The organism is Parapedobacter soli (assembly GCF_025460835.1).
GTDB lineage: Bacteria > Bacteroidota > Bacteroidia > Sphingobacteriales > Sphingobacteriaceae > Parapedobacter > Parapedobacter soli.
Genome location: NZ_JAMXAY010000011.1, coordinates 1 through 57,671, shown reverse-complemented (window position 1 = coordinate 57,671; position 57,671 = coordinate 1). Strand labels below are relative to the sequence as shown.

At 52.2% G+C, this 57,671-nt stretch carries 46 protein-coding genes and 2 pseudogenes (1 of these 48 running past the window's edge); 21 read left to right on the top strand and 27 right to left on the bottom strand.

All coding sequences use genetic code 11. From position 1 onward, the window contains the following. From nrdI to NGM62_RS06845, 17 genes are all read right to left on the bottom strand, one after another. A protein-coding gene (nrdI, locus tag NGM62_RS06925) for a class Ib ribonucleoside-diphosphate reductase assembly flavoprotein NrdI (protein ID WP_262246775.1) crosses the window boundary here: on the bottom strand, window positions 1-37 show its start. Its footprint begins 380 nt before the window's first position; the window shows 37 of its 417 coding nt (coding positions 1-37); the start codon lies at window positions 35-37; its stop codon lies off the left edge, out of view. Window positions 38-143: 106 nt separating this feature from the next. After that, window positions 144-380 (bottom strand): glutaredoxin family protein, encoded by a 237-nt coding sequence (locus tag NGM62_RS06920; protein WP_262246774.1) that lies wholly within the window; start codon window positions 378-380, stop codon window positions 144-146. Between the two features lie 294 nt (window positions 381-674). Next, complete coding sequence (ilvA, locus tag NGM62_RS06915; RefSeq protein ID WP_262246773.1) at window positions 675-1,907, bottom strand: threonine ammonia-lyase IlvA; 1,233 nt, start codon at window positions 1,905-1,907, stop codon at window positions 675-677. Next, window positions 1,904-2,995 (bottom strand): 3-isopropylmalate dehydrogenase, encoded by a 1,092-nt coding sequence (gene leuB / locus NGM62_RS06910; protein WP_262246772.1) that lies wholly within the window; start codon window positions 2,993-2,995, stop codon window positions 1,904-1,906. Before leuB ends, ilvA begins: the two co-directional genes overlap by 4 nt. A 14-nt stretch (window positions 2,996-3,009) precedes the next feature. Next, window positions 3,010-4,614 (bottom strand): alpha-isopropylmalate synthase regulatory domain-containing protein, encoded by a 1,605-nt coding sequence (locus NGM62_RS06905; protein ID WP_262246771.1) that lies wholly within the window; start codon window positions 4,612-4,614, stop codon window positions 3,010-3,012. Between the two features lie 4 nt (window positions 4,615-4,618). Further along, on the bottom strand, window positions 4,619-5,215 hold the full coding sequence (gene leuD, locus NGM62_RS06900; RefSeq protein ID WP_262246770.1) for a 3-isopropylmalate dehydratase small subunit: 597 nt from the start codon (window positions 5,213-5,215) through the stop codon (window positions 4,619-4,621). Between the two features lies 1 nt (window position 5,216). Then, the gene (leuC, locus tag NGM62_RS06895; RefSeq protein WP_262246769.1) at window positions 5,217-6,617 is read right to left on the bottom strand and encodes a 3-isopropylmalate dehydratase large subunit; all 1,401 of its coding nucleotides are present in this window, start codon (window positions 6,615-6,617) and stop codon (window positions 5,217-5,219) included. A 63-nt stretch (window positions 6,618-6,680) separates the two neighbouring features. Next, the gene (locus NGM62_RS06890) at window positions 6,681-8,189 is read right to left on the bottom strand and encodes a 2-isopropylmalate synthase (RefSeq protein ID WP_262246768.1); all 1,509 of its coding nucleotides are present in this window, start codon (window positions 8,187-8,189) and stop codon (window positions 6,681-6,683) included. 44 nt (window positions 8,190-8,233) lie between these two features. Beyond that, the gene (locus NGM62_RS06885; protein WP_262246767.1) at window positions 8,234-9,700 is read right to left on the bottom strand and encodes an ATP-binding cassette domain-containing protein; all 1,467 of its coding nucleotides are present in this window, start codon (window positions 9,698-9,700) and stop codon (window positions 8,234-8,236) included. A 39-nt stretch (window positions 9,701-9,739) separates the two neighbouring features. Beyond that, window positions 9,740-11,221 carry a ketol-acid reductoisomerase gene (gene ilvC, locus NGM62_RS06880; protein WP_262246766.1) on the bottom strand — a complete coding sequence of 494 codons (1,482 nt, stop codon included), beginning with the start codon at window positions 11,219-11,221 and terminating at the stop codon, window positions 9,740-9,742. A 61-nt stretch (window positions 11,222-11,282) separates the two neighbouring features. Then, a complete protein-coding gene (gene ilvN / locus NGM62_RS06875; RefSeq protein WP_262246765.1) occupies window positions 11,283-11,873 on the bottom strand; it encodes an acetolactate synthase small subunit in 591 nt (196 codons plus the stop codon). Window positions 11,874-11,913: 40 nt separating this feature from the next. Next, window positions 11,914-13,665, bottom strand: coding sequence for a biosynthetic-type acetolactate synthase large subunit (gene ilvB / locus NGM62_RS06870; RefSeq protein ID WP_262246764.1), 1,752 nt, complete (start codon window positions 13,663-13,665; stop codon window positions 11,914-11,916). 70 nt (window positions 13,666-13,735) lie between these two features. Beyond that, window positions 13,736-15,433 carry a dihydroxy-acid dehydratase gene (ilvD, locus tag NGM62_RS06865; RefSeq protein ID WP_262246763.1) on the bottom strand — a complete coding sequence of 566 codons (1,698 nt, stop codon included), beginning with the start codon at window positions 15,431-15,433 and terminating at the stop codon, window positions 13,736-13,738. 6 nt (window positions 15,434-15,439) lie between these two features. Beyond that, complete coding sequence (ilvE, locus tag NGM62_RS06860) at window positions 15,440-16,330, bottom strand: branched-chain-amino-acid transaminase (RefSeq protein WP_262246762.1); 891 nt, start codon at window positions 16,328-16,330, stop codon at window positions 15,440-15,442. A gap of 392 nt (window positions 16,331-16,722) precedes the next feature. Beyond that, window positions 16,723-16,971: an ATP synthase F1 subunit epsilon gene (gene atpC / locus NGM62_RS06855; RefSeq protein WP_262246761.1), complete on the bottom strand. Its 249-nt coding sequence runs from the start codon at window positions 16,969-16,971 to the stop codon at window positions 16,723-16,725. Window positions 16,972-17,162: 191 nt separating this feature from the next. Beyond that, a complete protein-coding gene (gene atpD, locus NGM62_RS06850; protein WP_262246760.1) occupies window positions 17,163-18,665 on the bottom strand; it encodes a F0F1 ATP synthase subunit beta in 1,503 nt (500 codons plus the stop codon). Between the two features lie 132 nt (window positions 18,666-18,797). Next, a complete protein-coding gene (locus NGM62_RS06845; RefSeq protein WP_262246759.1) occupies window positions 18,798-19,403 on the bottom strand; it encodes a hypothetical protein in 606 nt (201 codons plus the stop codon). 194 nt (window positions 19,404-19,597) lie between these two features. Here NGM62_RS06845 and rhaT point away from each other — a divergent pair, with 194 nt between their 5' ends. The 7 genes from rhaT (at window position 19,598) to NGM62_RS06810 (ending at window position 29,615) form a co-directional block, all read left to right on the top strand. Next, entirely contained in the window at window positions 19,598-20,680 is a 1,083-nt protein-coding gene (gene rhaT, locus NGM62_RS06840; protein WP_262246758.1) for an L-rhamnose/proton symporter RhaT, read from the top strand. A gap of 56 nt (window positions 20,681-20,736) precedes the next feature. Beyond that, the gene (locus NGM62_RS06835) at window positions 20,737-22,863 is read left to right on the top strand and encodes a bifunctional aldolase/short-chain dehydrogenase (RefSeq protein WP_262246757.1); all 2,127 of its coding nucleotides are present in this window, start codon (window positions 20,737-20,739) and stop codon (window positions 22,861-22,863) included. 86 nt (window positions 22,864-22,949) lie between these two features. Then, window positions 22,950-24,224, top strand: coding sequence for a sugar isomerase (locus NGM62_RS06830; protein WP_262246756.1), 1,275 nt, complete (start codon window positions 22,950-22,952; stop codon window positions 24,222-24,224). Then, window positions 24,225-25,604, top strand: a complete 1,380-nt coding sequence (locus NGM62_RS06825; RefSeq protein ID WP_262246755.1) for an FGGY-family carbohydrate kinase — start codon at window positions 24,225-24,227, stop codon at window positions 25,602-25,604. It begins immediately after the preceding gene. 2 nt (window positions 25,605-25,606) lie between these two features. Then, entirely contained in the window at window positions 25,607-26,764 is a 1,158-nt protein-coding gene (locus NGM62_RS06820) for an alpha-hydroxy acid oxidase (RefSeq protein ID WP_262246754.1), read from the top strand. 48 nt (window positions 26,765-26,812) lie between these two features. After that, window positions 26,813-27,895: an SGNH/GDSL hydrolase family protein gene (locus tag NGM62_RS06815; protein ID WP_262246753.1), complete on the top strand. Its 1,083-nt coding sequence runs from the start codon at window positions 26,813-26,815 to the stop codon at window positions 27,893-27,895. A gap of 7 nt (window positions 27,896-27,902) precedes the next feature. Beyond that, window positions 27,903-29,615 (top strand): IlvD/Edd family dehydratase, encoded by a 1,713-nt coding sequence (locus NGM62_RS06810; RefSeq protein WP_262246752.1) that lies wholly within the window; start codon window positions 27,903-27,905, stop codon window positions 29,613-29,615. A gap of 27 nt (window positions 29,616-29,642) precedes the next feature. On the opposite strand, the gene NGM62_RS06805 is transcribed toward NGM62_RS06810, so the two are convergent. Further along, complete coding sequence (locus NGM62_RS06805) at window positions 29,643-31,094, bottom strand: glyceraldehyde-3-phosphate dehydrogenase (RefSeq protein ID WP_262246751.1); 1,452 nt, start codon at window positions 31,092-31,094, stop codon at window positions 29,643-29,645. A 455-nt stretch (window positions 31,095-31,549) separates the two neighbouring features. On the opposite strand from NGM62_RS06805, the gene NGM62_RS06800 reads away from it, so the two are divergent. Together NGM62_RS06800 and NGM62_RS06795 are read left to right on the top strand one after the other, a co-directional pair. Continuing rightward, entirely contained in the window at window positions 31,550-32,314 is a 765-nt protein-coding gene (locus NGM62_RS06800) for an SDR family NAD(P)-dependent oxidoreductase (RefSeq protein WP_262246750.1), read from the top strand. A 315-nt stretch (window positions 32,315-32,629) separates the two neighbouring features. Next, window positions 32,630-33,895, top strand: coding sequence for a DUF2130 domain-containing protein (locus NGM62_RS06795; protein WP_262246749.1), 1,266 nt, complete (start codon window positions 32,630-32,632; stop codon window positions 33,893-33,895). Between the two features lie 67 nt (window positions 33,896-33,962). Here the strand turns inward: NGM62_RS06795 and NGM62_RS06790 are convergent, their stop codons facing one another. Continuing rightward, window positions 33,963-35,477, bottom strand: a complete 1,515-nt coding sequence (locus NGM62_RS06790; RefSeq protein WP_262246748.1) for a catalase — start codon at window positions 35,475-35,477, stop codon at window positions 33,963-33,965. A 220-nt stretch (window positions 35,478-35,697) separates the two neighbouring features. Here NGM62_RS06790 and NGM62_RS06785 point away from each other — a divergent pair, with 220 nt between their 5' ends. From NGM62_RS06785 to NGM62_RS06775, 3 genes are all read left to right on the top strand, one after another. Next, on the top strand, window positions 35,698-36,639 hold the full coding sequence (locus NGM62_RS06785) for a hypothetical protein (RefSeq protein ID WP_262246747.1): 942 nt from the start codon (window positions 35,698-35,700) through the stop codon (window positions 36,637-36,639). 101 nt (window positions 36,640-36,740) lie between these two features. After that, window positions 36,741-37,040 (top strand): YbaB/EbfC family nucleoid-associated protein, encoded by a 300-nt coding sequence (locus tag NGM62_RS06780; protein WP_262246746.1) that lies wholly within the window; start codon window positions 36,741-36,743, stop codon window positions 37,038-37,040. Then, a complete protein-coding gene (locus NGM62_RS06775; protein WP_262246745.1) occupies window positions 37,037-37,720 on the top strand; it encodes a metal-dependent hydrolase in 684 nt (227 codons plus the stop codon). The genes NGM62_RS06780 and NGM62_RS06775 overlap by 4 nt, the downstream gene beginning before the upstream one ends. An 83-nt stretch (window positions 37,721-37,803) precedes the next feature. Here NGM62_RS06775 and NGM62_RS06770 read toward each other — a convergent pair whose 3' ends face one another. Next, the gene (locus NGM62_RS06770; RefSeq protein WP_262246744.1) at window positions 37,804-38,661 is read right to left on the bottom strand and encodes an N-acetylglucosamine kinase; all 858 of its coding nucleotides are present in this window, start codon (window positions 38,659-38,661) and stop codon (window positions 37,804-37,806) included. Window positions 38,662-38,804: 143 nt separating this feature from the next. Beyond that, window positions 38,805-40,478, bottom strand: a complete 1,674-nt coding sequence (locus NGM62_RS06765) for an MFS transporter (RefSeq protein WP_262246743.1) — start codon at window positions 40,476-40,478, stop codon at window positions 38,805-38,807. Window positions 40,479-40,820: 342 nt separating this feature from the next. Here NGM62_RS06765 and rho point away from each other — a divergent pair, with 342 nt between their 5' ends. After that, a complete protein-coding gene (gene rho, locus NGM62_RS06760; RefSeq protein ID WP_262246742.1) occupies window positions 40,821-42,326 on the top strand; it encodes a transcription termination factor Rho in 1,506 nt (501 codons plus the stop codon). 45 nt (window positions 42,327-42,371) lie between these two features. Then, the gene (gene pssA / locus NGM62_RS06755) at window positions 42,372-43,049 is read left to right on the top strand and encodes a CDP-diacylglycerol--serine O-phosphatidyltransferase (RefSeq protein ID WP_262246741.1); all 678 of its coding nucleotides are present in this window, start codon (window positions 42,372-42,374) and stop codon (window positions 43,047-43,049) included. A gap of 33 nt (window positions 43,050-43,082) precedes the next feature. Here the strand turns inward: pssA and NGM62_RS06750 are convergent, their stop codons facing one another. Then, window positions 43,083-43,445, bottom strand: a complete 363-nt coding sequence (locus tag NGM62_RS06750; protein WP_262246740.1) for an Hpt domain-containing protein — start codon at window positions 43,443-43,445, stop codon at window positions 43,083-43,085. Next, the gene (gene folK, locus NGM62_RS06745) at window positions 43,426-43,944 is read right to left on the bottom strand and encodes a 2-amino-4-hydroxy-6-hydroxymethyldihydropteridine diphosphokinase (protein ID WP_262246739.1); all 519 of its coding nucleotides are present in this window, start codon (window positions 43,942-43,944) and stop codon (window positions 43,426-43,428) included. The genes NGM62_RS06750 and folK overlap by 20 nt, the downstream gene beginning before the upstream one ends. Before the next feature lie 178 nt (window positions 43,945-44,122). On the opposite strand from folK, the gene sppA reads away from it, so the two are divergent. Genes sppA through NGM62_RS06730 form a run of 3 tightly spaced genes read left to right on the top strand, consistent with a single transcriptional unit; the run spans window position 44,123 to window position 48,007 of the window. Further along, window positions 44,123-45,895: a signal peptide peptidase SppA gene (gene sppA / locus NGM62_RS06740; RefSeq protein ID WP_262246738.1), complete on the top strand. Its 1,773-nt coding sequence runs from the start codon at window positions 44,123-44,125 to the stop codon at window positions 45,893-45,895. Between the two features lie 5 nt (window positions 45,896-45,900). Then, window positions 45,901-46,764 (top strand): hydroxymethylglutaryl-CoA lyase, encoded by an 864-nt coding sequence (locus tag NGM62_RS06735; RefSeq protein ID WP_262246737.1) that lies wholly within the window; start codon window positions 45,901-45,903, stop codon window positions 46,762-46,764. Between the two features lie 52 nt (window positions 46,765-46,816). After that, entirely contained in the window at window positions 46,817-48,007 is a 1,191-nt protein-coding gene (locus tag NGM62_RS06730; RefSeq protein ID WP_262246736.1) for a phosphoglycerate kinase, read from the top strand. Between the two features lie 262 nt (window positions 48,008-48,269). On the opposite strand, the gene NGM62_RS06725 is transcribed toward NGM62_RS06730, so the two are convergent. Beyond that, window positions 48,270-49,208, bottom strand: coding sequence for an Rpn family recombination-promoting nuclease/putative transposase (locus NGM62_RS06725; RefSeq protein ID WP_262246735.1), 939 nt, complete (start codon window positions 49,206-49,208; stop codon window positions 48,270-48,272). A 413-nt stretch (window positions 49,209-49,621) separates the two neighbouring features. Here NGM62_RS06725 and NGM62_RS06720 point away from each other — a divergent pair. Next, window positions 49,622-50,170 (top strand): annotated as a pseudogene (locus NGM62_RS06720) (ThiF family adenylyltransferase); the annotation flags it as partial. On the opposite strand, the gene NGM62_RS06715 reads toward NGM62_RS06720, so the two are convergent. Together NGM62_RS06715 and NGM62_RS06710 are read right to left on the bottom strand one after the other, a co-directional pair. Next, window positions 50,094-52,880: a TolB family protein gene (locus tag NGM62_RS06715; protein ID WP_262246734.1), complete on the bottom strand. Its 2,787-nt coding sequence runs from the start codon at window positions 52,878-52,880 to the stop codon at window positions 50,094-50,096. The pseudogene NGM62_RS06720 and the gene NGM62_RS06715 overlap by 77 nt on opposite strands. Before the next feature lie 258 nt (window positions 52,881-53,138). Continuing rightward, window positions 53,139-53,327, bottom strand: coding sequence for a hypothetical protein (locus tag NGM62_RS06710; RefSeq protein ID WP_262246733.1), 189 nt, complete (start codon window positions 53,325-53,327; stop codon window positions 53,139-53,141). Window positions 53,328-53,546: 219 nt separating this feature from the next. Here NGM62_RS06710 and mgtE point away from each other — a divergent pair, with 219 nt between their 5' ends. The 3 genes from mgtE to NGM62_RS06695 all read left to right on the top strand — a co-directional run bounded on the left by mgtE (window position 53,547) and on the right by NGM62_RS06695 (window position 57,050). Continuing rightward, the gene (gene mgtE, locus NGM62_RS06705; RefSeq protein WP_262246732.1) at window positions 53,547-54,923 is read left to right on the top strand and encodes a magnesium transporter; all 1,377 of its coding nucleotides are present in this window, start codon (window positions 53,547-53,549) and stop codon (window positions 54,921-54,923) included. Between the two features lie 205 nt (window positions 54,924-55,128). Further along, window positions 55,129-56,421 carry an NAD(P)/FAD-dependent oxidoreductase gene (locus tag NGM62_RS06700; protein WP_262246731.1) on the top strand — a complete coding sequence of 431 codons (1,293 nt, stop codon included), beginning with the start codon at window positions 55,129-55,131 and terminating at the stop codon, window positions 56,419-56,421. An 80-nt stretch (window positions 56,422-56,501) separates the two neighbouring features. Continuing rightward, entirely contained in the window at window positions 56,502-57,050 is a 549-nt protein-coding gene (locus NGM62_RS06695; protein WP_262246730.1) for a hypothetical protein, read from the top strand. A 139-nt stretch (window positions 57,051-57,189) separates the two neighbouring features. On the opposite strand, the pseudogene NGM62_RS06690 reads toward NGM62_RS06695, so the two are convergent. Beyond that, window positions 57,190-57,498, bottom strand: a pseudogene (locus tag NGM62_RS06690) (PIN domain-containing protein); the annotation flags it as partial. Window positions 57,499-57,671 lie beyond the last annotated feature (173 nt).

Here is a 57,671-nt window from a genome sequence, read left to right as displayed (position 1 = left end):
TGCCCGTTTTGCTGTCGTAATATATCCTTTCCATCATACGAACCTTTTTAGATGCCAAACCCCCACATACCGAGGGGGTCCCTGCTTATTGTTATTATACCGCACCGCGCGCGTCTACCGTAGACCCGCCAGGGCTTACCTTGTTACTGTACGGTCAAGGCTGATAGCTCTTCCGGTTTGAACCCAATGATGCGCTGGGTCTCTTGATCCTGATTCAGTACGATAACCGTGGGTACGGTACGGACCTTATATTGGATGGCGAGCTCCGGCTTATCAAACGGATTCACTTTCTCATAGGAAACACCCCTGCGGTCGAGAAACTCAGACACTTGGTTGCAGGGTACGCAATCATTTTTTTCGAACTTAATAATCCGTGTCATACGCTATAAAATTTTAATGTTCAACTTTATCTTTACCGTGAGGTTGGTAAGTTGTAGCCTTGAACAAATATCAACTATTTAAACCCAGATAGGTAGTAATTGTTATCAACAGATGTGGAATTATACACATTGTGGATAAGTGGTGTGGGTTAAGTGTCGGACAATATGTTGTCTATCAGGAGCGTATGATTGTATTTGCCGCGCTTGTAAAGTAATGTGTGGATAATTGGTTCGTTCTTTCGGTATATTTATTGATATATTCAGGCGTTAGGCCCCGACCGTTTTCCCAACCCGTCAAATCAGGTATTCAAACAGTGTGGGATCGTTGTTTACGTCCTTGAAACCGAAGCGGTGTTTGCGCATCCGTTCTATCAGAGCCGTGTAGTCAGCGGCGCTTTGCAATTCGATGCCTACCAATGCAGGTCCGCGTTCCCGCTGTGTTTTTTTGATGAATTCAAACCGGGTGATGTCATCATTCGGGCCCAGCACTTCGTTGACGAATAACTTCAGCGCGCCGGGGCGCTGGGGGAAGCGTACGATGAAGTAATGCTTAAGGCCCTCATAGAGGAGCGAGAGTTCCTTGATTTCTGCCATCCGGTCGATGTCGTTGTTCCCGCCGCTTACCACACACACCACTTTTTTACCTTTTATTCGATCGGCGTACGCATCGAGCGCGGCGACAGCAAGCGCCCCTGCGGGTTCGGCCACAATCGCGTCCTTATTGTACAGCTCGAGGATGGTGGTACATATCTTTCCTTCGGGGATGGGCTTTACGTCGTCCAGAAGTTCGCGTGCGTAGCGATAGGTGAGGTCGCCGATGCGTTTTACCGCGGCACCATCTACGAAGCGGTTGATTTCGTCGAGGGTTATCGGGCCGCCGTGTGCCAGGGCAGCTTTCATCGAGGCCGCGCCTTCGGGTTCTACCCCTAAGATGGCGGTTTCGGGCCTGGCCTCCTTGAGGTAATTCCCGATTCCCGAGACCAGCCCGCCACCGCCGATGGGTACGATGACCATATCGGTATCGGGCTGGTCTTGGAGGATTTCAACACCTACCGTACCCTGGCCCTCGATGATATCGGGATCGTCAAAAGGGTGGATGAAGGTAAGCTCGTGCTGTGCCCCGTAGGCCAGCGCGGCCTGTTGGCAGTCGTCGAAGGTATCGCCCGTGAGGACAATCTCGATCCGGTCTCCACCAAACATCTCAGTTTGGCTGATTTTCTGCCTTGGAGTGGGACCGGGCATGAATATCACCCCATTGATACCCAGCAGTCTGCATGAGAAAGCCACGCCTTGGGCATGGTTGCCGGCACTGGCACATATCACCCCTTTGGCACGCTCGGCAGGCGTGAGTTTACTGATTTTATTGTACGCCCCGCGCAGCTTGTAGGAGCGCACCACCTGTAGGTCTTCCCGTTTGAGGTAAACCTCCGCCCCATACTGCGCCGATAACCGGTGGCTGTATTGCAGTGGCGTGTGGGTCACTACGCCCGAAAGCCTTTTGGCTGCCGCTTCGGTGAGGTGTTTCATGAAGCGGGTGTTTCAACTACCTCGGCCTGCCTGACCTGGGCAGTGAGCCAATCGCCCACCTCACTGGTTTTATATGCCTTGTTTTTGCCGGCCAAATCTTCGGTGACAATACCTTCCGCAAGCGATTTGTTAACCACCGAACGGATGAGTGCCCCTTCTTCCTGCAAGCCGAACGCATCTTCAAACATCATGGCGGCCGATAAGACCGTAGCCAGAGGATTGGCGATGTCTTTGCCAGCGGCTTGGGGGTACGATCCGTGTATGGGCTCGAATAGTGAGGTGTGCACACCGATAGATGCCGAAGGCATTAGTCCCATGGATCCGGAGATAACCGAGGCCTCGTCGGTTAGGACGTCGCCGAAGAGGTTTTCGGTGATCAGTACGTCATACGTGCTGGGCCATTGCACCAGGCGCATCGCCACGGCATCCACAAATTCGTAGCTCACTTCCACTTCGGGGAAATCTTTTTCCATGTCCTGTACGGTTTCGCGCCACAGTCGGGAGCTTTCCAGTACGTTGGCCTTATCCACACAGCATAGTTTCTTGCGGCGGCTCATGGCCATTTCAAAGCCCAGTTTCGCTAAGCGACGTACCTCTTCGCGGGTGTAGGTGCAGGTATCGAAAGCGGTGTCGCCACCATCTTTCCGGCCCCGTTCGCCGAAGTAGATGCCCCCGGTGAGCTCCCGGAGGATGACCAGGTCTGTTCCCTCGATACGCTCTCTTTTCAATGGCGAGTTGTCTATCAGCGAAGGGAAGGTAAACGTGGGTCGTACATTGGCAAACAAGCCAAGCTTCTTACGCATTTTCAATAGGCCCTGCTCGGGGCGCACGGGCGCCTTGGGGTCATTGTCGTAACGGGGGTGGCCAATGGCACCGAACAGTACGGCATCCGCAGCCAGGCAGATTTCGTGCGTCGCATCAGGGTAAGGGTCGCCCACGGCATCAATCGCCGCCGCACCGGTCACTCCCGATGTCCAGTTTACCTCGTGTCCGAATTTCTCGGCAATCGCGTCGACTACCTTAACCGCCTGCGCCACAACTTCAGGCCCTATCCCGTCGCCGGGCAATTGCGCTATATTTAGTTTCATCTTATACGTTAATCTTAAAAATCAATATATCTCTTGTCTGTCGTCTCTTGTCTCTTGTCTGTCGTCTCTTTTCTCTTGTTTGTCGTCTTGTGTCCAATGTCTGGAAGGATATTGAGCATCTTCTGGGTGGCCTTGATGGCCGATACGGTTTGGTCCGAATCGAGTCCGCGGGTAGCGAATGTCCGCTTATCGGTCTGCCAGGTGATGGTGGTTTCGCACAGCGCATCGGAGCTACTCCCCGGCGCAATGCGGACGTTGTAGTCGATCAATGCGGGTAGTCGGATGTTGTTTTTTGAGTAAGCCATTGTTAGCGCATTCATAAAGGCATCGAACTGGCCGTCCCCCTGTGCGTGTTCTTCAAACAGCTTGCCGTTCACCCGCACGGCGATTGTTGCCGTGGGACGGAGGCCCTTAGCATGGGTAAGCACGTACGATTCTACCAGGATCTGCTCTTCCTGGGCACCGGTGGTCAGTACATCGGAAATGATGTAGGGTAGGTCCTCGGTGGTTACGGTTTCTTTTTTGTCGCCCAGCTCGATTACCCGTTGGGTCACCTTCCGCAAATCTTCTTCATTGAGCTTAAGGCCGAGCTCCTGCAGGTTTTTTTCGATATTCGCTTTGCCGGAGGTCTTGCCCAGCGCATATTTTCGCTTTCTACCGAAACGCTCCGGGAGGAGGTCGTTGAAATAGAGGTTGTTTTTGTTGTCGCCATCGGCGTGGATGCCAGCCGTCTGCGTAAATACATTGTCGCCCACCACCGGCTTATTGGTTGGTATGCGCACACCCGAGAAATTCTCCACGAGTTTGCTTACCGTATAGATAGCCGATTCCTTGATGCGCACTTCGGCTTCCGACAGCAGGTCATTGATTGCCGCCACGGCGCTTGCCAGCGGCGCATTGCCAGCGCGCTCGCCCATGCCGTTTACTGTGAGGTGCAGGCCGTTCACGCCGGCTTTCACGGCCTCCAGCACGTTTGCCGTACCGAGGTCGTAATCGTTATGTGCGTGGAAATCGAAATGTGCCTGGGGATACTTAGCCCGGATGGCTGAAACAAACGCAAACGTTTCGGCTGGCGAGAGGATGCCGAGGGTATCGGGCAACATGATCCGGTTGATGGGTTGCGATACCAGGAAATCGAGGTATTGCAGCACATAGTCGGGCGAGTGGCGCATGCCATTGCTCCAATCCTCGAGATACACGTTGGTGCGGATGCCGTATGCGGCAGCCGATTCGATCACTGCCGCCACCTCATCGAAATGTTGCTGCGGGCTTTTACGCAGCTGATGCGTAAGGTGATTGAGCGAACCTTTGGTAAGGAGGTTTTGTACGGTGATGCCGGCCTGCTGCATCCATGTAAGCGACCGGCCACCGTCTACAAACGAGAGCACCTCTACGCGGTCCAAGTGGCCGTTGTCGGCGGCCCAGCTTGCCACGGCTTTCACACAGTCGAACTCGCCCTGCGAAACCCGTGCCGAGGCAATCTCCACCCGGTCTACCTGCAACTCTTCCAAAAGCAGCTGCGCGATGGTCAGTTTTTCTGAAACCGAGAATGACACGCCCGATGTCTGTTCACCATCGCGCAGTGTCGTATCCATGATTTCAATTGTCCTGCTGGCCATGCGGTTATAATGGAAGTGTTTTGGCAAATTCCTGGATATCCGACTTGATGTTGAGCAGGTAGTCGATATCATCGAAACCGTTCATCATGTTACTTTTTTTATAGCTCGTGATATTGAACGACTCCTTTTCGCCCGTTGATAATATGGTAACGGTCTGCTCGGGGAGGTTCACTTCCAGCTCCGTAGTCGGATCTGCATAAACCGCATCGAATATCTTTTCCAGGAATGCTGCGCTCACCTGTACGGGCAGCACGCCGATATTGAGGCAGTTGTTGCGGAATATATCCGCAAAGAAGCTGGATATCACACAGCGGAAGCCATAATCATAGATGGCCCACGCGGCGTGCTCGCGCGATGAGCCCGAGCCGAAGTTCTTGCCGCCCACCAGGATTTTGCCGGTATACGTAGGGTCATTCAGCACAAAGTCTGCTTTTGGCGTGTTGTCCGGATTGTAGCGCCAGTCGCGGAACAGGTTGTCGCCGAAGCCTTTCCGTTCGGTAGCCTTCAGGAAACGCGCCGGGATAATCTGGTCGGTATCCACATTTTCGATGGGAAGAGGTACTGCTGTGCTTGTGAGTATGTTGAAACTGTCGTATGCCATGTTACTGTTGAGTAAGGGTTCGTGGATCTGTTACTTTTCCGGTTACGGCCGCCGCTGCAGCTACCAACGGACTTGCGAGCAGGGTACGTGCACCCGGCCCCTGGCGGCCCTCGAAGTTCCGGTTTGACGTGCTCACGGCATATTTGCCCGCCGGGATTTTATCGTCGTTCATTGCCAGGCACGCCGAGCAGCCCGGCTGCCGCAGCGTGAATCCGGCTTCGGTCAGGATATCAAGGATACCTTCTTCACGGATCTGCCTTTCGACCACATGCGATCCAGGGACAAGCCACACGGTTACATCATCGGCCTTCTGCTTACCTTTTACCAGCGATGCAAAGGCACGGAAGTCTTCGATACGGCCATTGGTGCAGCTGCCTACGAATACATAGTCGATTTTCTTGCCTACCATGGTTTCGCCTTCGTTGAATCCCATGTAGCCGAGCGACTTGTCAAATGTTGCTTTCGCTTCCTCAACGTGTTCGGCGTCGGGGATATCGCTGGTGATGCCAATGCCCATACCGGGGTTGGTACCGTAGGTAATCATCGGTTCTATTTTCGAGCCATCAAACGTGAGCTCTTTGTCGAACTGGGCGTCGTCGTCGCTTTTCAGCGTTTCCCAATATACCATAGCCTTATCCCAATCCTCACCCTTCGGGCTGAATTCGCGGCCCTTGATATAATCGAACGTTGTTTGGTCGGGTGCTACCATGCCTCCGCGCGCACCCATTTCGATGCTCATGTTACACACGGTCATGCGGCCTTCCATACTCATCTGTTCGAATACCGACCCAGCGTATTCCACGAAATATCCCGTGGCACCGGAAGTAGTCAGTTGCGAGATGATATACAATGCCACGTCTTTGGGGAGCACTCCGGGGCTCAATGTACCGTTTACGGTGATACGCATCTTTTTCGGCTTCGGCTGCAAGATGCACTGCGTGGACAGTACCATTTCCACTTCAGACGTACCGATACCGAAAGCGATGGCACCGAATGCACCGTGGGTGGAGGTATGTGAATCGCCGCATACGATGGTGGCCCCGGGTTGTGTAATTCCATTTTCCGGGCCGATTACGTGGACGATACCGTTGCGGTGATGGCCTAAGCCCCAGTGCCGGATGCCATACTCGGCCGTGTTTTCTTCCAATGCCCGCAACTGGTTGGCCGACAAAGGGTCTGCGACAGGCTTATCCTGATTTATCGTCGGCGTGTTGTGGTCTGCCGTAGCAAAAGTACGCTCGGGATACAGCACACGGGCCCCACGGCTTTTCAGTCCCCGGAACGCAACCGGGCTGGTTACCTCATGGATCAGATGCCGGTCGATAAATAACACATCCGGCCCCCCTTCGATCCTGTGCACTACGTGTGTATCCCACACCTTATCAAATAATGTCTTACCCATTTTTATAGTTGTTTTTTGTTTTTTTACGTTATCCTGTTAGCCGCCAGTGATGCGACTTACGGCTCAAATAAACTTATTCAACGCGTCGAGGTAGGCGTTTGTAGATGCCCGAACGATATCGGTGCTGAAGCCATACCCCATGTATGATTTATCTTCATAAACCACGCGCATATCCACTTTGCTGACGTCGTCGCTGCCGCCATGGATGGAATGTATATTGAATTCTTTGATTTCTATATGTTTGCCTGTTATCTCCTCTATCGCCCTGATGGCCGCGCTTACCGGCCCGTTCCCGGTAGCCGTAGCGGTATATTCCTTACCGTTGAGCCCTAATTTGATGGTTGCCACAGGCGTTTCTTGGTCGCCGGTTGTTACTTGCAGTGCACTGATCGCCAGTCCATTTTTGAAGTTCTCGTGTGTTTTGGCACCCATCAGCTGAAGCAGGTCATCGTCTTTCAGCTCTTTCTTCACGTCGGCCAGCTCCAGGAAACGCTGATAGACCTGATCGAGGTCAACCCGGTCGATGGTGTACCCCAATCGCACCAAATGGTGTTTCAAAGCATGGCGGCCACTCCGGGCAGTCAATATGATTTCGGATTGGTCGATGCCTACATCCTCGGGGTTCATGATTTCATAGTTCTCCCGGTGTTTAAGAACGCCATCCTGGTGTATGCCCGAACTGTGTGCAAACGCGTTGCGCCCTACAATTGCTTTGTTGGGCTGTACAGGCATGCGCATCATCCGGCTCACCGTACAGCTAAGCGGATACAGCTCCTTTGTGTTTATTTCCGTGTGCAGGCCGAGCGATTGGTGTACTTTCAATGCCATGACAATCTCTTCGAGTGAGGTATTGCCCGCGCGCTCACCGATACCATTGATGGTACATTCTACCTGTCGGGCGCCGTTTTGCAGTCCGGCCAAACTGTTGGCCGTGGCTAGCCCCAGGTCGTTGTGGCAATGCACCGAAATGATTGCCTGGTCAATATTTTTCACGTTCTCTTTCAAGAACCGGATTTTGGCGCCGTATTGCTCGGGCAGGCAGTAGCCGTTTGTATCGGGTATGTTTACCACGGTTGCGCCCGCAGCAATCACCGCCTCGATCATCCGCGCCAGGTATTCATTGTCGGCCCTCCCTGCATCCTCAGCATAGAATTCCACATCCTCTACGAAGCTTTTGGCGTATTTGACGGCCTCTACGGCCCGTTCCAAAATTGCTTCCCGCGTACTGTTGAATTTGTATTTGATGTGCATGTCTGATGCGCCGATCCCGGTATGGATACGGGGGTGCTTGGCATATTTCAACGCTTCGGCTGCCGAATCGATATCGCCTTTAACGGCCCGCGTAAGGGCACACACCGTTGGGTTGGTAACCAGCTTGGAGATTTCGACCACACTGTTGAAGTCGCCCGGGCTCGAAATGGGGAATCCGGCTTCGATCACATCGACGCCCAGCGTCTCCAGTTCTTCGGCGATAATAAGTTTCTCAGGGGTGGTCAGCTGTGAGCCAGGTACCTGCTCCCCGTCCCGAAGGGTGGTGTCAAAAACGTATATGCGGTTAGGATCATGCAACATAATAAGCTGTTTTTTTTTGTTTCTGTTATGTGTTGTTAACCTGCTCAGCAAACAACTTCGTTCATTTCTTCTATTACTTTTGCTTCGCCTTTCTCCAGTACCATTTTCTTTTCCAAGCAATTTGGTAGCTGTGTTTCATAGTGGCCTACATAAATCAATGTTTTCCCGAAGCCGCAGAGCTCATCCACGACGGCGTTAAAAAATGCAGTTTGGGTATGGTCCAGCCCCTGGCACGGCTCATCCAATATCAGCAGCGCCGGATTTTTGATGATTGTCCGCGCCAGCAATACCAGGCGCTGTTTCCCGAGTGGCAGGGTGGTGATCAGCCGGTCTTTCACTTCGGTAAGCTCGAAGAAATCCAGCAGCTGGTTGATTTTCTGCTGCTTCTCATAGCTCACCTGCCTAAATAGGCCGATACTGTCGTAGAAGCCGGAGGCTATGGCCTGCCAGACGCGCGCAGTCTTGTCAAAATACCAGTGCAGTTCGGGCGAGATGATGCCGATGCGCTCCTTGATGTCCCAAATGCTCTCACCGCTGCCGCGGGGCTGGCCGAAAAGCGCGATGTTGTTGGCATACGCCTGCGGGTGGTCGCCGGTAATCAGGCTGAGGAGCGTCGATTTCCCCGAGCCGTTATGCCCTTGGAGTAGCCATTTTTCGCCTGCACGGACCGTCCAGTCAATCCCCTTGAGCACTACCTTATCGCCATAACGGACGTGGATGTTTTCCATGTGGACCATCACCTCGGCGGGCGATACGGGTGCTTCTTGCAGGAACAAAGGAAGGGGCTTGCGGTTACGGCTGGCATCCACCGACAATGCTTGTACAGAATCCACCTGCTTGATATTGCCCTTGTCGATTTCCGCAAACCGATTGATGCAAGCCGGTAAATCCTGCTCATTGGTCACCAAAACCAGCTGTACGCCTACCGCGGCAAGGTCGTCGAAAAAGCCGTTCAGTTTTTTGCGCGACGCTTTATCCAAGCCGGTGTAAGGTTCATCGACAATCAGCAGCTGGGGCTGTAGCCACAGCGCTTTGATCAATTGCAACTTCTTGTGCTCACCGCTGGAGAGCTCGATCAGCTGGGTGCCTTTCAAGTCGATGAATTCGAACAAATCGAGGTACTTTTCGAGATCCCCGAACGATAGGCCCTCTGCTTGGGCATAGGCGGCAAGCTCGGCATAAACGGTGAGCGTATCGTTTTTCTGGTGCTTGTTATACCGCTGCTGGTAGTAAAAGTTACGGTCACCCTCCAGGTTCGTAAACTCATACCAATTGGATACATACAATACGCGCGGCGGTAATGAAGAGTGGCGGATAAAATTGATTTCGACCGTACCGGTTCCTTTTTCCAAACCGGCCACCACCTTTGCCAATGCACTTTTACCCGAGCCGCTTTTCCCGCCGATCAGCCAGCACTCGCCGCGGAAGACCTGCCAGTCCAATTGATCCAATACCACTTCGCCCGCGTATTGCAGGTTTAATTGAGCGATATGGACCACTGGATCAGTCATTTCAGTATTGTACAAATTTACGAAAAATAGGGCGGTTCCCTAAACTGTTTTTATAGCCTTCATAGCCGTCATGGCTTTGCGCAATACGGCACCTACTTTTTCAACCGGGTGCGTACGGATAGCTTCATTCACCGCAATCAACGTTTGGTTATCGACCGCCAGGTCTTTGCCTTCGTTGAAATTGCGGCCAATGATGTCCGTGTCTACTGTTTTCATGAAGTCGGCCAGCAACGGCTTACAAGCATGGTCAAACAGGTAGCAGCCGTATTCTGCGGTATCAGATATCACCCGGTTCATCTCGAATAGCTTTTTGCGGGCGATGGTATTGGCAATTAGCGGCGTTTCGTGCAGCGACTCGTAGTATGCTGACTCCGGCTTGATGCCTGCCTCGACCATGGTTTCAAACGCAAGTTCGACACCTGCCTTGATATAAGAAACCATGAATACGGCGTGGTCGAAATACTCCTGTTCACCGATTTTCACGTCGCCGGCGGGTGTTTTTTCAAAAGCCGTCTCGCCGGTAGCTGCGCGCCATCCCAGCAGCTGCTTGTCGCCGTTGGCCCAATCTTCCATCATCGTACGGCTGAATTCGCCGCTCATGATGTCGTCCTGGTGCTTTTGGAACAGGGGGCGCATGATGTCCTTCAGCTCTTCTGAAACTTCAAAGGCCTTGATTTTTGCGATGTTGCTGAGGCGGTCCATCATTGCGGTAATGCCGCCTTGCTTCAACGCTTCGGTGATGACCTCCACGCCATACTGTACCAGTTTGGAAGCATAGCCCGGGTCGATGCCTTTCTCTATCATCTTATCAAAGGACAGGATAGACCCGGTTTGCAGCAGTCCGCATAGAATGGTCTGCTCGCCCATCAGGTCGGATTTCACCTCCGCCACGAAAGAGGAACGCAGTACACCCGCTTTATGGCCTCCTGTTCCCACACAATAGGCTTTCGCCTCGGCAAGGCCTTTTCCTTGCGGGTCGTTTTCGGGATGGACAGCAATAAGTGTCGGTACGCCGAAACCACGCAGGTACTCAGCCCGTACTTCAGAACCCGGGCATTTGGGGGCCACCATGATCACCGTGATATCTTTACGTATTTCCTTTCCTTCTTCCACGATGTTGAATCCGTGTGAGTAGGAAAGCGTAGCGCCCTCCTTCATCAGGGGCATCACCGCGTCGATTACCGACGAGTGCTGCTTGTCCGGAGTGAGGTTGCTTACCAGGTCGGCCGTGGGGATAAGCTCTTCATACGTACCAACGGTGAAGTGGTTGTCGGTAGCATTCTTCCACGAATCGCGCTTCTGTTCGATTGCTTCCTTACGGAGGGCATAGGAAACATCCAGCCCGCTATCCCTTAAATTGAGCCCTTGGTTAAGGCCTTGAGCACCACAGCCCACGATGACGATTTTTTTGCCTTTTAATGCGCTAACGCCGTCGGCGAATTCACTGATATCCATGAATTCGGCTACGCCTAATTGGTTCAATTGTTCTCTAAGGGGAAGGGTGTTGAAATAATTTGCCATTGTTCTGTTTATGTATGTGACGTTTTTGTTCGTATATCTATTGTTGTTATGGTGTCTCGGATTACATCGAAAACACCTTGTCCTGTTTGTCCAGGTACCGGTTTTCCCTCACTTCACCTGCGGGCTCCGCCTCTTCAAATTCTTTCAGTTTCTTGTGGAATCCTTCGCTGTCTTTGATGATCGCAATCCGTGCGCTGCGCACAAACTCGATGAGGTTGTACTCGGTCAGCGCGTCGGTCAGCGCGTCTATTTCCTCGCGGTGCCCAGCGGTTTCGAACACCGTGTAGTCGCTGCGTATCACCACAGCGCTGGCGCCATAGCGGCGCAACAGCCGCTCCACGGGAGCCTTCTCGGTTACCACGTCGGTAGGTACCTTGTATAGTGCTTGCTCTTGCCAGATTACCTCGTCATTGGTGTTGTAGTATGCTTTGAGTACTTCCACCTGTTTTTCGATCTGCCGGCACAGCTTACGCACCACGTCTTCCGTTTCGTGGATAACGATGGTAAACCGGTGGATGGCCTCGGCTTCCGACGGCGACGTGTTGAGGCTCTCGATATTGATTTTGCGCCGTGAGAAGATGTTGGATATCCGGCCGATCATCCCGATGCTGTTCTCCGTGTATAACGTGATGGTATATTCTTGCTTTTCCATTTTTTTAAAGTCAAAAATTAATAAAACCCCAAAGATTGAATCACTTTAACCTGATTTCACTTACGCTGCTACCCTGTGGTACCATGGGGAAGACGTTGTTTTCCTTGCCTACCATCACTTCCAGGAAGTAAGATCCGTCGTAGTCTATCATTTCCTGCATGGCCTGTTTGAGGTCTTTGCGGTCGCTGATGCTGCGGCCCGGTATGCCGTAGCCCTTTGCCACGGTAACGAAATCCGGACTGGTGATGTTCACGAATGAGTAGCGCCTATCGTGGAAGAGCTGCTGCCATTGGCGCACCATTCCCAGGAACTCGTTGTTGAGCACGAGGATTTTCACTTTAGCCCCGAATTGCATGATGGTGCCAAATTCCTGGATGGTCATCTGTATGCCGCCATCGCCGATGACGGCAACCACTGTGCGGTCGGGTGCACCGTACCAGGCCCCGATTGCGGCCGGGAGCCCGAAGCCCATGGTGCCCAAGCCACCGGAGGTAACACTGCTCTTCGATTTACTGAACTTCGCATAGCGGCAGGCTACCATCTGGTGCTGGCCGACGTCGGTAACGACTACTGCATCGCCACCGGTGAGTTCGTTGATCACCCTGATCGCTTCCCCCATGGTCATGATGTCGGACGTCGGGTTGAGCTCATCGTGGATCACTTCCTTGATTTCTTCCTGCTCCAGTGCGCGGAAGCGTGCCAGCCATTCTTTGTGCTCGCGCTGTTCCACCAGCTCCGTAAGCAATGGCAGGGTTTCTTTGCAGTCGCCCCACACGGCCACGGTTGTTTTTACGTTTTTATCTATTTCTGCCGGATCGATGTCGAGGTGGACCACCTTAGCCTGTTTGGCGTATTTGTCCAACCGGCCGGTTACACGGTCGTCAAACCGCATGCCGATGGCAATAAGCACATCACAATCGTTGGTCAGTACGTTGGGCGCGTAGTTGCCGTGCATGCCCAACATCCCCACATGCAGCGGGTGGTCGGTTTCCAGCGCGCTGAGGCCCATCACCGTAGCTGCCGCAGGGATACCTGCTTTTTCTATAAATGCCTTGAATTCAGCTTCGGCCTTGCCGATGATGACCCCCTGGCCGAAGAGGATAAACGGTTTCTTCGCGCTGTTGATGAGTTCTGCCGCCTGTTGGACGTATTCCCGGCGTACGATGGGTTTGGGGCGGTAGCTCCGGATGTGGTTGCATATCTGATAGCCGGGGTAGTCGAACGACTGGACCTGCGCATTCTTGGTGATGTCGATCAATACGGGGCCCGGCCGGCCCGTGCGGGCTACGTGGAAGGCTTTGGCCAATGCCGTTGGGATTTCACATGCATCGGTAACCTGGTAATTCCACTTGGTAATCGGTGCCGTGATGTTGATCACGTCGGTTTCCTGGAAAGCATCGGTACCCAGAAGGTGTGCAAATACCTGGCCCGTGATGCAGACCACGGGGTTGCTATCGATCATGGCATCGGCAAGGCCGGTTACCAGGTTGGTGGCTCCCGGACCGCTGGTGGCAAAAACCACCCCCACACGGCCCGATGTGCGGGCATAGCCCTGGGCGGCGTGGATGCTGCCCTGCTCGTGGCGCACCAGGATATGCCTGATTTTTTCGCTGTAATCGTACAGCGCATCATATATGGGCATAATGGCACCACCCGGATAGCCGAATATGGTGTCTACGCCTTCCGCTATCAACGCTTCCAACACGGCCTGCGCGCCGGTTAACGGCGTCGTTTGCGTGTCGTCCTTCAATGGTGCCTGTGTGTTGTCTTTCGTGATTTCCAACGTGTTCATGATTTTTGTTTTTGTTTTAGCTTTAAGCTTTGCTGACGTTAGACTGACCTAACTACTGCTGGCTTTTCAATCAACATTCATCCGTTACGCAGCCGGAGGCCGCATCGGCTACCGTACGCGCATATTTATAGAGCACACCTTTTGTTACTTTCAGTGCCGGCTTTTCCCATTTTGCCCGGCGCTCGGCAATGATATCGTCCGGTACGATCAGGTTGATCGTATTATTGACGGCATCGATGATGATGGGGTCGTCATCTTCCACCAGGCCGATCAGTCCACCCTCGTAAGCTTCAGGCGTGATGTGGCCCACCACAAACCCATGGGTACCGCCGCTGAAGCGGCCGTCGGTGATCAATGCCACGCTTTTGCCCAAGCCCGCACCGATGATGGCCGATGTCGGTTTCAGCATTTCGGGCATGCCCGGGGCTCCTTTTGGTCCTTCGTTTTTGATTACCACCACATCGCCGGGCCGCACGCGCCCCGATGCCAGTCCGGCAATCAGGTCCTTTTCACCATCAAACACGCGCGCAGGTCCTTCGAAGCGTTCGCCTTCCTTGCCCGATATTTTGGCGACACTGCCCTTTTCGGCGAGGTTCCCATATAAGATCTGGAGGTGCCCCGTCGGTTTGATCGGTTGGTCGAGTGTGCGCACGATGGGTTGGTCTATTTCGTTGATGGGGGTAACAGCCGAGAGGTTCTCCGCCAGTGTCTGACCCGTTACCGTGAGGCAGTCGCCATGCAGCAATCCTTCGTTGAGCAAGTATTTCATCACTGCCGGCACGCCACCGTAGTTATGGAGGTCTTGCATGAGGTATTTTCCGCTCGGTTTGAAGTCGGCGAGCACCGGGGTTGTGTCACTCATCCGTTGGAAGTCATCTTGCGTGATGTCGATGCCTATGCTTTTTCCAATGGCGATGAAGTGCAACACTGCATTGGTACTGCCACCTAGGATGATGATGACCCGGAGTGCATTTTCGAACGCTTTGCGGGTCATGATATCGGAGGGCTTGATGTCGCGCTCTAGGAGGATGCGGATGTATTTCCCGGCTTCGAGGCATTCCCTTCTTTTCTCTTCGCTTACCGCGGGGTTGGACGACGAGTAGGGGAGGCTCATGCCGAGGGCCTCGATGGCTGCTGCCATGGTATTTGCGGTGTACATGCCGCCGCAGGCCCCTGCACCAGGGCAGGTATGCTTGATGATGCCGAGGAAGTCCTCGTCGGTAAGGTCGCCTGCAATTTTTTGTCCCAACGCCTCAAAGGCCGATACGATGTTCAGGTCTTGCCCCTTATAATGGCCGGGAGCGATTGTGCCGCCATATACCATGATGGATGGCCGGTTAAGCCGGGCCATTGCCATGATAGATCCGGGCATGTTTTTGTCGCAACCGGGGATGGTGATGACACCGTCGTAATACTGGCCGCCGCAAATCGCCTCGATGCTATCGGCAATGATGTCGCGGCTTACCAATGAGTATCGCATACCGTCCGTACCGTTGCTCATCCCGTCGCTCACGCCGATGGTGTTGAATACCAGGCCCACGAGGTCATTTCCCCAGACCCCTTCTTTCACCACCTGGGCAAGGTCGTTGAGGTGCATATTGCATGTATTCCCGTCGTACCCCATGCTCCCGATGCCGACTTGTGCTTTCTGCATGTCGTCATCGGTTAATCCGATGCCATAAAGCATCGCTTGGGCAGCAGGCTGGGTTTTGTCCTGTGTAAATACCTTGCTGTATTTGTTTAGTTCTGTTTTCTGACTCGTTAGCATGATTAGTTATATGATTACTTCGTAATTCTCTTTTTCGAGTGTAAGGTTTTTATATGCACGTTGTATCGTTGCGCCCAACGTATCGCTCCACGCCTCGGGGAACGCGACGCCATCCAGCGAGGCTATACCTACGATACCCGTGGCCGTGCCCGTCAGAAACGCACTGTCGGCTGTTTTCAAGTCGTCGGGAGTGAGTTGCTTTTCAACGACTGTGATGCTGAAAATGCTGGCGAGTTCCAGTACGGCCTGCCTTGTAATCCCCGGGAATATGTGGCCCCGTGCCGGCGTGTACAGGGTATTGTTTTTTTCGATGAACAGATTATTGCTCGATGCCTGGGCTACGAATCCCTCTTGGTCCAATAAGATAGCTTCGTCGAACCCCCGTTTGCCAGCCTCGGTGGTAGCGAGGATAGAGGCTACGTATTGGCCGGATACCTTGGCCGTGGCGGGCACCGATAAGGGGGATGGCCGCCGGTGAGGTGATAGGGTGGTGCTGATCAAGCCTGCGCCCAGGAAAGGCCCCCACTCCCATGCGGTAATGGATATGCTGGTGTCTTGGGCCGGCGTGAGGTACATGTTGCGCCCGGTGGTAACCAGCGGCCGGATGTATGCACTCCGCAGGTTGTTCCTGTCGAGCAGTTCATACGTTTTGTCTACCAACGCGTTTGTGTCCCACGGGAAATCTATGCCGACCTGCTCGCATGAGCGGCGGAGACGGTCATAATGCTGTTCGGCTTTGAACAGGCGTGTGCCGTTGTGTGTATTGTATGCACGGATACCCTCGATGGCCGAAAACCCGTAATGCACCGATTGGCTGAACAGGTCGGCCCCGGCAGCCTCGGCCTTTACAAACCGGCCGTCCAAATAAATCCATGCGTTTTTATCGAAGTACTTCATTGCTCCCCGACCAAATAGTATTAATTGCAGCGTTTACCGCCCCGTTAAACCTCCCCAAAACCAGCTGCTGAATGGGTGTCTGTTTTTGACTTCATTAAGGTATGACCTTTATTTATTATTGGCAATAGCAAAACAGTAATTTTTCAAAACAGAATGTTGTATTGTTTTTTGCTGTATTACAAAATATTTATTATAATTATAGGTGTGATAACGAATATAAGTTTGATAAGTATAAACCAAATCCGATTTTGGTATTCGGTTCATTTTTTATGGCTTGGCTGATCTATGCTCGAATTCTGCGTAAAACCGACTGGGTTGCCGGAAAAGTTGCAAGAAAAAGCCCTCCGGTAATGTACTCACCGGAGGGCTTTATTCACTTATTTTTTTAGCTTTTACTTTTCCGTTATCCCTTCGGCAAGTACGGTGACGTTGTTGTGGATTACCTCCACAACGCCACCGGTAATTCTAACATTCTCTTCGCCTTTTGCGGTTCGGATGATGACAGTCCCCTTGTCTAAGGTCGACACGATCGGTGCGTGGTTTTCCAGTACTTCAAAAGCACCGGCGGTACCGGGAACGGTCACCGAGGTAACGTCTCCTTCAAAAACCGGCTGATCCGGGGTAATAACGGTAAGTTTCATTTTTATCGGATTTGGGATATGGGATATGAGATGTCAGATTTGAGATTTGAGATGTCAGATTTGAGAGACTCTTTATGCTCGATTCTTTCTTTCCCGTATCTCAAATCTCAAATCTCACGTCTAATGTCTCGTGTCTCGTGTCTCGTGTCTCGTGTCTCGTGTCTCGTGTCTAACGTCTCACATCTACTATACTAGATAGCTTCTGCCAACAATTTCTTGCCTTTCTCGATGGCATCTTCAATGGTGCCTACCAAGTTGAAAGCAGCTTCCGGGTATTCGTCCACCTCACCATCGATGATCATGTTAAACCCTTTGATGGTGTCTTTGATGTCTACCAGTACGCCTTTCAGTCCAGTGAACTGCTCAGCTACGTGGAATGGCTGCGACAGGAAGCGCTGCACGCGGCGGGCCCGGGCTACAACCAGTTTGTCTTCTTCAGAGAGCTCGTCCATCCCGAGGATTGCGATAATATCTTGCAGCTCCTTGTAGCGTTGGAGTATTTCCTTTACGCGCTGGGCGGTATTGTAATGCTCTTCACCCAAAACAGCCGGGCTTAATATCCGCGAGGTGGAATCCAATGGATCCACTGCCGGATAGATACCCAGCTCGGCGATTTTACGGGAAAGTACCGTAGTTGCGTCCAAGTGGGCGAATGTGGTAGCAGGCGCCGGGTCTGTCAAGTCGTCGGCCGGTACGTATACCGCTTGCACCGAGGTGATTGAGCCGCGTTTGGTGGAAGTGATGCGCTCCTGCATGAGCCCCATCTCCGTAGCCAGTGTAGGTTGGTAACCCACTGCGGATGGCATCCGGCCCAAGAGTGCTGATACTTCGGATCCGGCTTGTGTAAACCGGAAGATATTGTCGATAAAGAACAGGATGTCGCGACCGGCACCTTCGCTGTCGCCGTCGCGGAAATACTCGGCGATGGTCAGTCCTGAAAGGGCAACACGGGCACGTGCACCGGGAGGCTCGTTCATCTGCCCGAACACGAAAGTGGCCTTAGAGTCCTTCATTTCCTCTGTGTCCACTTTGTCTAACGGCCAGTCGCCTTTTTCCATGCCTTCCAAGAACTCGTCGCCGTATTTGATGATGCCTGATTCCAGCATTTCGCGGAGCAGGTCGTTCCCTTCACGGGTCCGTTCACCCACACCTGCAAATACCGACAGACCGGCATAGGCCTTTGCGATGTTATTGATCAATTCTTGGATCAATACGGTTTTACCTACACCTGCACCACCGAAGAGGCCGATCTTACCACCCTTTGCATAAGGTTCCAGCAAGTCGATTACCTTGATGCCCGTGAAGAGCACTTCGGTCTCTGTGGAGAGGTCTTCGAATTTCGGCGGGTCGTTGTGGATGCTGCGGCCGGTTGATTTGTCGAGATCCTGGATGCCGTCTATTGCATCGCCCACCACGTTGAACACGCGCCCTTTGATGCTTTCACCAACCGGCATTTTGATGGGGGCCCCTGTGTCCACTACCTTCATCCCACGTGTCAGGCCCTCGGTGGCATCCATGGCGATGGTGCGCACGCGCTCTTCGCCCAAGTGCTGTTGTACCTCTAAAACAATACGCTGGCCATTCTCTTTCTCAATTTCCAACGCATCGTAGATTTTGGGGAGTTTGGCATTCTCGGAGAAACTGACGTCGACCACCGGGCCGATGATTTGGGCTATTTTTCCAATATTGGACATACTATCAGGAACTAAAATTTTATAAACCAATCTAATAAAGGCCAATTAAGCGCCTCGATTTTGGTCTGCAAAAATACGCTTTAAAGATTTAAAAGCAAATATAAATTTAAACAATTGTTTAGCTCCATGCCATCACAGCCGCTTATTGATTTCGTCTTGTAATTGGCGCTTCAGTTTTTGCTCTTTTTCCATAGCTCTTTTGCGGTGTTGGTCAAATTCGTCCTGAAGGTCGGCGATGGCTTTCTTGGTGTCGCGCGTTACCACGTGGCTCTGGTTAAACCGGTACACGTAGATGGCCAGCGCGGCAGCCAGCAGCAGTACAATGCCCCACATGATTAGGCTATAGGTAGCCTTTTTCAACGATATGCCAATGAAGGAAAAGCTGTCTTTCTCCTGCTCGGCGGTTTGGAGTTCTTCCCGTACCAGCGCAAGCGAATCGGTCATTGCACTTACAGCCGCTTGCTGGCCGTCCTCTTTCGCCTTCAGGGCGGTTATTTCCCGGGTGAGCGCACGGATGGAGTCGGCCACATTTTTCCGGATCAGCTCCAGGTTGGCCCGGCGTACATGCTCAAAACCGTCCTGAGTCCGCGAAATCGCATATAGGTAGTCGAATTGGCTGTCGATCGTACCGCTGGTGAGCGAGCCCTTGGGCTGTGTGCGCGTAGTGGTACTTTGGCCAAAAACATTCCCAATAGACAAAGTGGCGATCAGGATCGCAAGCATTGTAAAGTTTCTCATATTCGTTAGTTGTAATCGCTATTTTTATTTTAAGAACACGATATTACGGCTTTTATTGTTTAAATCGAAATCGATCCAAAAAAAAGTCGCCAACCTGAACCAAACATGACAGCTCATAACAGTTCGTATTTTCATGTTTTCTATCTTGCGCTCTTAATTCATTAACTAATGACCAAATTTTAACCGTATTTGATATGCATGCATTAGCGGGAGTATTTTTCCATTTCGTCGGCGGGTTTGCCTCGGGGAGTTTTTATGTGCCTTATAAGAAGGTGAAAGGCTGGGCTTGGGAGAGCTTTTGGATTGTCGGTGGACTGTTCTCGTGGCTTATCGTGCCGCCGCTGGCCGCCTATATTACCATCCCCGGCTTTGCCGATATCATCCGGCAGGCCGATAGCAGTACGTTGGGCTATTCGTTCCTGTTCGGCCTGCTTTGGGGTATCGGCGGGCTGACCTATGGGCTGGGTGTGCGCTACCTGGGCGTATCCTTGGGCAGTAGCATCATCCTGGGGCTTACCATGGTATTCGGTTCGTTGGTGCCGTCTATCTATTACTACTTCGTGGGCGCCGAGGGTAAGGATACCATCGACTTGTTTTTCACCACCACAGGAGGCCGGACCGTGTTGATTGGCTTGGCAATCTGTGTTTTCGGTATCTACCTTTGTGGTAAAGCGGGGGTGCTGAAAGAGCGCGAGCTCACGGTAGGCACTGCAGATGCCAGCGGCAATAAAGATTACAAATTCGGAACGGGACTCATCGTCGGCATCGTGTCGGGGGTGCTTAGCGCCTGCTTCAATTTCGGGCTGGAAGCGGGTAAGCCGATGGCCAATGTGGCTAACGACCTGTGGAAGGCGGCCAATCCGGGGCAGGGGGAGTTCTTGTTCCAAAATAACGTAACCTACGTAGTTGTGCTGTGGGGTGGACTTACCACCAATTTCCTCTGGTGCATGTTTTTGAATGCCCGCAATAAAACGTTCGGCGACTATGTGAATACGAAAACCCCCATCGCACGCAATATTTTCTTTTGCGCACTGGCCGGCACCACCTGGTATCTGCAGTTTTTCTTCTATGGAATGGGAGAAAGCCGATTGGGCAATGGCGCTAGCTCGTGGATACTGCACATGGCATTCATTATCCTCATTGCCAATGCTTGGGGCGTTATCCTGAAAGAATGGAAAGGGGTGAGCAAGAAAACGTATGCTACCATTATAGGCGGCATTGCAACCATCATTCTATCCATTTTGCTGGTGGGATTTGCAAGAACGTTGGATGGCTAGGTTGTAAACCGTAAATCAGTTGAGTAACACATAAAACGAAATAAACAATAAGTGAGATGTCAAATATCATTGAAAAAGATGCATTTAAGCATGTGAGTTATTTATGGGACCACGAGAAGGCCGCCGAATTGGAAGGTGACGAGGTAGCACTTTTACTTTACCGATCCAACCTGTTGGGTGCCGACCTGCGCCTCACGAACTACGGTGGGGGCAATACATCGTGCAAAGCAATAGCCAAAGACCCGCTCACAGGAAACGAAACCGAAGTGATGTGGATCAAGGGATCGGGTGGCGATATCGGTACGCTCACGCGCAGTGGCCTTGCGGCGCTATACGTAGACCGCCTGCGGAGCCTCGAACAGGTGTACCGCGGTATCGAGCATGAGGACGGGATGGTGGAATTGTTCAACCACTGTATTTACGACCTGCAATCGAAAGCACCCTCCATCGATACGCCGTTGCATGGCTTTTTGCCGTTCAAGCATATCGACCACTTACACCCCGATGCCGCCATCGCCATCGCCGCAGCCAAAGACGGCAAACGTATTACCCAAGAGCTCTTCAAAGGTGAAGTAGGCTGGGTGGAATGGCAACGGCCAGGGTTTGATCTGGGACTGCAATTGCGGCAATGCCTGGATGACAACCCGGGTATACGGGGAATCATGCTCGGATCGCATGGCTTGTTTACCTGGGGCGACACCGCCTATGAGAGCTATGTGAATACGCTGACAGTCATCGAACGGTGCGCCGAATACCTTGAAGCCAATTACGGTAAGACCCGGCCTGTGTTCGGGGGTGCGAAAATCGCCGACGTGCCGGCTAATGACCGCAAAAGGCAAGCGGCGGCACTGGCGCCGACCCTGCGGGGGTTCTGCTCGTCGGAGCGTAGCATGGTGGGCCACTTTACCGACGACCCACGGGTGCTGGAGTTCATAAACTCCAATGATCTCGGCCGACTGGCACCGCTGGGAACGAGCTGCCCCGACCATTTCCTGCGTACCAAAATCAGCCCGTTGGTGCTTGATTTGGACCCGGATGCCGACTTGTCGGACACCGAAGCGCTGAAAGCAAGGCTTGCCCCGGCGTTCGAAGCCTACAGGGCAATGTACAAGGACTATTACGACACGTGTAAACACCCCGATAGCCCGGCCATGCGCGACCCGAATCCGGTGATTATCCTCTATCCCGGTATCGGTATGTTTTCGTTCTCGAAAGATAAGCAAACCGCACGCGTGGCGGCCGAATTTTATACCAATGCCATCAACGTGATGAAAGGTGCCGAGGCCATATCTGAATACACCTCGTTGCCCCGCCAGGAAGCGTTTGATATCGAATACTGGCTGCTGGAGGAAGCAAAATTGCAGCGTATGCCGAAACCGAAGCCCCTTTCCGGGAAAATTGCCCTGATAACGGGCAGCGCCGGGGGTATCGGCAAGGCCATCGCCAAGAAGTTTGTGCAAGAGGGGGGCGTAGTGGTACTCAACGACCTCAATGCGGAACGCCTGGAAGAAGCCGGTAAGGAATTCAACGGCGCATTTGGTAGAGATGCCTACACCACAGCACTGTTGGATGTAACGGACGCTGGCCAGATCCGTGAGGCTTTCGACACCGCGGCGCTCGCATTCGGAGGCATTGATATCGTAGTGAACAATGCCGGCCTTTCGATATCCAAATCCATTGGGGACCACACAGAGAAAGACTGGGATTTGTTGTATGATGTGTTGGTAAAAGGCCAGTTCCTCGTTACCCAAGCCGCAGTAGCGGTATTGAAGAAACAGGCAATCGGCGGCGATATCATCAATATCGTCAGCAAGAACGCTCTGGTGAGTGGGCCGAACAACGCCGGGTACGGCTCGGCAAAGGCGGCCCAGCTCCACTTAAGCCGCCTGAATGCCGCCGAACTGGGGGCCGACCATATCCGTGTGAACGTGGTGAATCCCGATGCGGTGATCAGCGATAGCAATATCTGGGCAGGTGGATGGGCCGAAGGACGCGCTAAGGCCTATGGCATCACCGTAGCGGAATTGCCCACATATTACGCGAAACGGACCCTGCTCAATGAGATTATCCTGCCCGATGACATCGCCAACGCCTGTTTTGCGCTTGTCGGCGGACTGTTGGATAAGTCGACCGGCAACGTGTTGAACGTCGACGGCGGGGTCGCCATGGCGTTTGTGCGTTAGTTGTCTTATTTTTGCAGAATTGTCAGCTGAATTGACCGTTGGACAATTCGTGGGCAATTTTGCTTACTTTTGTCAAGAATCTTGTTATGAACATCGATAGAAATCAAATAGAAGAACACAATAAAGCACTGGGCGCCGCACAGCAGCGCCGGTTTGGACAATTGGCAGATGAATTGCCCGGCGCCCTGGATATCGTAAACCAGCTGGTCAGATTCCAAGTCGCCATCCCGAGCTGGGCACTAGGTACCGGCGGCACCCGGTTCGGGCGGTTCTCCGGCGGTGGCGAACCCCGTAACCTGGAGGAAAAAATAGCCGATATCGGCCTGTTGCACGCCCTCAACCGGTCGAGCGGCGCCATATCATTGCATATCCCGTGGGATATCCCCGAGGATTATGCCGCTGTCCGCAGCCTTGCAGATCAATACGGGCTGGCGTTCGATGCCATGAACTCCAACACGTTCCAAGACCAGGCCGGCCAGGAGCATAGCTACAAATTCGGCTCCATGCAGCACGTGGACCGTGCGGTACGCAAGCAAGCCATAGATCATAACATTGAGGTGATCAGGCACGGCGTGGAGCTTGGGTCAAAATCGCTCACCGTATGGCTGGCCGATGGCTCCAGCTTCCCCGGGCAGCTCAACTTCAGGCAGGCCTTCCAAAATACACTGGAGAGTTTGCAGGAGGTGTATGCGGCACTGCCGGACGACTGGAAGATGTTTGTGGAATACAAGGCGTTTGAACCTAATTTCTATTCGACCACCGTTGGCGACTGGGGGCAATCGCTACTATATGCCAGCAAATTGGGAAACAAAGCTTATACGCTGGTTGATTTGGGGCATCACCTGCCGAATGCCAATATCGAGCAGATCGTTTCCCTGCTGTTGATGGAGGGCAAGCTGGGCGGATTCCATTTCAACGATTCCAAATACGGTGACGATGACCTCACCACCGGCGCAATCAAACCGTACCAACTGTTCCTGATATTCAGCGAACTGGTAGAAGGGATGGACGCGCGCGGGATGGACCATGCCAAAGACCTTGGCTGGATGATCGACGCTTCGCATAACCTGAAAGACCCGCTCGAAGACTTGATCCAATCGGTGGAAGCTATCCTGATAGCTTACGCACAGGCGCTGTTGGTAGACCGCGATGCGCTCCGTGAAGCGCAGGCAGCCAACGACGTGGCACGTGCACAGGAAGTGCTGCAAGCCGCATTCCGAACGGACGTACGCCCACTGGTTGCCGAGGCACGCCTACGCGCAGGTGCCGCGTTGAATCCTATAGCACTTTATAGGGAATTGGGTGTGCGTAACCAACTGATCAACGAACGGGGAGCGAAGACAGTAGCTACGGGACTATAAATGAAAACACCGGTCATAGCGATATTCGATGTTGGTAAAACCAACAAAAAGCTGTTCCTGTTTGACGAGCGTTACAAGATAGTATTTGAACGGTCGGCCCGGTTTACGGAAACCGTGGATGAAGACGGTGACCCCTGCGAGAACCTGGAGAGCTTGCGGTTGTCGGTATTCGACTCCCTCCATGAGGTATTCCGGCGGCCCGAGTTTGACGTGCGGGCTATCAATTTTGCAGCCTACGGTGCCAGCTTGGTGTATGTGGATGAAGCCGGGAAACCGATAGCACCGCTGTATAACTACCTGAAACCCTACCCCGAGCAGTTGCAGCGCCACTTCTATGAAACCTACGGTGGTGAAGAGAAGATAGCCTATTCCACCGCTTCACCGGTGTTGGGCAGCCTCAATTCGGGTATGCAGTTGTACCGCACAAAATATGAAAACCCGGCACTCTTCGAACGGATACATTATGCCCTGCACCTCCCGCAATACCTGAGCTTCCTGGTTTCGGGGCGCATGTATTCCGACATGACGAGCATCGGCTGCCATACCCAGCTGTGGGATTTCGCCAAAAATGGCTACCACGAGTGGGTTTACCGCGAAGGGCTCGACAAGAAGCTTGCACCCATCGTGGCGGGCGACGACGTTTTCCCGGCGTCATTCCCGGGCAATGGGTATGGCGTGGGTGTGGGGTTGCACGACAGCTCATCCGCGCTCATTCCCTACTTGGTGAGTTTCCACGAGCCGTTCGTGCTGATTTCTACCGGTACGTGGTGCATCAGCCTGAATCCGTTCAACCACACGCCGCTCACCAAGGCGGAACTGGAAGCCGATTGCCTAAGCTATATTCAGTACCAAGGTACGCCGGTAAAGGCGTCACGTCTTTTTGCCGGTTATGAGCACGAGCAACAGGTAAAACGAATAGCCGAACATTTCGGACAGCCCACAAGCCGGTACCGTAATATGACCTATAACCCCGCCATTGTGGCCAAATTGCGGAAAGAGACTTCCGGGCCCAGGCCTATCGGCACCAAAGTGTCCGCTTTCGCACAGCGCAACCTATCGGACTACGCCTCCTATGAAGAAGCTTACCACCGGTTGATAATGGACTTGGTAGACCTGCAGCTCATTGCCACCAGTCTGGTAACAAAAGGCTCGGCAGTGAAGCGTATCTTCGTGGACGGCGGATTCAGCAAGAACGCCATCTTCATGAATTTATTGGCCAATGCCTTTCCGGAAATGGAAGTGTTTGCTGCCTCCATGGCACAGGCTACCGCCGTGGGTGCCGCGTTGGCCATCCATACAGCCTGGAACAAGCAACCACTGCCGAACGACCTGATCGAACTGCGTTTTTATGCACATTCAAACGAAAAAAATAACGAATAGCGATGAATCCCGAGCTACTGAAATATAATCCGCAATACCCGTCGGTGCAAGACCTGAAAAAGAAGGCAAAACGACGTATCCCCAAATTTGCATTCGACTACCTCGAAGGGGGCTGCAACGACGAGCTCAACCTATGGCGCAACGAAGCCGACTTCCGCGATATCCAACTCATCCCGCAATACCTCAAGAAGCACCGCGGGGTAGATATGCAGACCGAACTATTCGGCCATGTGTATGATGCACCCTTCGGTATATCACCGATCGGCCTGCAGGGCCTGATGTGGCCCAATGCACCGGAAATACTGGCCGGAGCGGCATTGAAGCATAATATCCCATACGTACTCAGCACGGTGTCTACGAGCAGCATTGAGCGCATTGCAGAAGTATCGCAGTCGCAGTTTTGGTTCCAGCTGTACCACCCTACCGAGAATACGCTACGCGACGATATCCTTCGCCGGCTAGAGGCCGTGCATTGCCCCGTATTGGTGGTATTGGTCGATGTACCGTCGTTCGGATTACGTTACCGCGAAATCAAGGCCGGTCTCTCCATGCCCCCCAAGATGACCATCAACAATTTCGTTCAGGCGGCGTTACGACCGGCATGGGCATTTGAGACCCTGCGCGTGGGCATACCCGAGTTTGCCACGTTGAAGCCTTATATGGACAAGAGTCTGAACCTGAGCCAGCTCGGTAAATTCATGAACGCCACGTTCACCGGCCGGGTAGACGTGGATAAGGTGAAGGCTATCCGCGATATGTGGAAGGGCAAACTGGTCATCAAGGGTGTGGTGTGCGATGAGGATATGGAGGCCAGCATCGGTTTGGGTGCCGATGGCGTGATCGTGTCCAACCATGGCGGCCGGCAGATCGATGCCGGCGAGTCAACCATCAAGCCATTGAAGGGGCTGACCGAGAAGTATGGCGACCGGATAAAGGTGATGATAGACAGTGGCCTGCGGTCGGGGCCCGACATCGGCCGTTCGTTGGCGTGCGGCGCCCAGTTCACATTTATGGGCCGGCCGTTCATGTATGGCGTGGCCGCCTTGGGCAAAAAGGGCGGTGACCATACCATCGGTATGCTCAAAGCGCAGTTGAAACAGGTGATGGAACAGGTGTGCTGCGAAAAAATAGGTGATTTTCCGGGAACATTGGCCGGATAGTCATCAATTTTTGCCATTTTTGAAGGCAAGTAGAGATACCAACTGATTATGAACGTAGTTAAACTTGCCTCCGTCATTGGTTTGTTGGGCTTTTGGCTGCCTGCACTGGGTCAACTGCAATACCACGATACGGAATCGCTGCCACTGTTCGGAAAAATAAACGAACAGACAGAAAGCCGTTATGAACGGTTGCCGGCGGCCCTGAAAGAAAGGTCGCGTGAGCCCGTTTGGGGCCTCGGAAAAAATACCGCGGGATTGTATCTCCGGTTTAAATCGAATACCACATCCGTTGGCCTCAAATGGACTGTCCTGCAAAACCGGATGATGAACCACATGACGGAAACCGGCATCAAAGGGTTCGACCTGTATAGCTTGCAAGGAAGCCAATGGGTATTTGTCAACTCTGCGCGCCCACAGGTAAACAGCTTTACCAATGAAGCCCGGATTATCGCAAACATGGACACTAGCATGAAGGAGTTCATGCTTTATTTTCCGCTATACGATGGTGTGGTAGACCTACAGATTGGTATCGATTCCCTGGCAGTTATCGCTCCGCCGTCAATCGATCTCCCCGCAGCTACCGGCCCCGTGGTTTGCTATGGAACCAGCATCCAGCAAGGTGGCTGTGCCTCGCGGCCGGGCATGGCCCACCTGAGCATATTGAGCCGCCGGGTTAACCGTGAGTTCGTCAACCTTGGGTTCAGCGGCAACGCCAAGCTCGACTACGAGATAGCTGAAATCATCGGGAGCCGGGAGGCATCGCTGATTGTTCTCGATTTCATGCCCAACGTGAACGTCGAACTCATAGAAGAGCGATTGGAAAATTTCTACCGGATTGTCCGCCAGAAAGCACCGCACACCACCATACTGTTCGTAGAGACCCCTTACTATCCCCATGCTGCATTCGATAGCCAGATCCGGCAGAACACAGACGATAAGAATGCCGCGCTACATGCCGTATTCCATCAGTTGGTGGCCAGCGGCGAATCGAACATCCATATCGTGCCGGCATTAGGCATGCTGGGGACCGACAATGAGGCTACCGTAGACGGTGTGCATTTCACCGACTTGGGATTCATGCGGTATGCCGACCATCTATATCCATACATCGAAAAATACATGGCTAAATGAGGTAACTATGACAGAAAAATTAAGGAGTTCTGATTGGTTTGGCCGTGTAGGCAAAGACGGCTTCATCTACCGTGCGTGGATGAAGAACCAGGGTATCCCCGCCGATATGTTCCACGGCAAGCCGGTGATAGGCATCTGTAACACGTGGTCTGAGCTGACGCCCTGCAACGCGCATTTCCGGGAGCTGGCCGAGTCGGTGAAACGCGGGGTGCTGGAATCGGGTGGTTTCCCGGTGGAGTTCCCGGTGATGTCTTTGGGCGAGACGCTGATGAAGCCCACGGCGATGCTGTTCCGCAACCTGGCCAGTATGGACGTGGAGGAATCGATCCGGGCGAATCCGGTAGACGGAGTGGTTCTGCTGTGCGGCTGCGATAAGACGACCCCCTCGCTGGTGATGGGTGCATGCAGCGTAGACCTGCCCACAGTAGTGGTTTCGGGCGGTCCCATGCTCACGGGCAAATACCGCGGCAGGGACATCGGCACGAGCGATATATGGCGGTTTTCGGAAGATGCCCGCAAGGGTATCATGAGCGAGGAGGAGCTGAACCTCGCCGAGGGAGGTATGTGCAGGAGCAGGGGCCACTGTGCGGTGATGGGCACGGCCTCGTCCATGGCCAGCATGGTGGAGGCCCTGGGTATCACGTTGCCCGGCAACGCAGCCATCCCGGCAGCCGATGCAAACCGGAAGGTGCTGGCGCAGCTATCGGGCCGGCGCATCGTAGACATGGTAAGGGAAGGGATGAAGCTGTCAGATATACTCACGCGCCCGGCGTTTGAGAATGCCATCCGGGTGAACGCCGCTATCGGCGGTTCGACCAACTTCGCCATCCATCTGATGGCCATCGCAGGCCGGATGGGGGTGGAGCTCGACCTGGGAGACTTCGATAAGTTCTCGCGCGATGTACCGCTGGTGGCCAACCTGCAACCTTCGGGCGCCTACTTTATGGAAGACCTTTATTATGCTGGCGGCTTGCCTGCGGTGATGCACGCCATTGAGCGGTATCTGCACACGGATGTGCTGACGGTGAACGGCCGGACCGTCGGCGACAATATCGCGGGCTGTGAAAGCTTGAATGCAACGGTTATCGCTACGGTCGAGGAGCCTATCAACCCGATATCGGGCATGGTGGTGCTGCGCGGTAACCTGTGCGCGGACGGAGCCGTACTCAAGCCGTCGGCAGCTTCGCCCGAGCTGATGCAGCACACGGGAAGGGCGGTGGTGTTTGAGGATATTGAGGACTATAAGCGCAAGATTGACGATCCGCAGTTGGATGTGGATGAGACCTCGGTGCTGGTGCTGAAAAACGTAGGCCCCAAGGGATACCCGGGCATGCCCGAGGTTGGCAACATGGGCATCCCGATGAAGCTGCTGGAGAAAGGGGTTACCGACATGGTCCGCATTTCGGATGGCCGGATGAGCGGTACCGGCTTCGGCACGGTAGTGCTGCATGTGTCGCCCGAGGCCGCAGCCGGGGGGACGCTGGCACTGGTGGAAGATGGTGACCTGATCCAGCTGGACGTGGCCGGCCGGCGGTTGGAACTGCTGGTAGACGACGAAGAGCTGGCCCGGCGGCGCGAGCGGATGGCCCACGTGGCCAACCCGTTTTCCCGGGGCTACGCCAAACTATATGTAGACCACGTGGAGCAGGCCCACCTAGGGGCCGACTTCGACTTCCTCAAGGGTGGCTCGGGCAGCGAGGTATCACGCGACTCGCATTGAACTGACGGCGATAGGTTGGCGGATCGGTTAATAGTAAGTGATCCGTACCACATCGGCTATCTTTTTGGCCAACCGCACCACTTGGTGGGAGTAACCATATTCGTTATCATACCATACGTAAATCACTGCCGACATGCCATCTGCAGACACCAGGGTGGCGGGGCTGTCTACAATGCTGCTGTGGCTATTGCCAACGAGATCGCTACTTACCAATTCGTTGGAGATGGAATAATCCAGCTGTTCGACCAGCGGGCCGTATAACGCGGCATCGCGCAGGATCGCATTTATTTCCACTTTGGTCGAGGGCCGGGCTAGCGTAAGGTGGAGAATGGCCAACGAGACGTTAGGGGTGGGTACCCTTACGGCATTGCCCGTCAGTTTGCCTGCCAGGTGCGGCAACACTTTGGCCACGGCACTGCCTGCCCCGGTTTCGGTGATGACCAGGTTGAGCCCGGCCGATCGGCCCCGCCGGTACTTTTTATGGTAATTGTCCAGCAGATTCTGGTCGTTCGTATAGGCGTGGATGGTTTCGATGTGCCCCTTGCTGATGCCGATACAGTCGTCAACCACTTTCAGTACCGGCACTATCGCATTGGTGGTGCATGATGCTGCCGAGAATATCCGGTTGGTCCTGTTGGTTGCTAATGCATCGTTGATGCCGGTAACGATGTTCGGGATTGGCCCTTGGGCAGGCGCCGTAAGGAGCACCTGGCTTACCCCGGTGGCCGCCAAGTGGCGGCTCAGCCCGGCTTGGTCGCGGAAGGCCCCCGAATTATCGATGACTAGTGCGTTGTCAATCCCATACTGGGTATAATCTATGTCGCCCGGACCCGCTGATTCGATAAGTTGAACGGTCTGCCCGTTGATGGTAAGCGTGTTATTCTCGGTGCTTTCGACGATTGTCCCCGCAAAGGGGCCATGTACCGAATCGTACCTGAGCAGGTCTGCCCGTTTAATGAGATCGGCCGGCTTGCAGTGCCTCAAAACGATGGCTCGCAGCCGGAGCTGCTCACCTTTGCCTGTCTGCGAAACAAGCAGCCTTGCCACCAGCCGGCCGATCCGGCCAAACCCGAACAATACCACATCGTTCGGTTTCAATATTTTCCGTTCCCTGCCGATGTGTCCCGCCAATTTGGTGATGAGGAAGCGGTCGACCGAATGCGCATACCGCTGTTTTTCCTGGTGCCATTCCGTTGCCAGCCGGCCGAGGTCGATCCGTGAAGGAGCCAATTCCAACCGGGCTATCGCTTCCGCAAGCAATACCGAATCCTCCACGGATATCGGGAGCCCGCTCACATCCCTTGCGTATTGGTGGTACGACAATACCTGGTTACTTGTAACGTTGTACAGCGGTTTCCGGAACAACATGAGTTCGGTGGATCCGGAGAGCCACAGGTTGCTGCAGCAATTGATCAGTTCGGAGGCATGACGTTCTTTTTCGACCCAGCGCTCCAATTCGGGGAGATAAGTTATAGACATATTCTAATAAGTTGCAATGGCGTACTACGCATTTCCGTCAAAAAGCGGAGCTGGTGGTGCTGCCACCAACCCACGCTCAAACTACATAAAATTGAAAATTGGACGTTCTCCGATTTACGGATGCCGTAACCGGATATCTTGGTAATCTTTATTTCGGTGATGAATTCAGGTCCGTTCCAGTTGATAGTGTGCCGTGCTGTCCAAATAAGTGATCCATTGCGTGTGTGCTAAGTTGTCCATAAATCAGGTTATTTGCCAAATATTTGCTGTTTAATAGGGGCAAATGTATATACTAATCACTACATAATAAAATATAAATTTCTGAAAATCAATTATTTGTAATTATTACACTAAGTTATCTGATTGATACGCAATGCCATTTATCGATTTAGCATATTTCGAAATTATTCTTAGATTTAGCTGGGAAAATACACCACCGCAAAGAAGCAGACAAGATGACCACAGCTAGATTTACAGGCAAAACCGCTATCGTTACGGGTGCAGGCCAAGGTATTGGATTTGAAATCGCCCGTCGGCTGGCATCGGAAGGGGTCACGGTATTGTTGAACGATATCGACAAAGCGCTGGCGGAAGATGCCGCGGCACTGGTTTCGACCGAGGGGAATTGCGTGGCCTGCCCGGGGGATTCGGGCGATCTTGATTTTGTCAATAGGATTGTGGCACAAGCGGTGGCCGATACGGGCACGCTTGATATCGTGATTGCCAATGCTGGCATCACGCTGTTTGGTGATTTTCTGCAATACACTCCAGAGTCGTTCTATAAGGTGATGTCTGTAAACCTGGGAGGCACATTTTTCCTTGCACAGGCAGCGGCAAAGGAGCTGATTAGGCAGGGACGCGGCGGGTCCATGTTGTTTACCTCGTCGGTAACGGGTCATCAGGCCCATAAGGACTTGGCGGCTTATGGAATGTCGAAAGCCGCGTTGGAGATGCTTGCCAAGCACCTGGTGTTGGAGCTGTCTCCCTACGGTATCAATGTAAATACTGTTGCACCGGGGGCTACCCTCACCGAGCGGACCGCCGAAGATGCCGACTATGCAGCTACATGGTCATCGATCACGCCGATGGGCCGGGCAGCCACCCCGCAAGATATCGCGTCGGCAGCATTGTTCCTGGTAAGCGACGCCGCTCGCCACATCACCGGACAAACGCTGGTAATCGATGGTGGGTGGACCGCGGTGAGCCCCTCCCCGTACTGATATGCACCGCCTGCCTTTCTTCTGCCATCTTCCGTGGTTTCATTGGGCCGGATAGGTACGGTATGCGGGAAACGCTCGCACCTGGAAATCGTTGGTCCAAAAAACACATTGAATATTATTTTATACATTTACGTGAAAAAATCATCATATATTCAAACTCGTTCAGTAAATCATGCCTATTACTACGCGGTGATTCATGCTGGGCGGGTACCGTCGTATGTCGGAAAGCGTCCGCACAGGTTACGGTGGCGGCAAGAGGATTGAATAATACTTGAACACGGATAAAGAAAAAACATCTTATATAAAGGAACAACCATGACAAACAATACCCGGATAAAATGCCCAAGTTGCGGAACATCCATCGATGTGCAGGATATCCTTGCCCACCAATTGGAGGCCCAGATAAAGCAGCAATATCAGTCGCAACTAGCCGAAGAACGGAAGAAATACATCCAAGAGCAGGCTAAGTTCAACCAAGAGCGTGAAGCCTTTGAACAAAAGAAAAAACAGGAGAATGAGCTGTTCCAGCAACGGCTGGAAGCGAAACTCCGTGACGAAAAAAAAGCAATCGAAGACCGCTTGAAAACCAGGCTGGCGGAAGAGCAGGCCGAACAGTTTAAGGCGCTGCAATTGGAGTTGAACGATAAATCGGAACAAATCAAAGAGCTGAATCGCACGAAAGCCGAAATCGAGCGCCTGAAACGCGAGAAGGATGAGCTGCGCGAGGCAGTGGAGCTAGACCTGCAACGGAGGATGAACGAACAGCTCCAAGTGGAACGCGAGCGTATCAAGAAGTTGGAAGAAGAAAAGAACGAGCTGAAGCTACGCGAGCTCCACAAGCAACTGGACGACCAGAAAAAGCTTACCGAAGAAATGAAGCGTAAACAGGAGCAGGGGTCCATGCAGCTGCAGGGCGAGGTGCAGGAGCTGGCCATTGAGGAGTGGCTGGCGGCACAGTTCCCACTGGATACCATCGAGGAGGTGAAGAAAGGTGCCCGCGGTGGCGATTGCATCCAGGTAGTGAACACCCATAACCGTGTGAACTGCGGGAAAATATACTACGAAAGCAAACGCACGAAAGACTTCCAGCCCAGCTGGATAGAGAAATTCAAAGGGGATATGCGCGAAAAGGGGGCCGACGTGGGAGTATTGGTTACCGATGCCATGCCGCCCGGGTTTGAACGCATGGGGATCAAAGATGGCGTGTGGATATGTACGTATGAGGAATTCAAAGGGCTATGTGCCGTGCTCCGCGAAACGGTCATCCAAATAGGGCTGGCCGTGGCATCACAAGAGAACAAAGGGGATAAAATGCACATGCTCTACGATTTCTTGACGAGCAACACGTTCCGTATGCAGGTGGAGGCCATCGTAGAAGGGTTTTCGAGTATGAAAAGCGAATTGGAACGGGAGAAACGGGCGATGCAGCGGATATGGAAAGAACGCGAGAAACAAATCGATAAGGTGGTTACCAACACGATTGATATGTATGGTGCCATTAGGGGTATTGCAGGCAATGCCATCCAACCGGTAAGGGCCTTGGAACTACCCGGAGGGGAGCTGGATGATATTGATGACTGACAAACGGTAGAAAAAAACCTCCCGGGGTTGCCGGGAGGTTAAATAAAATCATATTCAAAACGGTTGGCTATCCGTTGGATGGCCGTGGTGCCCAGCGGTCGTAGGGCGTCATGTCAAAGCTGTTCACCTCTTCCATTGTCAGCCCCAGCGCTTTTGCTACACCCTCACCGTATTCGGGGTCCGCTTTGTAGCAATTACGTATATGCCGGATTTGGATGAACTTATCGGCTCCACCCACTTGCGCGGCCGTGTTATTGAACAAGATGTCGGCTTTTCCGTCGGCCTTGATGATACGGAATAGGTCACCCGGCTGGGTGTAGTAATCATCGTCGTCATCACGGTAATTGTGTGCGTAAGCGGTTCCTTCCAGTTCCAGCGGCGGTTCCTTCGCCGAGGGCTGCTCCTGCCATTCGCCGTAGCTGTTCGGCTCGTAGTTTTTGGCATCGCCATAGTTTCCGTCCACGCGCATGGCACCATCGCGGTGGAACGCATGGTAGGGGCACCTTGGTTTGTTTACCGGGATCTGGTAATGGTTTACCCCCAGCCGGTAGCGTTGGGCATCGCCGTAAGAGAACAAACGTCCTTGCAGCATCTTATCCGGCGAGAAGCCAATACCCGGAACGATATTCGTGGGGTTGAATGCCGCCTGCTCCACGTCCTGGAAATAGTTGTCGGGATTGCGGTTCAATTCAAATTCGCCCACAGGAATAAGCGGGAAATCTTTCTTGGACCATACCTTCGTGAGGTCGAACGGGTGGAAGCGGTAGGTCTTTGCCTGCTCTTCGGTCATGATCTGGATGTACATCTTCCATTTCGGGAAATCTTTCCGCTCGATTGCGTCGAAGAGATCGCGCTGCGAAGACTCGCGGTCCATGCCAACGATCTTGGCTGCTTCCTCGTCCGACAGGTTTTCGATGCCCTGCTGGGTAACGAAATGGAATTTCACCCAATGGCGTACATTATCCTTATTGATGAAGCTGTAGGTGTGGCTGCCGAAGCCGTGCATGTGGCGGTAGCCGCGTGGGATGCCGCGGTCGCTCATCACGATGGTGACCTGGTGCAGCGACTCGGGGAGCAGTGTCCAGAAATCCCAGTTGTTGTTGGCGCTCCGTAGGTTTGTCTTCGGGTCGCGCTTCACGGCGTGGTTCAAATCCGGAAACTTCATCGGGTCGCGGAAAAAGAATACGGGAGTGTTGTTGCCCACCAAATCCCAGATGCCCTCATCCGTGTAATACTTCATCGCAAAACCGCGGATATCGCGCTCGGCATCCGCCGCGCCCCGCTCGCCGGCAACGGTGGAAAAACGCGCGAACATCTCGGTTTTCTTTCCGATTTCACTGAAAATACTCGCTTTGGTGTACTGCGTAATATCGTGCGTAACGGTGAAGGTACCGAAAGCACCCGAGCCTTTCGCATGCATCCGCCGTTCCGGAATCACCTCGCGGTCGAAATTGGCCATTTTTTCAAGAAACCAGTAATCTTGCATCAACAACGGGCCCCTGGGGCCGGCCGTCTGTGCGTTCTGGTTGTCGGGAACCGGAGCCCCGGTCTGTCTAGTTAGTTTTGACTTGTTGTCTTCCATGTTTTTAATATTATTAATGGGTACACACACAAATGTATATAGTTTGTGTTGATTGCCGGGTATAAATTCGATAAGTTGTATTTATAGTCATATAGAGGTGTTAGATAAAATGGTTCCGGCTAACCTACGAAAATTAATGGACAATGCAATAGGAAATCGTGTTAAATGTAACTGTAAAAATTATTGCATTTTATGCGCAATTGTCTTAGGTTAGCAGCCCATGCAAATCAAGGGTCATATCGTTCAGCTATGCTGTGTGTTTTTGGTCTGCTGCGGCTATCTGTCGGGCTGCGGTACTGCGGCAGAAGAAGAAAGCGATCCCCGGCGGCCTTCCTTTAAACCCATTGTAGGTATTGATTTTTACGAAGTGAGGCGCTCGTTCGACAATGGGCTGGCGTATGATTCCATCGGGTTCGTGCAGGAAGCCGAGTGGCATATCAAATTTACCCGCGAGGATGCAGTGCAGATCTACGTGCCAGGCAGCGACTCGTCTTTCAATTTTGAGATCACGCACGACCATGATTCGTTTTTCCACTTTGCACGCGAGAGTTGGAAGGTGATCGACCTCAACCGGGATAGCCTCATGCTACAGCGGTTGAGTCTGGACGGATTGCGGGTGAACAAAATACGTTCCAACGTATACATGCGTTTCTATGCCAAAGATTACCTCGACAGACTGGGTATACCGCTGGCCAAGCTACGTGCACCGCGGCGGCAAGATACGCTATTCGTGCAGGAGATGGTACAACGGGCCAATAGCAATCTCAGCAGCGTCGATAGCTCGTATTCGTCGAAAAGCTACCCGAAGCTGGCGAGCAATAGCGAGATGCTCGATATCAAGCGCCGTGAGTACGACAGCCTGGAGCTGATGAGCCAGTCGTCGGCCTACGAATACCTGTATCCGGAGTACGATATTACCATCCACCGGGCGTACAAGGATTTTTACTACACGTTTTCGGTATTGGTTGGGCCGGATGGCAAGCTGCGGTTAGGTAAGTTTTTCGTGATGCCCGAATTCGAAGAATCGCGAAGGCGCGTACTCGATGGTGTCGTGGATGTTTACCTACAGCGATTGCTGGATGTTACCCCAGCATCTACCTTGGGCATGCCGCACAATAGCGTGGTGTACCTTAGGGTTCGTGGTAGGGTAGACGATGGTTAACGGTATACGATAATTACGCAGGGACTTCACAATTGGTTATGGTTTTCTGTTTTCTACCCAGATTCCGTAACTTAGCGAATGGATAAATAACCGTAGAAGCTATGTTTGAAAAATTGATAGCAGCCCAACAGCGGGCTGAAGAAATCAAGAAGCGGCTCGACCAGGTGAAGGTGACCGGCGAGGCGGAGGGCGGCGCAATTAAAGTGACCGCCACAGGCAACAGGGAGGTAACCGATGTTAGCATTGACCAAGCTTTTTTTGCGGATGCAGACAGGGAACAGCTGGAAGAACTCCTCACAGTGGCCATCAACCACGCATTGAAGCAGGCCGAAAACGTAAGCCAAACCGAGATGTATGGTGTGGCCAAAGACATGATCGGCGGACTGGGAGGGCTATCATGAAGGCAGTATATTACGGGCACTCGTGTGTGGAACTGCAGGTGGGCGGAACAACCATATTGTTCGATCCGTTCATCAGCCCCAACCCCAAAGCGGCGCATATCGATATAGGGCAATTGAAACCGGATTACATCCTGCTGAGCCATGGCCACGAAGACCATGTGGCCGACGTGGCGGCTATACAGCAGGGCAGTAAAGCCAAGGTATTGGCCGTTGTCGAAACGGCGGCCTGGGTCGGGCGGCAGAACGTCCCGCAGGAGGATATCATAGCTTTTAATTTCGGGGGAACAATACAGACGGATTTCGGAACGGTGAAGATGGTCTATGCGCTGCACACCAACGGTACGCCCGATGGGCAATATGGCGGGCAGCCCGCCGGGTACGTGTTGCAAACCGGAGGCAAAAAGATATATTTCGCCGGAGATACGGCGCTGACACTGGAAATGAAATTATTGGAACCGCTTGGGCTGGACTGGGCGTTCCTCCCGATAGGGGGGCATTATACCATGGATGTGGATGATGCCGTGACGGCCAGTAGGTTTATCAATTGTACTGATATTGTCGGTATCCACTACAATACGTTTCCACCCATTACGATTGATAAGGAAGCCGCGAAAGGGAAATTTGCTGCCGCCGGACGGACACTCCACCTGCCCGACATCGGTGAGGCGCTGGAATTGTAAAGCAGCGCGGATGTAAAAAAAGAAGCCGTAGCTTAGTGGGTAAAGCTACGGCTCCTTGGTGTCTCCGTACCGTATTATATGCGTTAATTTGCTGTCGGCTTATTGATGTGGTATTGCACCAGGTCGTCTATCGGCGAGCGGACAATACGCCCCACCTTCATGCCGTATTGGGCGGCAGTCTCTTCCAGCACATTCCTGAAATTGTAGCCAACCGAGCCTATACAGTTGAACGAATAGTTTTGATAGTCTGGGTAACGGGATACCAAGTTGCGGAAAAAGTCGTCGAATGCCGATTGCACGATTCCGCGGGAGTACCGGATATTGACCGGCACGTCGTACACGAATTTGCTGAAACTGGCACAAAAGCGGTTGGCCAGCGGTTTGGTGTATACGGCGTCCATCACGTCATCCGGGGTTAACTTGTAGGCCTCCCAGAACGCTTCCCTTACATCTTCCGGCATATAGCCGCGGATGTAATCGGTAAGCAGTTTCTTGCCGATGTAACAGCCACTGCCCTCGTCGCCCAGGATGTAAGCTGCCGAGTCGATATTGTGTGCGATGTCTTTGCCATCGTAGATACAGGTGTTGGTACCTGTGCCAAGGATGGCTGCAAAACCGGGCTGGTCGCCCAGTAAAGCACGGGCGGCAGCCAGTAAATCGTGCCCCACGAATACTTGTGAATTGACAAACACCTGCTTGAGGGCCTCCACAACAATATTGGCTTTTTCCTCGTTGTGTACACCTGCGCCGTAATAATTCACCTCGGCCACCTCTGCATAGGGTAAATCTTTGGGTAGTCCCTTTTTAAGCGAGTTGACAATATACTCGCTATCCACGAAATAAGGATTGTAACCCTCGGTGTTGAAATACACTTTTTTCCCAGCGTTGTCCAGCAAGCACCAATTGGTTTTGGTAGATCCTCCGTCTGCAATTATAATCATTTGTTGGGTGTTAGTTTTGTTGGTTTTTTTAGTTTAATGATATTCATTCAATTACATGCGCCGAAAATACGGTTTTCCGGGAAAATAATGGCATTATACCCTCCTTATTTCAAAAAATACCGTGTCCGGCAGCAGTTATCAGCTTAATGGCCCCCTTCCGCGTTGAGGTTTTCAATGTCGTGGCCCTGCTTTTTCAGGATGCCCGATACCTTCCAGGCAAAGAAAGCGAGGTAGGCAAAACAAGCCACCGGTACCCAATACGACAAATGGATGTCATGCAGCACATCGGCAATACTTCCCTGCAGTGGCGGAATGATGGCGCCGCCCAGTATCATCATGATCAGTAGGGCCGACCCTTGACTGGTATATTTTCCGAGCCCGGTAATGCTCAGCGCAAAAATGCTGGGCCACATGATGGAGCAGACCAGTCCGCCGCTGATGAATGCGAATATACCAACCTCACCGGTGGTGTATAGCCCGATGAGCATGGCGATAACCCCAAGTATCCCCAATGCCATCAGCAATTTAGCCGGTTTGGCCTGGGCCCAGAAATTAGCACCGATCATCACGGCGATGCATAGGGCGTAGATATATAAGTCGGAAACATCGCGGCCACTGAACCAGTTGACCAGCAGGATAACGCCAAAAGCGATGTAAGGCACCAATATGCTCAACAACATCTGCATGCGCTTGCTGGTTTTGAACACGGTAACGGCACCCATCCAACGGCCAATCATCAAGCTACCCCAATACAGTGAGATAAAATGTGAGATTTGGGATTCGTCGTGGCCGCCGAACTCCGGGGTCTTCAACAATGCACCGAGGTTGCTTTGGATGGTGACTTCCACGCCCACATACACAAAGATGGCGAGCATACCCAACGTGAGCTGCGGATATTTCATGGCTCCCCACCCGTCGCCGTTTTTCTGGGCCGAACCATTGGAGTAAAATAGGATGGCGCCGACGGCGACTAATGCAATAACCAGCAGGGTCAGCGTGCCTTCATGGCCGAACCGCTCGGGCAGGAGAAAGCCAATGGCGATAAGGGCCAGTATAGATAGCGTGATGGCGAGCAGGGCCTTGGTAAGTTTGTTGCTGCGCTCGGGCTCCTCATCGGAGGTGACGCGTGGCATTTTACGGATAGCGAAAAAGCCCGCCACCAGCAGGAACACGCCGGCCAGGATAATATAGAGGATGTTGATGGAGCTGATGGGCGCATTGGCCACCTGCTCGGGTGTGGCTACCACCGTGCCGAACAGAATCAGTGTAATGATGATGGGGCCGATGGTGGTGCCGAATGAATTGACGCCGCCCGCCAGACTAAGGCGGTGCGCACCCGTGGCAGGGTCGCCGAGCGCCACGGCAAACGGGTTGGCCGCCGTCTGTTGGAGCGAAAAGCCGAGTGCAATCACAAAAAAGGCCATCAGGATAAATATGTATTCGGAACTCATTACAGCCGGAATCATAAGCAATGCTCCAACTACCGAAATGAGCAAACCATAGATAATGCCCTTCTTATAGCCGATGCGGTTGAGCAGGTCATAACCCACCCCGCTGGAATACAGGTAAAGTATTAGAGACCCGATGTAATAAGCGCCATAGAAAGCTGAATCGATGAGCTGCGATTCGAACTGCGTAAGGTCGAAATGGGATTTGCAGAACGGGATGAATACACCGTTGGCCCCGGCCAGGAATCCCCAGAAAAAAAACACCATCGTCAGCGAATACAGCGCCGATGCATAGCTTTTGTTTGATGTGGTTGCCATATAATACGTATAAGGTTTGCCGAAAATTTCGCCTAACTTAGGGGTTTTCATGCCAATTATTCAAACTTTTTTGGGACTTTTCTGTTCTACTGGTTAATAAAACGTTTTACCTATTTGATACACAGTGTATTATTTTCTATTCACGATTGTTGCTTGCGGGATGGTGATAACAGATACTTTTTTTATTTTTTAATATTTTTTGAAAATACAAATAGAATACTTTACTTTGCGCAGTATTCTCAAAGTTTATCCTAGATACTTCATCGAAACTCTTTGATTTCTGAAGATTAAATGCTGAATCACTACTGTTTGAAAATAGACGGCTGAATGAGGTGGATAAATTTCGTTGTTGTAACAGCAAAATCCATATATATATTTATATTTTTTAGTTGAATGAATATTAATGAACTGAATGCGAAGCTCGTGTCCGAGTTGCGCGAAATAGCAAAGTTGATCGGTATCCCTGACGTGGAGAAGCTTCGGAAGCATGAGTTGGTGACCAAGATTGTTGAGACCGGAGAGGAGGAAGCCAAGAATGCTGAATCAGAAGCGAGCGCGGTTCCTGATGCTGCAGAAGCAAATGCAGCGGGGGGTGAGCGGCCGCGGAAGCGGACACGTACCGTAAAAGCGGTTGAGCCGGTCAGTGTGCGTAACACGCGCGATGACTTTGCTGCCGATACGCGGGATGCAATCGCCGCCTCGCCAGAAAACCGGCCGGAGCCGGCCGCTACGCCGAAAGCTGCCAATGGCAGCAAGATGGAAGGCGCCACCGCCAGCCTCGACTTCGATAATGTCATCGTGAACGAAGGGGTTCTTGAAATTATGCCCGACGGGTATGGCTTCCTTCGCTCGTCCGATTACAACTACCTTACTTCGCCGGATGATATTTACGTCTCTCAATCGCAGATCAAGCTTTTCGGGCTCAAAACGGGCGATACCGTACGCGGAAGCATCCGGCCACCAAAAGAAGGTGAAAAATATTTCCCACTGGTGCGCGTAGAGGCCATCAACGGCCAGAACCCGGCGGAAGTACGCGATCGGGTGCCATTTGATTTCCTGACACCGCTCTTCCCAACCGAACGGTTGAACCTTTTCACCGGACCGGGCAATTATTCCACACGTATCATGGACCTCTTTACGCCTATCGGAAAGGGCCAGCGCGGACTGATTGTGGCACAACCCAAAACGGGTAAGACCATGCTGCTGAAGGATGTGGCCAATGCCATCGCGAAAAATCACCCGGAAGTGTACCTGATTATCCTGCTGATCGACGAACGGCCGGAAGAAGTGACCGATATGGCACGCAGCGTGCGTGCTGAAGTGGTGTCGTCTACCTTTGATGAGCCTGCCGACAGGCACGTGAAAATAGCGAACATCGTATTGGAAAAAGCCAAGCGCATGGTAGAATGCGGGCATGATGTGGTAATCCTGCTAGACTCAATCACGCGGTTGGCGCGGGCATACAATACCGTGGCACCTGCGTCGGGCAAGATCCTTTCCGGTGGTGTGGATGCCAACGCGCTGCATAAACCGAAGCGCTTTTTCGGTGCCGCACGTAATATTGAACATGGCGGGTCGCTGACAATACTCGCCACAGCGCTGATCGATACGGGTTCGAAGATGGATGAGGTGATCTTTGAAGAATTTAAGGGAACCGGTAACATGGAGCTGCAGCTTGACCGTAAGCTCTCCAACAAACGGATCTTCCCGTCGATCGACCTGATAGCATCGAGCACGCGTAGGGACGACCTGCTGAACGACAGGGAGACCCTGCAACGGATATGGGTGCTGCGTAACCACCTGGCCGATATGACTTCGATGGAAGCCATGGAGTTCTTACTGGGCCAAATGCGTGGAACCAAGTCTAACGAAGAGTTCCTCATCAGCATGAACGGTTAATCATTGATAATGGCTGTAGCACCACAGTTGCTACAGCCATGTTTTATGAAAAAACATATACCCAATTTCATCACTTGCCTGAACCTGTTCAGTGGTTGCGTTGGTGTAACCTTTGCGTTCGCCGGCTGGCTAGACATGGCGGCCTATTGCGTACTCGCATCCGGTATTTTCGATTTCTTTGATGGTATGGCGGCGCGGGCGTTGCGCGTGAAATCGCCTATAGGTAAGGAGCTGGATTCGTTGGCAGATGTGGTGAGTTTCGGCCTGCTGCCGGGGGCGGTGCTTTTCAGCATGCTCAGTACGGCATTGCCAGACAATGTTTATGTGCCTTACCTGGGCTTTTTAGTCACTATTTTTTCGGCGCTCCGGTTGGCGAAATTCAATATCGACGATCGGCAGTCTACCGATTTCATTGGTCTCAATACGCCGATGAATGCATTTTATGTGGTTTCGCTGCCGTTCGTTGCCGCGACTTATGGGTCTATCGTGTACCATCCGGCCTTCCTTGTGGCCAGTATCGCGGTTACGTCCTTGTTGCTCGTTAGCAATGTCCGCCTTTTTTCACTGAAACTGAGCTCGCTGTCGTGGCGCGAGAATGGATGGAAGTTTATATTCCTGCTGCTTAGCGCAGCAGCTGTTGTGATGCTAAAGTTTGCGGCCGCCCCATTCGTGTTGCTGCTTTATTTTTTGTTTTCGTTTATTCACTTCCGGCAATCCCGATAAACGCGGCCATCTTTACACGGGGCCAATCGTTCGCTAATCAAGCGTTCTCAAGTATGCGTCCAGCTCGCCGTAAAGCACATCCAGCCGGGGCCGCATTGCCGCCAGCTTGTCTGGGATAGACTCGACGTTCTGGCCGTATTTCGCAGCATCCTCGATTTCCTGCAATTCCTGCCGCATGTGGTTGGCACCCACATAAGCCATGGTCGGCTTGATGTGGTGGGCCTGCTTATAGGCTTGCTCCCAATCTCCCTGCTCGATATAGGTGGAGAGGAGGTCTATATCCGCCGGGGTCTGTTTCATAAACAGCTCCAGTATTTCTCTGATGAGCTGGGTATTGCCGCTCGAAAGGTCCATCAGGTATGATAGATCTGCTTGCTCAAATTTCATGTTGTTCATACGTATCTGGGTTAAAAAGCCGCACCGTGAGTTGGTCGGGGGTCTGGTTTAATAATTCGGTGGTTGTTTTGCCCGAAATCGGGTGCACGAATAGGGGCGCAATTTCTTGCAGGGGAGCCAGCGCGAAGCGCCGGTTTGGTAAATGCGGGTGTGGCACCTGGAGGTTCACTTCGTCGATTATCCGGTCGGAATAATACAGGATATCGATGTCGATCACCCGGGATTCCCATTTGCCGGTGCGTATGCGGCCCATTTGCTTTTCGATAGCGTTGATAATATACAGTAACGCGAGCGGCTTGAGCGTTGTATCCACCGACACAACCTGGTTGAGGTAGGGGGGCTGGTCTTCATTGCCCCAGGCATCCGTTTCGTATATAGACGACGAGCGGCGCAGTGGTCCGATTTGGCCGGCTATTTCGCCGCGTGCGCGGCTTAGCTGGCTAACCCTGTCGCCCATATTTGTACCCAATAACAGGTAGGTATTCGTTGTGACCGGCATAAAAAGTGATATCGAGCGGTTCCGATGGACAAACTTAGCTAAATAGCCGAGTATATCCAAATATATGTTGCTGTAACGAACGGCTGTTTCTGTCGTCAAACACACACCATGGCAGTATATGCTATTTGTCAATACAGTGAAGTTTTTCTAAGTTTGGACACCTTATAATGTAATGAATATGAAGTCGTTTTTCAAATATGTGCTGGCTACCGTGACGGGTATTGCCATTTCGTTTATCCTTCTCTTTGTGGTAGGTTTAATCATTGTCGGTGTCTTGGTCAGTTCCATGGGAGCCGATAAGGAAACGGTTGTTGCCGACAATTCGTTGCTGCTGATCGACCTGAAGCACCAGATTACGGAGCGTACGATACCCGATCCGTTCGAAGAGCTCGATCTGCCGGGATTTATCACGGTGAAAAGCTTCGGGCTGAACGATATATTGAAACGTATAGACGGGGCCAAGGACGATGACCGTATCAAAGGGATATGTCTTGACCTCTCTTCGGTATCGGCCAGCTTTGCTACCCTGCAGGAAATCCGTGATGCGCTGTTAGATTTCAAAGATTCGGGCAAATTTATCATCGCCTACAGCGAAGGCTATACGCAACGCGCCTATTACCTTGCCTCCACCGCCGATAAGGTGTATGTGAACCCCGAGGGGGCCATTGACTTCCGGGGCCTTGCCTCGCAGACGGCGTTTCTGAAAGGAACATTGGATAAGCTGGGCGTGGAAGTCCAGGTGGTGAAAGTGGGGACATTCAAAAGTGCGGTAGAGCCGTTTATACTCGATAAGATGAGCGACGCCAACCGGGAGCAGGTGAGCTCTTTCCTGGGGAGTATATACAACCATTTCATCGGCCAAATAGGGGCAAGCCGTGGTATCGCCCCCGACTCACTGATGGCGATTGCCGACGGCTATCTGGCCCGTACCGCAGACGATGCCGTGAAATACGGACTTGCGGATGGTAAGCGGTATAAAGACGAATTTCTGGCCGAGTTGAAAGACTCGCTCGACATAAGCCAGGATAAGGATATCAATGTCGTGTCTATTTTGAAATATAAGCCAACAACGAAATCGGTGAGTGCTTCTGTCCGCGACCGGGTGGCGGTTGTGTATGCGGTGGGCGAAATCGTGTCGGGCGAAGGCGGCGACGATATGATCGGCTCGGAGCGTATTTCGCGCGAGCTGCGTAAGGTACGCCGTGATGACAAGGTGAAGGCCGTGGTATTCCGCGTTAATTCACCGGGTGGCAGCGCCTTGGCTTCCGATGTGATCTGGCGGGAGGTGGAGCTGCTGAGCCAGGAAAAGCCGATCATCGTTTCCATGGGCGACGTGGCGGCTTCGGGAGGCTATTATATCTCGGCAGCTGCCGATTCGATTTTTGCCGAACCGAATACGATCACCGGATCTATCGGTGTGTTTGGCCTCATTCCGAACATGCAGAAATTATACAACGATAAACTGGGGATTACCTTTGACGAGGTTAAAACAGGCAAGTATGCCGATTTCCTAGCGAATGTCGACCGCCCGCTTACGGCTGATGAAACGCAAATCCTCCAGATGCAGGTCAACCAGATTTACGACACTTTTTTACAGCGGGTAGCCGATGGCCGCAGCCTGTCCAAGGCCCAGGTTGATAGCATAGGGCAAGGGCGCGTATGGAGCGGGCAGCAGGCGGTGGAGTATGGGTTGGTAGACCGCTTGGGGAGTATAGATGATGCCATTGCCGCGGCCGCGGGCAAAGCCGGCCTGGAAAACTACAGGGTGGTGAGCTACCCGGCTATCAAAAGCCCGTTTGAGTCGTTGCTGGGCGGGTCTGCTGACCGGATCAGCACGTGGTTCAGCAAACGCGAGCTGGGCGAGCATTATCGCTATTACGAACAAGCAAAAGCCGCGCTGCGCCTCCGCGGTGTGCAGGCACGGCTGCCATTCACGATGGAGATTTATTAAGAGGTATGGCCAGCGGTGTGGAAAGGGTTTGGATTACCGAATGTCCCCGCGATGCCATGCAGGGTATACACCGTTTTATCCCTACGGCTACCAAGGCTGCCTACATCAGGCTACTCCTGGATGTCGGTTTCGACCGGGTAGACTTCGGTAGTTTCGTTTCGCCCGGGGCCATCCCGCAGATGCGGGATACGGCTGAGGTGTTGGGCCATCTGGAGGGCGGTGCGGGTATGTCCAAACTACTCGCAATTGTAGCCAACGTCCGTGGTGCGGAAGAGGCGATGCGGCACGGAAGGGTGTCTATCGTGGGCTTCCCTTTTTCGGTGTCGGAGACATTCCAGCAGCGCAATGCCCATAGCAGCATTACCCAGGCTCTCGATATAGTGAAACAAATCGGCACACTATGCCGCGAGAATAACCGTACGCCGCTCGTTTACTTGTCCATGGGTTTCGGCAATCCGTATGGCGACCCGTGGAGCCCGGCCATCGTGGCCGACTACACCGAAAAGCTGGTGGCGATGGGAGTCCGGCATTTCGCTTTGGCCGACACCGTGGGGAGCTCCACGCCGGAAGGCATTGCTTCGCTCTATCCCTACCTACAAGATACGTTCCCCGAAATCGAGCTTGGCCTCCACCTGCATAGCACGCCCGGTGCCAGCCGTGAAAAACTGGTTGCGGCACTCGATGCCGGGTGTGTCCGGTTTGATACCGCCCTGCGCGGCTTCGGCGGATGCCCCATGGCGGAGGACAGGCTGACTGGCAATATCGCAACCGAAACACTCCTGGAGGTGCTGGACGAGCGCGGTATCGACGCCGGGCTGAACCGCACCGCTTGGGCGGAAGCACAACGGTACAGCTACGAAGTATTTTGATTTTCCAATACTTATAGTAGCTTTGTTTCCCTCAAATCATTAAAAAAATTGTATGAAAACCATAGACGATTTAGATTTTTCCGGAAAAAAAGCATTGATACGGGTGGATTTCAATGTCCCCTTGGATGAACATTACGCCATTACCGACGACAACCGCATCCGTGGTGCGGCGCCTACCATCAAAAAGATACTGAACGATGGCGGTGCGGTGATCTTGATGTCGCACCTGGGAAGGCCCAAGGCAGGGCCAGAAGAGAAGTTCTCTTTGAAGCATATTGTTGGCCATCTTTCGGATGTGCTGGGGGTAGATGTGCAGTTTGCCGATGATTGCATCGGCGCAGATGCATACGCCAAGGCGGCGGCGTTGAAGGCCGGTGAGGTACTGCTCCTGGAAAACCTCCGCTTTTACAAGGAAGAGGAAAAGGGCGATGCCGATTTTGCGGAAAAGCTGGCGAAGCTCGGCGATGTGTATGTCAATGATGCCTTCGGTACGGCCCACCGTGCGCACGCCTCAACCGCGGTGATTGCGCAGTTCTTCCCCAACAGGAAATACTTCGGATACCTCATGGCAGCCGAAATCGGCAACGCCGAGCGGGTGTTGCATAACCCGCAGCGTCCGTTTACCGCCATCATGGGTGGCGCTAAGGTATCCGATAAACTCGAGTTGATCGAAGCATTGCTCGATAAAGTGGACAATCTGATCATCGGCGGTGGGATGGCCTACACGTTTGTGAAAGCCCGTGGCGGCGAGATCGGCCAGTCGCTGGTTGAGCTGGACAAATTGGACCTGGCAAACAGCTTGGTGAAGAAAGCAGCGAAAAAGGGTGTAAACCTGGTGCTGCCCACCGATTGCCAGATTGCCGACAGGTTCGCACCGGACTCGCCGGCGTACGACGGTCCGAACGACCAGATACCGGCCGACAAGATGGGGCTCGACATCGGTAAGGAATCGGGTGAGCATTTCGCCCAGGTGATACTGGCTTCCAATACAATCCTGTGGAACGGCCCTATGGGGGTGTTCGAGATGGATAAGTTTGCCAAGGGCACGCGGGCGGTGGCCGATGCGGTGGTGTCTGCAACCGAGCGGGGCGCATTTTCGCTGATCGGCGGGGGCGACTCGGCGGCGGCGGTAAGCAAATTCGGGATGACCGAGCATGTGAGCTATGTAAGCACCGGCGGCGGGGCTTTGCTGGAATACATGGAGGGCAAGGAGCTGCCCGGCGTGAAGGCCATCAATGAATAGAAAACAAAGCGGCTCCGGCCGCTTTTTAATTGGTGCCAGCTTAGCATTCCAATCCCAAGGCCAGCTACGAGTAGGATGATATAGACGGTCCAATTGGCCACGCATCCGGTCCGCTGCTACCGTCCCATCCGGATGGATGACCACATGGCCTTCCGCGATAAATCCGATATCCGCTCTGGAGAGTCGTCGTATACATTGCTGAAATAAAAAGAGCCACGCCCCTAAAGGCATGGCCTAATATTTTTCCCGATAGGGCTTGTGACTATTTCTTCTTATCTAAGTCTTCGCGGACTTTCTTGACGAAATCAGTGGATACCACGGCTAAAGATGCAATTTTAGCTTCGGTAAAAGTCGTGCTCTGGATTAAATTCCGGACAAACTCATACGTTTTCTGCTCTTCTCCTTTTGCAATCCCTTGTTCAATCCCTTGCCTAAGCCCTTTTCGAATCAATAAATCATACGTACTCATGACTCTATTTTTTATCGTTAACGGTAATTCTTTTACAAACTCCTCTATCTGTTCTTCGGTGTAGTCTACCCTGCGCAGACAGTAAACCAGAAGTGCGGTATGTTGGTCGTCATTTCCCTCCGTCAATCCGGCAACCAATATTTCGTGGAACTTCTCCTTCAGCTTACGCTTATCAAACGTATACTTTAACGTAAGCAAAGCGGATACCAAAAACTGGTTGCCTATTGCTTGAATGGCGGCCTCTGAGGTATCCCGTAAGTTGTGGTAAACATAGTCAAAATTCGGGATGAATCCAAGCAGATCGTCGCCCGCTTCGTCGAACAGCCTATCCAGCGTCCAGTATTCCCATTTCTGCCTGCCGTGGTAAAACAGGATTGGGATAATAGGCGTGAGATCCTTCTGCCCCTGACTGATCTGCAGCTGGTAGCCTGAGAAGATATAACCGCCCACCTGCACAGGGGTGTATTTGTCCGATCTGCTCTTGTGTTCGACCAACAGGCATATGGACACACTACCCTTGCCGTCGCGACGGCGGCACCGGTAAACAACGTCGGACATTGTCTTCTCCAGTCCTCCCGATACGTAACTGTCCGGCACCCGTTCGAGCGTTGTAAGGTCCAATAATTGGATGATGTGGTCAGGCAATGCCGACTTGAAATAGTCCAGTGCCATTTGGCTGTCGGCCAGTACTGCGCGGAAGAAACTGTCATGCGGAGAGGAAATATCGGCCATAATTCATCGGGTTATCAAAGGCAGTGATTACTTGAATCAATGATGCGAATATAATAAATGATAAATTAATTAGCAAAACATGTTGCAGAAAAACCTTTATGACCTATGACGCAATCATTGCGCATATCGGCCGAAAAAGAAAATCCCCAAAATTTCAAAGTGCACTGAAAGCCTCGGTTGAAGCTGGCTGGCTTACGGTCCTCCGTGGCCGTCGGCTTCCGATTAGCATGGATAAGAACAGGACGGGAAGATGCGCATAGAATTAAACTTGGCTATACTTTGTAAATTGGTAGTTTTCCCTTAACTTTATCATCATTCCAACGGCTTGGCCTTAAGTAAGCCTAATAACTACTTAAAACGCTTGAAAACATGACCATTATCGATGGAGATCACGTAGAACGTCCAATTTAAATAGACAGAATTATACAGAAAGCGATATCGCTACAGAGAAAGTATCTGCTATTCAATCGCGCTTATCAGCGATAAATAACGATGCCATCATCAATGTGCATGATTGCTTTATAACGGAAGAGAATTTGGAAGGGTTGGTTGCTGACCACAAGGTAGCTATCAATGCGTTGGACTTCACTTCAGCCATACCATTGCAGTTTGACCATGTTTGCAAAGCCCACAAGATTCCGGTGTTGCATCCGTATAATTTAGGGTGGGCCGGGCTGGCCATCGTGATTGATCCACATGGTATGCCATTGACGAGTATCGAAAATGCTGACGAAAAGTTCAATGAACTTACGGTTGTGGAGTACGTTTCTAAACAAATGAAACGTTGCGGCACGCCACAGGATTGGTTAGACGGAATCATTGAGAAGTATCTTCGAGAAGAAGAGCAATTATCACCTCCCCAACTGTCCATCGGACGCTATTTCCTCAATATCGATACCCGATGCTATACGTCGCAAACACCCGCTGCGGAGCAGTCGCCTCGTTGGCATAGACCATTTTGATACCGATGTCGAAGTCGGGCAGGTAGAACCGCAGCAGGTTCATGTCGGCCCTCAACTCAAGTCCGAACGTGCGGGGCTGGAACGGGGTACCCGTGCGTACATTCTGGAAATCGGCAAACGCCCCACCTTTAAAACGCTTGATATAAGCCAAGGGGCCGATGGCCCAATCGGGATAAGCGATAGGGAACCGGTAGTTGAACAACAGCGTATTGTTTACCGGCACGGGTAACAGCCGGTCGTAACCGCTCACCAACGGGATATCGTTATGCAGGAGGTAGGTGCCGCTGGCACGCTGGTAGCTGAAGCGGGCGAATAACGAATGGTGGGGCCACAGGCCGGGGAAGTAAAAGGCGGTGCGCAGGGCGAGGTGCTCGCCCGAGAGGCTGCCATCGAACGGGAAATGGCGGTAGGTGATGCTGGCGTTCTGCCCCCACCGCGGACCCAGGTCCAACGTGCTCTGCCGCACGTTGTGGTTGAAGTAGGCTTGGTAATGCATGGGGAACCGGATGCCATCGATAAACTGCTCCCGGAATTGGGGTGCACTGAGTCCGTACCTGCTGGTGTACGAAGTCGCAGCACTTACCCCTGCGTTGAATACATGGTTGAGCCGGTAAAATACGAGGGGGATGTCCATACGGAGCGTTGCTGTATTTTCCCGCCAGCGGAAGCTGATGGTGTCTTGCCCGGCATCGGAAGTTACCCTCGCAACCCCGAGCTGCCCCCGATTGGTGTAGGCCAGCGAAAACTTGGGGAAGAAGCGGTTGTATGCCACCGATGCTGAGTATTGACTAGCGCGGATGTCGCTGTCGTATTGGTAGCCGACACGGATCTGGGCGGTATTCAACAAATCATCCGATAGCCAATAAATACCCGGTTTGATGTCGTTAATATTAGCGAGATTGGTGTTGTCGACCGACAAACTATGGAAGTTTACCAGATTTTTGAAGCTATTATAGGCTGTAGACGGCCATATCTTGGTTTCTGATGTGTCAGGAACCATCGAAGCGTTTTCTTGGCTTACAGGAGCTTTAAAATGGTTTATCGGCGGATTGCTGATTTTCAGGTGGCTGATTCGGTGACCGCTCACCTGGTAGTTGTTGAACCATATCCGGTTGCCCGCGGCATCTATCGAGGGGTTAAAAGCACCGAATTGGGCGCTGGTGAGTTGTTGGATCTGGTGCTGTTGCGTTAGCGCATAGAGGTTGTCGATGCCGTTGAAATGGGCTTTGAAGACAATACGGTTACCTGCATAAACAGGGCGCTCAATTTGCTGCAATTGCCAGTCGAGCAGGTAGCTGTAGGAGGCCGTGGGGATATCCAGCTCGATGATCGCTGCCCCTTTTTCGGAGATACCGGTGGCTACGATCTTGGTGCCGGTAGGGTCGAATGCTGGCGTTTGGAGCAGTATATTTTGCGGTGTGGGAAAGTGGGCGATGGGTTTTCCGGTGCCGATATCGAGTATCACCAGGCTTACTTGGTTACTCTCATCGATAGCCACTGCCGCCACCTGTGTGCCGTCGGGATTGAGGGTGGGAGAGAAGTACCTGCTCCGCCGTGTGAGCTGGCGGTACGACTTTTTCTGGAGGTCATACACGTTGATGATACTGTAGGTACGCTTGCCGTAACGGCTGTCCCGGCGTATCTCGTCCCACACGATTTTACCTGCCGCGTAGGAGAAGTTGGGCTCGGTCTGGCGGCCGGTTTTGACCACGTCGGCCTGCTCGCCGGAGGAGTCGATGGAGACGATGGTCGGCACTTTATGTGCGCCTTGATAGAGGGCAATGATGTGTCCGTTTGGGAGGGCTTGCGGTAGCAACCAGTTCGCCGGTTTCCCGTCGGTTTGCTGCGGTAGGACAGGGTAGTTTACGGGGGCATTTTCCCTCAGCTGTGCTTGCCATTTTTGGCGGAGGATTCCGGTTACTTCACCATGCCATTTGCGTGTACCATAGCCGATGTATTTCCGGAGGGAATTGGTGAAATTATAAGGGCGGATCGGCAGCTTGGCCATGCGTGTCATGAGGCTGTCGACGATGCTTTCTCCGAAGCGCTCTTGCAGGGTGGAGTTCATGAAATAACCGAGCTCATAAAACCCGGGAGTGACGTCCTTCAGCGACCCTAAATAATCCTTTTGGTAACTGTATTTTTTATCACTTAGCAGGTTCGCACGGAAGGGCATTTCCCAGGAGGGTAGCCGGCCGCGTCCGGCATTGGAAAGTTCGGTTTCGGCAACCACGGCATCGCCCTCGAAAAACCACGAAGGCAACGTGACCCCGAAAATAGCGAGCGCCAATTGTTCGAAAAAAGGAGCCCTCAAGTATCCTGTCAATTTGTCAAACTGCACCACATGGCGGAGCTCGTGGATGGCTAGGTTGTCTAGCCAGTTTTGGAAATTGCCTTGCTGGGGAGGGGTAGTGTAGAACTCCGAGCGGCGCGGTGCCAGTTGCACATTTCCGTTGGATTCGACGGTTTGGTTTTGGAGAATGATCGAAATTTTTCTCGGTTTTTTTCCGAGGGTTTCACTGACGCGCTCCCGGTGCACCAAAAGTTTGCTGGCAAGTTGCTGCGCCTCATCTTCAAATTCCGATGGGTAAATCAGTTGGAAATGGGGTGTCTGTATCTGCCGCCATTTTACACTTGCCGGGTACTGGTCATTGTCGAAAATCTGTGAAAGAACGGGATGTGAATAAATACATGATAATAATAATATCAAACAATTGATTTTTAATGGATAATATGCTAAAAAATGAGCTCTCATGTAGGAATACTAATATATTTGGCAATACGACGAACTTTTTGATGTTATTTTATAAATTTAATATTTATATAAATGTATTTTATTTTTGATTATCAATATGTAATATAATTATTGTAAATTTGATTTATCCGAATTTAAGGTGATTTAAAATAGCCAAAAATGATTTTGTTAGCCGAATTTTCTATTGTGTGATTGATCCGTGAATTATGCTTGCTAAAGTACACTATCTTTTCCAGTTTGGGTACAACTATTTTTTCGTTTCGATATGGGTTGTTCGTAATCTGCGGGCATCCCCCATCCGGCATCGCGTGGTGTGGTGGGGCTCGCCTCGGGCTCGTCTCGGGTTCGGTCGATGCAGTACGGGATACGGTGGCCGGCACGTGGTGGAGTGCCGTTACTCATGTGTAAGCAATCGCCAACCATAAGGGACGATTTCTGCAATTGCTGTTTTTTCCGGTATGACATTATGGCTGTTCCTGTGGCTCAGTTAACAGTTTTTTCAAGTTGTTTTCAGCTTGTTTTTTAATGTCCACTTGTTCGTTGTTGTCATTAAAAAAACCGACTTTTGCATGCAAAATCTCTCACCGATGTAGGATACTGTTTTTAAAATTAGGAGGGCTCATGGACGAATTGGATACACTGGTTGAACAAGCTGAACTGCTGTTGGCGGAAGGTAATGAAGAGCAACTCAAGGCGTATCTCGATGACCTGAATATATCGGATGTGGAAGCCCTGATTGATGAGTTGCCCGAGTACGGTCCGAAGTTCATCGAAACGCTCAGCATTAACCGCGCTGTCCACGTGTTTGGCATCCTTGATTTCCCTACCCAGGAGCGGATTTTCACGAAGCTTTCCGCACCGAAAATCACGGAGCTCATCAACGAAATGCCACCGGACGACCGGACCTCTTTTTTCAGCGATCTGAAAGGGGATGTGGTGAAGAAATTAATCATCCTTTTGCCCCCTTCCGAACGCAAGGAAGCGCTGGCTTTATTGGGGTATCCGGAAGACAGTGTGGGCCGGCTGATGACGCCGGATTACATCACGGTAAAACAGCATTGGCCCATCACACGGGTGCTTGAACATATCCGCAAATACGGGAAGGCATCGGAGACGATAGATGTACTTTACGTGATCGATAAAAACGGGGAACTGCTGGACGATATCCGGATAAGGAACATCCTGCTGGCCGATCCCGAAACAAGGGTTCGGGACCTCATGGACAGCCGGCTGGTGGCCCTCAATGCCAACGACCCACAGGAGGAAGCTATCAACGTATTCCGGATGAATAACCGGGTAGCGCTGCCGGTGGTGGATGCACAGGGAATCATGCTGGGCATCGTCACCGTAGACGACATCCTCTGGGTGGCCAACGAGGAATATACCGAGGATATGCAGCGCATCGGCGGTACGGAAGCATTGGACGAACCTTACCTCGATGTATCCATCCCCCATTTGGTGAAGAAGCGTGCCGGATGGCTTATCGTGCTTTTTTTGGGGCAGCTGCTCACCGCTACGGTGCTTGAGCATTACGAAAGCCAGCTGGCCAGTGCTGTCCTTATTTTGTTTATGCCCGTGATCCTTTCAAGTGGAGGCAACAGCGGATCGCAGGCATCGACCCTGATTATCCAAGCGATGGCGCTTGGTGAGGTGACGCTCGCCGACTGGTGGCGTGTCATGCGGCGCGAGATATTATCGGGGTTATTGCTGGGACTGATATTGGGGGGCCTGGGTTTTTTACGTGTATGCACGTGGCAGGCGTTTGCACATGCCTATGGCGAATATTGGCTTTTGGTGGCTGCGGTCGTAAGCCTTTCGCTCGTGGGGGTTGTTTTATGGGGATCACTGGTTGGCTCCATGTTGCCTTTCGTACTGCGCTGGCTTGGTGCCGACCCGGCTTCCTCCTCTGCGCCGTTCGTATCCACGTTGGTGGATGTGACCGGCCTGATTATCTATTTCACTGTGGCCACGGCGGTCCTCGCTGGTGTCATGTTTTGAGGCTAAGGCCATGGGATAGCTATGGGGCGCGGAATGCGGCAAATCTTTGGCCGCAATCGAAACAATTTGTCAAAGATGGCGTTAAGAAGGTATCAATAGAACATTAAACACATAACCGTTTGAACGTAGTACCCGTAGTTTTCTCAATGTAGGCACGGTCTAGGAGGGGAGATGATCGGAAACCGTTTATTATTAATATTGCAATATGGAAGAAGAAAAGAAAATCGTGGTCATTGGCGGCGGCTTTGCCGGTGTCAACTTCGCTAAACACATGGCGAATGCCCCCGGGTTCCATGTCACGCTCGTTGATAAAAATAATTATAATTTTTTCCCGCCGCTACTCTACCAGGTGAGCACCGGCTTTCTGGATGTTTCCAACATCAGCTACCCGTTCCGTAAGCTTTTTTACCATAGAGAGAATATCCACTTCCGGCTGGGTGAATTGCTGAAGGTGGATCCCGAATTAAAAAAGGTACAGCTTTCAACGGGCGAGATGGACTACGATGTCCTCGTTCTTGCTACCGGGACCGAGAGTAATTACTTTGGGATCGAAAATATCATGAAGGTTGCCATACCGATGAAAACGGTAGATGATGCGATCAATATGCGGAATACGATTCTGTTGAAGATGGAGCGTGCAACATTGGCAACGGATGAGAAGGAGCTGAAAAGCCTTACCACGATTGTGATTACCGGGGGTGGACCATCGGGTGTGGAAGTGTCGGGCATGCTCGCCGAAATGCGGACAAACATATTCAAAAAAGACTATCCGGAGTTGGCAAACCAGAAATTGGAAATCTATTTGGTGGATGGTGCGCCGGCGCTGCTTGGCCCGATGAGCAAGCAGGCCCAGGAGTATACACTGCGAAAGCTTACTGAAATGGGTGTCATCGTTAAGCTCAATAAGATGGTGAAAGATTATGTTGACGGTGAGGTTGTTTTTGCCGACGGCGAGCGCATTGCAACTCAGCTGTTGATCTGGACGGCAGGTGTTACTTCAAAGGTGTTTGAAGGTATACCGAAAGAAAGCTATGGCCGGGGCCGGCGGTTATTGGTCGACGAATATGGCGAGGTAGAGGGGTTGAAAAATGTATATGCCATCGGCGACACGTGCCTGCAGACCACCGACAGTAACTTTCCAGACGGGCACCCCCAGTTGGCCCAGGTAGCGATACAGCAGGGTAAGAACTTAGCGGACAACCTGAAAGCGGGCTTTGAAAACCAGCCGGCCAAACCCTTTACCTATCGCGACAAGGGAAGCATGGCTATTATCGGTAGAAGCAAAGCGGTAGCAGATTTGCCCAAACCGAAGATGCACTTCGATGGTTTTTTTGCCTGGTTGATGTGGTTGTTTGTCCACCTGTTCTCCCTGATCAATTTCCGGAATAAGATAGTCACCTTTTATAATTGGACAGTGGCCTTCTTTACGAAAAATCAATCTTTGCGGATGATCATCCGGCCGGAGTCTACACAAGAGCAGGGGGAAGCCAGGCATTAGTGTGCTGCCGTTTTCGGAAAGCCCAGCCAATTCCGTGCTCCAGCCCACCTTCCCTTATCCCTCATCCGTGTGATATCCCGGTGATACCCGGGTATACCTCGGTAAGAAAGCCAAAAGACGGCACTTTGCCGGGAAGTATACGGCAAACCTACGGGAGAAAGGCACTTTCGAATAGGGAAAGGGTAGGGCATGGATCGGGCTGGGGGCATGCTGGAGACCGCTTCGGGTCGGCTTCGGAGGTAAGTTTACGCTCCATGCTGCCTTGTACTGCGCTTAGACTGGCGGCGCCAAACGGAGTCCAGTCGGAGCGCAATATAGGCCCGGTCGAAGTCCAAACCAGGTACCCAAGCCATCCCGAAGGCGATCCGGTAAGAAGATGGAGCGCGGGGCGTCCATTAACCGCTCGGGATTGGTTCGAATTTAGCGGGGTATTGGTCCGGCAGTTGTTCGCCATTGCTTCGGCATTTTTCCGAAGCGTTGCCGAAGGTTTGTCGAAGGCCAGTCGAACAATTGTCGAACAAGTCTCGAAGGATTGTCGAAGCGCTCTCGAAGGATTGTCGAACAGCAGTCGAACAAGTCTCGAACAGCAGTCGAAGAATCATGTGTTTGTACCCATGCGAAGGCCTTAGCCCGCTACGGGGTTGGTGGTATTGATGTTGTATTTTCCGTCAGCTTTTTTATGATGTTGCCTTCCGACTTGCGATGACAATATATAAACATTTTATAGGATCACAAAATTTTGTGCCGTAACACTATCGTAACCATCTATTATAAGATGTTTAGGAATTCATCTGCGGATATCACATTGATTGGAGGAAACGCATTATTGCGAACCACATTAAAATGAGCATCGTTGGTTACCAGATAGTCCGCTTGCCCATTGAGAAATGCATCGGTAAATTTATTATCGTCGAGGTCTGAATGGATAAGCTCCCAATAATAGTAATCCGCTACCGCAATTACATTCGGTGCTTCCAAAAAAGCTCCTAAAAGAATATCTGCAATAAACGGATTCGCTTTCTGGGATAATATCTCTTCGTATTCAAGAAAAATAGGTGTTGTAATCAATAGATTAAACCGACGATTGTTAAAAGCCTAGATGATTTTATGGTAAGGAGACCGTTTCGGTAGGGATATCAAAAGAACATTCGTGTCGAGAACAACCTTCATTCATTCTTTTTTTGATAAGGTGTCCGCATGTGTTCCGAGACTGTAAAACAAACTGTGTCAAGAGTTATAAATGTTAACTT

Bases quoted from the DNA above. Each gene is read 5' to 3' on its own strand.
- sppA (WP_262246738.1), top strand. From the start codon at position 44,123: ATGAAGTCGTTTTTCAAATATGTGCTGGCTACCGTGACGGGTATTGCC.
- pssA (WP_262246741.1), top strand. From the start codon at position 42,372: ATGAAAAAACATATACCCAATTTCATCACTTGCCTGAACCTGTTCAGT.
- NGM62_RS06725 (WP_262246735.1), bottom strand. From the start codon at position 49,208: ATGGCCGATATTTCCTCTCCGCATGACAGTTTCTTCCGCGCAGTACTG.
- NGM62_RS06920 (WP_262246774.1), bottom strand. From the start codon at position 380: ATGACACGGATTATTAAGTTCGAAAAAAATGATTGCGTACCCTGCAAC.
- NGM62_RS06835 (WP_262246757.1), top strand. From the start codon at position 20,737: ATGTCAAATATCATTGAAAAAGATGCATTTAAGCATGTGAGTTATTTA.
- mgtE (WP_262246732.1), top strand. From the start codon at position 53,547: ATGGACGAATTGGATACACTGGTTGAACAAGCTGAACTGCTGTTGGCG.
- ilvA (WP_262246773.1), bottom strand. From the start codon at position 1,907: ATGAAACACCTCACCGAAGCGGCAGCCAAAAGGCTTTCGGGCGTAGTG.
- NGM62_RS06750 (WP_262246740.1), bottom strand. From the start codon at position 43,445: ATGAACAACATGAAATTTGAGCAAGCAGATCTATCATACCTGATGGAC.
- NGM62_RS06735 (WP_262246737.1), top strand. From the start codon at position 45,901: ATGGCCAGCGGTGTGGAAAGGGTTTGGATTACCGAATGTCCCCGCGAT.
- NGM62_RS06775 (WP_262246745.1), top strand. From the start codon at position 37,037: ATGAAGGCAGTATATTACGGGCACTCGTGTGTGGAACTGCAGGTGGGC.
- NGM62_RS06710 (WP_262246733.1), bottom strand. From the start codon at position 53,327: ATGAGTAACGGCACTCCACCACGTGCCGGCCACCGTATCCCGTACTGC.
- ilvB (WP_262246764.1), bottom strand. From the start codon at position 13,665: ATGAACACGTTGGAAATCACGAAAGACAACACACAGGCACCATTGAAG.
- NGM62_RS06700 (WP_262246731.1), top strand. From the start codon at position 55,129: ATGGAAGAAGAAAAGAAAATCGTGGTCATTGGCGGCGGCTTTGCCGGT.
- NGM62_RS06830 (WP_262246756.1), top strand. From the start codon at position 22,950: ATGAACATCGATAGAAATCAAATAGAAGAACACAATAAAGCACTGGGC.
- NGM62_RS06800 (WP_262246750.1), top strand. From the start codon at position 31,550: ATGACCACAGCTAGATTTACAGGCAAAACCGCTATCGTTACGGGTGCA.
- NGM62_RS06810 (WP_262246752.1), top strand. From the start codon at position 27,903: ATGACAGAAAAATTAAGGAGTTCTGATTGGTTTGGCCGTGTAGGCAAA.
- NGM62_RS06795 (WP_262246749.1), top strand. From the start codon at position 32,630: ATGACAAACAATACCCGGATAAAATGCCCAAGTTGCGGAACATCCATC.
- NGM62_RS06845 (WP_262246759.1), bottom strand. From the start codon at position 19,403: ATGAGAAACTTTACAATGCTTGCGATCCTGATCGCCACTTTGTCTATT.
- NGM62_RS06765 (WP_262246743.1), bottom strand. From the start codon at position 40,478: ATGAAAACCCCTAAGTTAGGCGAAATTTTCGGCAAACCTTATACGTAT.
- NGM62_RS06805 (WP_262246751.1), bottom strand. From the start codon at position 31,094: ATGTCTATAACTTATCTCCCCGAATTGGAGCGCTGGGTCGAAAAAGAA.
- leuB (WP_262246772.1), bottom strand. From the start codon at position 2,995: ATGAAACTAAATATAGCGCAATTGCCCGGCGACGGGATAGGGCCTGAA.
- NGM62_RS06770 (WP_262246744.1), bottom strand. From the start codon at position 38,661: ATGATTATAATTGCAGACGGAGGATCTACCAAAACCAATTGGTGCTTG.
- NGM62_RS06885 (WP_262246767.1), bottom strand. From the start codon at position 9,700: ATGACTGATCCAGTGGTCCATATCGCTCAATTAAACCTGCAATACGCG.
- leuC (WP_262246769.1), bottom strand. From the start codon at position 6,617: ATGGGTAAGACATTATTTGATAAGGTGTGGGATACACACGTAGTGCAC.
- NGM62_RS06780 (WP_262246746.1), top strand. From the start codon at position 36,741: ATGTTTGAAAAATTGATAGCAGCCCAACAGCGGGCTGAAGAAATCAAG.
- atpD (WP_262246760.1), bottom strand. From the start codon at position 18,665: ATGTCCAATATTGGAAAAATAGCCCAAATCATCGGCCCGGTGGTCGAC.
- NGM62_RS06905 (WP_262246771.1), bottom strand. From the start codon at position 4,614: ATGGCCAGCAGGACAATTGAAATCATGGATACGACACTGCGCGATGGT.
- ilvC (WP_262246766.1), bottom strand. From the start codon at position 11,221: ATGGCAAATTATTTCAACACCCTTCCCCTTAGAGAACAATTGAACCAA.
- rhaT (WP_262246758.1), top strand. From the start codon at position 19,598: ATGCATGCATTAGCGGGAGTATTTTTCCATTTCGTCGGCGGGTTTGCC.
- atpC (WP_262246761.1), bottom strand. From the start codon at position 16,971: ATGAAACTTACCGTTATTACCCCGGATCAGCCGGTTTTTGAAGGAGAC.
- NGM62_RS06820 (WP_262246754.1), top strand. From the start codon at position 25,607: ATGAATCCCGAGCTACTGAAATATAATCCGCAATACCCGTCGGTGCAA.
- ilvE (WP_262246762.1), bottom strand. From the start codon at position 16,330: ATGAAGTACTTCGATAAAAACGCATGGATTTATTTGGACGGCCGGTTT.
- rho (WP_262246742.1), top strand. From the start codon at position 40,821: ATGAATATTAATGAACTGAATGCGAAGCTCGTGTCCGAGTTGCGCGAA.
- NGM62_RS06730 (WP_262246736.1), top strand. From the start codon at position 46,817: ATGAAAACCATAGACGATTTAGATTTTTCCGGAAAAAAAGCATTGATA.
- ilvN (WP_262246765.1), bottom strand. From the start codon at position 11,873: ATGGAAAAGCAAGAATATACCATCACGTTATACACGGAGAACAGCATC.
- NGM62_RS06790 (WP_262246748.1), bottom strand. From the start codon at position 35,477: ATGGAAGACAACAAGTCAAAACTAACTAGACAGACCGGGGCTCCGGTT.
- ilvD (WP_262246763.1), bottom strand. From the start codon at position 15,433: ATGCTAACGAGTCAGAAAACAGAACTAAACAAATACAGCAAGGTATTT.
- folK (WP_262246739.1), bottom strand. From the start codon at position 43,944: ATGCCGGTCACAACGAATACCTACCTGTTATTGGGTACAAATATGGGC.
- NGM62_RS06785 (WP_262246747.1), top strand. From the start codon at position 35,698: ATGCAAATCAAGGGTCATATCGTTCAGCTATGCTGTGTGTTTTTGGTC.
- NGM62_RS06825 (WP_262246755.1), top strand. From the start codon at position 24,225: ATGAAAACACCGGTCATAGCGATATTCGATGTTGGTAAAACCAACAAA.
- NGM62_RS06890 (WP_262246768.1), bottom strand. From the start codon at position 8,189: ATGTTGCATGATCCTAACCGCATATACGTTTTTGACACCACCCTTCGG.
- NGM62_RS06815 (WP_262246753.1), top strand. From the start codon at position 26,813: ATGAACGTAGTTAAACTTGCCTCCGTCATTGGTTTGTTGGGCTTTTGG.
- leuD (WP_262246770.1), bottom strand. From the start codon at position 5,215: ATGGCATACGACAGTTTCAACATACTCACAAGCACAGCAGTACCTCTT.